The 54,651-nt window shown below is 64.4% G+C and carries 53 protein-coding genes and 6 tRNA genes (2 of these 59 running past the window's edge); 34 read left to right on the top strand and 25 right to left on the bottom strand.

Annotated elements, in window-relative coordinates; translation table 11 throughout:
* Window positions 1-101, top strand: partial view of an ankyrin repeat domain-containing protein gene (locus tag LOY51_RS07625; RefSeq protein ID WP_258645534.1) — the 3' end only. Its footprint begins 421 nt before the window's first position; 101 of the gene's 522 nt are visible here — the last part of the coding sequence; its start codon lies beyond the left edge, outside the window; it ends in the stop codon at window positions 99-101.
* Window positions 102-163: 62 nt separating this feature from the next.
* Complete coding sequence (locus LOY51_RS07630; RefSeq protein ID WP_110992565.1) at window positions 164-694, top strand: hypothetical protein; 531 nt, start codon at window positions 164-166, stop codon at window positions 692-694.
* A gap of 123 nt (window positions 695-817) precedes the next feature.
* On the opposite strand, the gene LOY51_RS07635 is transcribed toward LOY51_RS07630, so the two are convergent.
* Window positions 818-1,756 (bottom strand): ZIP family metal transporter, encoded by a 939-nt coding sequence (locus tag LOY51_RS07635; protein WP_258645536.1) that lies wholly within the window; start codon window positions 1,754-1,756, stop codon window positions 818-820.
* 126 nt (window positions 1,757-1,882) lie between these two features.
* Between LOY51_RS07635 and LOY51_RS07640 the strand changes: the two genes are divergently transcribed.
* The 4 genes from LOY51_RS07640 (at window position 1,883) to LOY51_RS07655 (ending at window position 5,279) form a co-directional block, all read left to right on the top strand.
* Window positions 1,883-2,074, top strand: coding sequence for a PLDc N-terminal domain-containing protein (locus tag LOY51_RS07640; RefSeq protein WP_125463163.1), 192 nt, complete (start codon window positions 1,883-1,885; stop codon window positions 2,072-2,074).
* A gap of 227 nt (window positions 2,075-2,301) precedes the next feature.
* The gene (locus LOY51_RS07645; protein ID WP_258645538.1) at window positions 2,302-4,380 is read left to right on the top strand and encodes an LTA synthase family protein; all 2,079 of its coding nucleotides are present in this window, start codon (window positions 2,302-2,304) and stop codon (window positions 4,378-4,380) included.
* A 144-nt stretch (window positions 4,381-4,524) separates the two neighbouring features.
* Complete coding sequence (locus LOY51_RS07650) at window positions 4,525-4,761, top strand: hypothetical protein (protein ID WP_125463165.1); 237 nt, start codon at window positions 4,525-4,527, stop codon at window positions 4,759-4,761.
* A gap of 185 nt (window positions 4,762-4,946) precedes the next feature.
* Window positions 4,947-5,279, top strand: coding sequence for a ribonuclease E inhibitor RraB (locus tag LOY51_RS07655; RefSeq protein ID WP_110992570.1), 333 nt, complete (start codon window positions 4,947-4,949; stop codon window positions 5,277-5,279).
* A gap of 54 nt (window positions 5,280-5,333) precedes the next feature.
* Here the strand turns inward: LOY51_RS07655 and LOY51_RS07660 are convergent, their stop codons facing one another.
* On the bottom strand, window positions 5,334-6,134 hold the full coding sequence (locus LOY51_RS07660) for a cytochrome c (RefSeq protein WP_258645540.1): 801 nt from the start codon (window positions 6,132-6,134) through the stop codon (window positions 5,334-5,336).
* A gap of 528 nt (window positions 6,135-6,662) precedes the next feature.
* Between LOY51_RS07660 and LOY51_RS07665 the strand changes: the two genes are divergently transcribed.
* Window positions 6,663-7,397, top strand: coding sequence for an amidotransferase (locus LOY51_RS07665; protein ID WP_125463168.1), 735 nt, complete (start codon window positions 6,663-6,665; stop codon window positions 7,395-7,397).
* 63 nt (window positions 7,398-7,460) lie between these two features.
* Here the strand turns inward: LOY51_RS07665 and LOY51_RS07670 are convergent, their stop codons facing one another.
* From LOY51_RS07670 to LOY51_RS07680, 3 genes are all read right to left on the bottom strand, one after another.
* Entirely contained in the window at window positions 7,461-8,432 is a 972-nt protein-coding gene (locus LOY51_RS07670) for a magnesium and cobalt transport protein CorA (RefSeq protein WP_125463169.1), read from the bottom strand.
* Between the two features lie 177 nt (window positions 8,433-8,609).
* Window positions 8,610-9,329 carry a lysophospholipid acyltransferase family protein gene (locus LOY51_RS07675; protein ID WP_258645543.1) on the bottom strand — a complete coding sequence of 240 codons (720 nt, stop codon included), beginning with the start codon at window positions 9,327-9,329 and terminating at the stop codon, window positions 8,610-8,612.
* A gap of 136 nt (window positions 9,330-9,465) precedes the next feature.
* Complete coding sequence (locus LOY51_RS07680) at window positions 9,466-10,155, bottom strand: crotonase/enoyl-CoA hydratase family protein (protein WP_125857852.1); 690 nt, start codon at window positions 10,153-10,155, stop codon at window positions 9,466-9,468.
* Window positions 10,156-10,444: 289 nt separating this feature from the next.
* Here LOY51_RS07680 and LOY51_RS07685 point away from each other — a divergent pair.
* A tRNA-Ser gene (locus tag LOY51_RS07685) sits at window positions 10,445-10,534 on the top strand.
* A 285-nt stretch (window positions 10,535-10,819) separates the two neighbouring features.
* On the opposite strand, the gene LOY51_RS07690 is transcribed toward LOY51_RS07685, so the two are convergent.
* Together LOY51_RS07690 and LOY51_RS07695 are read right to left on the bottom strand one after the other, a co-directional pair.
* Window positions 10,820-12,952: a TonB-dependent siderophore receptor gene (locus LOY51_RS07690; protein WP_258645545.1), complete on the bottom strand. Its 2,133-nt coding sequence runs from the start codon at window positions 12,950-12,952 to the stop codon at window positions 10,820-10,822.
* Window positions 12,953-13,147: 195 nt separating this feature from the next.
* A complete protein-coding gene (locus tag LOY51_RS07695) occupies window positions 13,148-13,525 on the bottom strand; it encodes a hypothetical protein (RefSeq protein ID WP_125463173.1) in 378 nt (125 codons plus the stop codon).
* 442 nt (window positions 13,526-13,967) lie between these two features.
* Here LOY51_RS07695 and LOY51_RS07700 point away from each other — a divergent pair, with 442 nt between their 5' ends.
* Genes LOY51_RS07700 through LOY51_RS07720 form a run of 5 tightly spaced genes read left to right on the top strand, consistent with a single transcriptional unit; the run spans window position 13,968 to window position 20,269 of the window.
* Window positions 13,968-15,425, top strand: coding sequence for a serralysin family metalloprotease (locus tag LOY51_RS07700; RefSeq protein ID WP_258645548.1), 1,458 nt, complete (start codon window positions 13,968-13,970; stop codon window positions 15,423-15,425).
* Between the two features lie 52 nt (window positions 15,426-15,477).
* Window positions 15,478-15,855, top strand: coding sequence for an AprI/Inh family metalloprotease inhibitor (locus LOY51_RS07705; RefSeq protein ID WP_258645550.1), 378 nt, complete (start codon window positions 15,478-15,480; stop codon window positions 15,853-15,855).
* Window positions 15,856-15,899: 44 nt separating this feature from the next.
* Window positions 15,900-17,621 (top strand): type I secretion system permease/ATPase, encoded by a 1,722-nt coding sequence (locus tag LOY51_RS07710; protein WP_125857856.1) that lies wholly within the window; start codon window positions 15,900-15,902, stop codon window positions 17,619-17,621.
* Complete coding sequence (locus tag LOY51_RS07715) at window positions 17,618-18,910, top strand: HlyD family type I secretion periplasmic adaptor subunit (RefSeq protein WP_258645553.1); 1,293 nt, start codon at window positions 17,618-17,620, stop codon at window positions 18,908-18,910. Before LOY51_RS07710 ends, LOY51_RS07715 begins: the two co-directional genes overlap by 4 nt.
* Window positions 18,911-18,919: 9 nt before the next feature.
* Window positions 18,920-20,269, top strand: a complete 1,350-nt coding sequence (locus LOY51_RS07720; protein ID WP_374046915.1) for a TolC family outer membrane protein — start codon at window positions 18,920-18,922, stop codon at window positions 20,267-20,269.
* A 200-nt stretch (window positions 20,270-20,469) separates the two neighbouring features.
* Here the strand turns inward: LOY51_RS07720 and LOY51_RS07725 are convergent, their stop codons facing one another.
* A complete protein-coding gene (locus LOY51_RS07725; RefSeq protein ID WP_258645554.1) occupies window positions 20,470-21,660 on the bottom strand; it encodes an MFS transporter in 1,191 nt (396 codons plus the stop codon).
* 107 nt (window positions 21,661-21,767) lie between these two features.
* Here LOY51_RS07725 and LOY51_RS07730 point away from each other — a divergent pair, with 107 nt between their 5' ends.
* On the top strand, window positions 21,768-22,709 hold the full coding sequence (locus LOY51_RS07730; protein ID WP_258645555.1) for a LysR family transcriptional regulator: 942 nt from the start codon (window positions 21,768-21,770) through the stop codon (window positions 22,707-22,709).
* Window positions 22,710-22,761: 52 nt separating this feature from the next.
* On the opposite strand, the gene LOY51_RS07735 is transcribed toward LOY51_RS07730, so the two are convergent.
* The gene (locus tag LOY51_RS07735) at window positions 22,762-23,517 is read right to left on the bottom strand and encodes a 3-oxoacyl-ACP reductase family protein (RefSeq protein WP_374046943.1); all 756 of its coding nucleotides are present in this window, start codon (window positions 23,515-23,517) and stop codon (window positions 22,762-22,764) included.
* A gap of 118 nt (window positions 23,518-23,635) precedes the next feature.
* Here LOY51_RS07735 and LOY51_RS07740 point away from each other — a divergent pair, with 118 nt between their 5' ends.
* Window positions 23,636-24,562: a LysR family transcriptional regulator gene (locus tag LOY51_RS07740; RefSeq protein WP_258645557.1), complete on the top strand. Its 927-nt coding sequence runs from the start codon at window positions 23,636-23,638 to the stop codon at window positions 24,560-24,562.
* 148 nt (window positions 24,563-24,710) lie between these two features.
* Here LOY51_RS07740 and LOY51_RS07745 read toward each other — a convergent pair whose 3' ends face one another.
* Together LOY51_RS07745 and LOY51_RS07750 are read right to left on the bottom strand one after the other, a co-directional pair.
* Entirely contained in the window at window positions 24,711-25,193 is a 483-nt protein-coding gene (locus tag LOY51_RS07745; RefSeq protein ID WP_258645558.1) for a GreA/GreB family elongation factor, read from the bottom strand.
* Between the two features lies 1 nt (window position 25,194).
* A complete protein-coding gene (locus LOY51_RS07750; protein WP_125857863.1) occupies window positions 25,195-25,593 on the bottom strand; it encodes a hypothetical protein in 399 nt (132 codons plus the stop codon).
* A 134-nt stretch (window positions 25,594-25,727) separates the two neighbouring features.
* Here LOY51_RS07750 and earP point away from each other — a divergent pair, with 134 nt between their 5' ends.
* Window positions 25,728-26,846 (top strand): elongation factor P maturation arginine rhamnosyltransferase EarP, encoded by a 1,119-nt coding sequence (gene earP / locus LOY51_RS07755; RefSeq protein ID WP_258645560.1) that lies wholly within the window; start codon window positions 25,728-25,730, stop codon window positions 26,844-26,846.
* A 48-nt stretch (window positions 26,847-26,894) separates the two neighbouring features.
* Window positions 26,895-27,464: an elongation factor P gene (efp, locus tag LOY51_RS07760; RefSeq protein WP_125463185.1), complete on the top strand. Its 570-nt coding sequence runs from the start codon at window positions 26,895-26,897 to the stop codon at window positions 27,462-27,464.
* A 133-nt stretch (window positions 27,465-27,597) separates the two neighbouring features.
* Here efp and LOY51_RS07765 read toward each other — a convergent pair whose 3' ends face one another.
* The 3 genes from LOY51_RS07765 to LOY51_RS07775 all read right to left on the bottom strand — a co-directional run bounded on the left by LOY51_RS07765 (window position 27,598) and on the right by LOY51_RS07775 (window position 29,635).
* Window positions 27,598-28,026 (bottom strand): organic hydroperoxide resistance protein, encoded by a 429-nt coding sequence (locus tag LOY51_RS07765; RefSeq protein ID WP_125463186.1) that lies wholly within the window; start codon window positions 28,024-28,026, stop codon window positions 27,598-27,600.
* 141 nt (window positions 28,027-28,167) lie between these two features.
* Window positions 28,168-28,623: a MarR family winged helix-turn-helix transcriptional regulator gene (locus LOY51_RS07770; RefSeq protein ID WP_125463187.1), complete on the bottom strand. Its 456-nt coding sequence runs from the start codon at window positions 28,621-28,623 to the stop codon at window positions 28,168-28,170.
* Between the two features lie 55 nt (window positions 28,624-28,678).
* Entirely contained in the window at window positions 28,679-29,635 is a 957-nt protein-coding gene (locus LOY51_RS07775) for a LysR family transcriptional regulator (RefSeq protein WP_110996498.1), read from the bottom strand.
* 115 nt (window positions 29,636-29,750) lie between these two features.
* Here LOY51_RS07775 and LOY51_RS07780 point away from each other — a divergent pair, with 115 nt between their 5' ends.
* The gene (locus LOY51_RS07780) at window positions 29,751-30,500 is read left to right on the top strand and encodes a sulfite exporter TauE/SafE family protein (RefSeq protein WP_125857865.1); all 750 of its coding nucleotides are present in this window, start codon (window positions 29,751-29,753) and stop codon (window positions 30,498-30,500) included.
* A 74-nt stretch (window positions 30,501-30,574) separates the two neighbouring features.
* On the opposite strand, the gene LOY51_RS07785 is transcribed toward LOY51_RS07780, so the two are convergent.
* Window positions 30,575-31,426, bottom strand: a complete 852-nt coding sequence (locus tag LOY51_RS07785) for a LysR substrate-binding domain-containing protein (RefSeq protein ID WP_258645563.1) — start codon at window positions 31,424-31,426, stop codon at window positions 30,575-30,577.
* A gap of 96 nt (window positions 31,427-31,522) precedes the next feature.
* On the opposite strand from LOY51_RS07785, the gene LOY51_RS07790 reads away from it, so the two are divergent.
* Complete coding sequence (locus LOY51_RS07790; protein WP_258645564.1) at window positions 31,523-31,741, top strand: DUF1127 domain-containing protein; 219 nt, start codon at window positions 31,523-31,525, stop codon at window positions 31,739-31,741.
* A 534-nt stretch (window positions 31,742-32,275) separates the two neighbouring features.
* Window positions 32,276-33,496, top strand: coding sequence for a winged helix-turn-helix domain-containing protein (locus tag LOY51_RS07795; protein ID WP_258645566.1), 1,221 nt, complete (start codon window positions 32,276-32,278; stop codon window positions 33,494-33,496).
* On the opposite strand, the gene LOY51_RS07800 is transcribed toward LOY51_RS07795, so the two are convergent.
* Window positions 33,477-34,823 carry a class II 3-deoxy-7-phosphoheptulonate synthase gene (locus tag LOY51_RS07800; protein WP_110996494.1) on the bottom strand — a complete coding sequence of 449 codons (1,347 nt, stop codon included), beginning with the start codon at window positions 34,821-34,823 and terminating at the stop codon, window positions 33,477-33,479. The genes LOY51_RS07795 and LOY51_RS07800 overlap by 20 nt on opposite strands.
* 117 nt (window positions 34,824-34,940) lie before the next feature.
* Here LOY51_RS07800 and LOY51_RS07805 point away from each other — a divergent pair, with 117 nt between their 5' ends.
* Both LOY51_RS07805 and LOY51_RS07810 read left to right on the top strand, forming a co-directional pair.
* Window positions 34,941-35,696, top strand: coding sequence for a spermidine synthase (locus tag LOY51_RS07805; protein WP_258645568.1), 756 nt, complete (start codon window positions 34,941-34,943; stop codon window positions 35,694-35,696).
* Window positions 35,697-36,122: 426 nt separating this feature from the next.
* Window positions 36,123-37,808 (top strand): DEAD/DEAH box helicase, encoded by a 1,686-nt coding sequence (locus LOY51_RS07810; RefSeq protein ID WP_508134341.1) that lies wholly within the window; start codon window positions 36,123-36,125, stop codon window positions 37,806-37,808.
* Window positions 37,809-37,963: 155 nt separating this feature from the next.
* On the opposite strand, the gene LOY51_RS07815 is transcribed toward LOY51_RS07810, so the two are convergent.
* Window positions 37,964-38,716: a DODA-type extradiol aromatic ring-opening family dioxygenase gene (locus tag LOY51_RS07815; protein ID WP_258645569.1), complete on the bottom strand. Its 753-nt coding sequence runs from the start codon at window positions 38,714-38,716 to the stop codon at window positions 37,964-37,966.
* A 101-nt stretch (window positions 38,717-38,817) separates the two neighbouring features.
* On the opposite strand from LOY51_RS07815, the gene LOY51_RS07820 reads away from it, so the two are divergent.
* Window positions 38,818-39,465 (top strand): thiopurine S-methyltransferase, encoded by a 648-nt coding sequence (locus LOY51_RS07820; RefSeq protein ID WP_258645571.1) that lies wholly within the window; start codon window positions 38,818-38,820, stop codon window positions 39,463-39,465.
* 176 nt (window positions 39,466-39,641) lie between these two features.
* Here LOY51_RS07820 and htpX read toward each other — a convergent pair whose 3' ends face one another.
* Together htpX and LOY51_RS07830 are read right to left on the bottom strand one after the other, a co-directional pair.
* Complete coding sequence (gene htpX / locus LOY51_RS07825) at window positions 39,642-40,529, bottom strand: protease HtpX (RefSeq protein WP_125463197.1); 888 nt, start codon at window positions 40,527-40,529, stop codon at window positions 39,642-39,644.
* Between the two features lie 515 nt (window positions 40,530-41,044).
* On the bottom strand, window positions 41,045-42,256 hold the full coding sequence (locus LOY51_RS07830; protein WP_125463198.1) for a pyridoxal phosphate-dependent aminotransferase: 1,212 nt from the start codon (window positions 42,254-42,256) through the stop codon (window positions 41,045-41,047).
* A gap of 165 nt (window positions 42,257-42,421) precedes the next feature.
* Between LOY51_RS07830 and msrB the strand changes: the two genes are divergently transcribed.
* Together msrB and LOY51_RS07840 are read left to right on the top strand one after the other, a co-directional pair.
* Window positions 42,422-42,817, top strand: coding sequence for a peptide-methionine (R)-S-oxide reductase MsrB (gene msrB, locus LOY51_RS07835; protein ID WP_258645574.1), 396 nt, complete (start codon window positions 42,422-42,424; stop codon window positions 42,815-42,817).
* Window positions 42,818-42,829: 12 nt separating this feature from the next.
* Window positions 42,830-43,318, top strand: a complete 489-nt coding sequence (locus LOY51_RS07840; RefSeq protein WP_258645577.1) for a glutathione peroxidase — start codon at window positions 42,830-42,832, stop codon at window positions 43,316-43,318.
* Here LOY51_RS07840 and LOY51_RS07845 read toward each other — a convergent pair.
* A complete protein-coding gene (locus tag LOY51_RS07845) occupies window positions 43,308-45,659 on the bottom strand; it encodes a hybrid sensor histidine kinase/response regulator (protein ID WP_258645578.1) in 2,352 nt (783 codons plus the stop codon). The genes LOY51_RS07840 and LOY51_RS07845 overlap by 11 nt on opposite strands.
* A gap of 186 nt (window positions 45,660-45,845) precedes the next feature.
* On the opposite strand from LOY51_RS07845, the gene LOY51_RS07850 reads away from it, so the two are divergent.
* Together LOY51_RS07850 and msrC are read left to right on the top strand one after the other, a co-directional pair.
* A complete protein-coding gene (locus tag LOY51_RS07850) occupies window positions 45,846-46,733 on the top strand; it encodes an ATP-binding protein (RefSeq protein WP_258645580.1) in 888 nt (295 codons plus the stop codon).
* Window positions 46,734-47,216 carry a free L-methionine (R)-S-oxide reductase MsrC gene (gene msrC / locus LOY51_RS07855; protein ID WP_258645582.1) on the top strand — a complete coding sequence of 161 codons (483 nt, stop codon included), beginning with the start codon at window positions 46,734-46,736 and terminating at the stop codon, window positions 47,214-47,216. It abuts the gene before it with no gap.
* Window positions 47,217-47,373: 157 nt separating this feature from the next.
* Here msrC and LOY51_RS07860 read toward each other — a convergent pair whose 3' ends face one another.
* Window positions 47,374-48,141, bottom strand: a complete 768-nt coding sequence (locus LOY51_RS07860; protein WP_125463203.1) for a hypothetical protein — start codon at window positions 48,139-48,141, stop codon at window positions 47,374-47,376.
* Window positions 48,142-48,513: 372 nt separating this feature from the next.
* Between LOY51_RS07860 and LOY51_RS07865 the strand changes: the two genes are divergently transcribed.
* From LOY51_RS07865 to LOY51_RS07885, 5 genes are all read left to right on the top strand, one after another.
* Window positions 48,514-48,589, top strand: a tRNA-Glu gene (locus LOY51_RS07865).
* A 2-nt stretch (window positions 48,590-48,591) separates the two neighbouring features.
* Window positions 48,592-48,667: transfer RNA gene (locus LOY51_RS07870), tRNA-Gly, on the top strand.
* A 92-nt stretch (window positions 48,668-48,759) separates the two neighbouring features.
* Window positions 48,760-48,835, top strand: a tRNA-Glu gene (locus LOY51_RS07875).
* A 4-nt stretch (window positions 48,836-48,839) separates the two neighbouring features.
* Window positions 48,840-48,915 (top strand) — tRNA-Gly (locus LOY51_RS07880).
* 82 nt (window positions 48,916-48,997) lie between these two features.
* Window positions 48,998-49,073, top strand: a tRNA-Gly gene (locus LOY51_RS07885).
* A gap of 274 nt (window positions 49,074-49,347) precedes the next feature.
* On the opposite strand, the gene LOY51_RS07890 is transcribed toward LOY51_RS07885, so the two are convergent.
* The 4 genes from LOY51_RS07890 to LOY51_RS07905 form a co-directional block, all read right to left on the bottom strand.
* The gene (locus LOY51_RS07890) at window positions 49,348-49,758 is read right to left on the bottom strand and encodes a PA2817 family protein (protein WP_125857878.1); all 411 of its coding nucleotides are present in this window, start codon (window positions 49,756-49,758) and stop codon (window positions 49,348-49,350) included.
* A gap of 107 nt (window positions 49,759-49,865) precedes the next feature.
* Window positions 49,866-52,313 carry an acyl-CoA dehydrogenase gene (locus tag LOY51_RS07895; protein WP_258645586.1) on the bottom strand — a complete coding sequence of 816 codons (2,448 nt, stop codon included), beginning with the start codon at window positions 52,311-52,313 and terminating at the stop codon, window positions 49,866-49,868.
* A gap of 196 nt (window positions 52,314-52,509) precedes the next feature.
* The gene (locus tag LOY51_RS07900) at window positions 52,510-52,761 is read right to left on the bottom strand and encodes a DUF3077 domain-containing protein (RefSeq protein ID WP_258645589.1); all 252 of its coding nucleotides are present in this window, start codon (window positions 52,759-52,761) and stop codon (window positions 52,510-52,512) included.
* Window positions 52,758-52,997 (bottom strand): hypothetical protein, encoded by a 240-nt coding sequence (locus LOY51_RS07905; protein WP_125857881.1) that lies wholly within the window; start codon window positions 52,995-52,997, stop codon window positions 52,758-52,760. The genes LOY51_RS07900 and LOY51_RS07905 overlap by 4 nt, the downstream gene beginning before the upstream one ends.
* Before the next feature lie 867 nt (window positions 52,998-53,864).
* Between LOY51_RS07905 and LOY51_RS07910 the strand changes: the two genes are divergently transcribed.
* Both LOY51_RS07910 and LOY51_RS07915 read left to right on the top strand, forming a co-directional pair.
* Window positions 53,865-54,488: a glutathione S-transferase gene (locus LOY51_RS07910; RefSeq protein WP_258645592.1), complete on the top strand. Its 624-nt coding sequence runs from the start codon at window positions 53,865-53,867 to the stop codon at window positions 54,486-54,488.
* A gap of 135 nt (window positions 54,489-54,623) precedes the next feature.
* Window positions 54,624-54,651, top strand: partial view of an ABC transporter ATP-binding protein gene (locus LOY51_RS07915; protein WP_125857883.1) — the start only. Its footprint extends 905 nt past the window's final position; 28 of the gene's 933 nt are visible here — the first part of the coding sequence; the start codon lies at window positions 54,624-54,626; the stop codon falls past the right edge of the window.

Genomic DNA, 54,651 nt, shown 5'->3' on the forward strand with positions numbered 1-54,651 from the left:
ACCCGGCGCACCGCGATGCCGGGGGTGCCACCGCACTGATGGCGGCGCGCACCATGGGCGCGACGGACGCTGCAGCGCGCCTCGAAGCACTCGCCGGCTAACGGCCCGGGGGCGTTTGCGGCTATCCTTGGCGCCTTTTCACGCCAACCCGCAGGGCCCCCCCATGAAAGACCAGTTGCTCGAACTCATCCGCCTCATCGCTGCCGGCTGCATGCGCGATGAGGATATCGAGCGCATCGCCGACGAGGCCGCCCAGGCTTACGCCGACCCCGCCGCCTTCCTTGCTGCCAACCCAGACATCAATTACGACGATACCTTCCCGTTCCCGCTGGGCGAATGGGTGGTGGTCGGCAGCCTGCCCGACACCGTGCTGTTCCAGGCCGACAGCTACCAGGACCTGTTCCAGCAGATCAGCGATTCGTTCGACAAGAGCGTGCCGTTCACCCTCAAGCCCAAGCAACTGGCACGTACCGAGCCGTTGACCGCGCTCAACCGCATCCAGGTGCAGATGGGCGCGCTGAACAAGGAAGCCGGCGGTTATGTGCTGCTGAACTTCAGCCAGTTGCTCGACGACGAGTTGCAGGTGGTGATGGTGGGGCAGAACGACCTGGCGCGGGTGCTGGAGCTGGGCGCTGCGGTGGGGATCAAGGTCGAGCCGGCGCTGGAAGCATTGAAGGTGGCTGTACACGTCTGAAATCTGCGCCGCTCTTTTCGCGGGTAAACCCGCTCCCACAGGTACTGAGCTGGCCTCAGGCCCTGTACAAAACCTGTGGGAGCGGGTTTACCCGCGAAATGGCCCTGAAGGCAGTAGTCAGTTTCAACCCAACGCGGTATCGAGAAACATCATCACCGCAAACCCGCCCATCAACCCCAGTGTCGCCGAGGTCTGGTGGCCGTTGCGGTGGGTCTCCGGAATGACCTCGTGGGACACCACGAAGATCATCGCTCCCGCCGCCAGGCCCATGCTGATCGGGTAGGCCAGGGCGAAGCCGGTGGAGATGCCCAGGCCGATCACCGCACCCAACGGCTCCATCAGGCCGGAGCCGATCGCCACCAGCGCCGCCTTGAAGTTGGACAGCCCCGTGGCGCGCAGGGCCAGGGCGACAGCCAGGCCCTCGGGAATGTCCTGGATGGCGATGGCGCTGGTCAGTGGCAGGCCGATGCTCATGTCGCCGTTGGCGAAACTCACACCGATGGCCATGCCTTCGGGCAGGTTGTGCAGGGTGATGGCCAGCACGAACAGCCACACCCGGCTCACCCGCTCGGCTTGCGGGCCACAGGGGCCCGTGCTTTCGTGCTCGTGCGGGGTGAAACGGTCGAGGCCGAGCATCAGCAGCACGCCCAGGCCCATGCCCAGCACCACGGTGAAGGCTGCGGCCGGGCCGTTGCCGGTGATCTCGCGGGCAGCGTCGAGGCCGGGAAGAATCAGGGAGAAGGAACTGGCGGCGAGCATCATGCCGGCGGCAAAGCCGAGCATCACGTCCTGGCTGCGCGCGCTGACGTCGCGCAGCACCACCGCCAGCACCGCGCCCAGCGCGGTGGCCGCAAAGCCGGACAGGCCGCCGAGGGTGGCCAGGGGCAGGTGGTCGGCATGATCGCCATTGAGCGCATTCCAGATGCTCGCCAGCAGCAGTGCGATGATGGCCAGCAGGCTCAAGCCCAGGCCGGCGCTGAGCCAGGGTGTGGTGCGGGCCTGTTGCCGCCAGGCGCCGAGTGGCGAGAAGGGGGTGGCGTTGTGGTTGTGGGCTGGGGGCATGCGGACCTCGAAGCGATGAATGCTGCCAGTCTATCCACTGACTGGCCCGTGGGACCAAGGATTCCCCTCTATCGAGGCCATAGCCAGCTATGCTCTGGCTCACATTCACCACACGGGAGCGGCGGCATGGGCTCTACTTTCAACGGGCTGGTCGGCCTGGTCATCCTCGCCCTGGACATCTGGGCGGTGCTGAACGTACTCAAAAGCAGCGCCGAAGTCGGTATCAAGGTGTTGTGGATCCTGCTGATCGTGCTGCTGCCGGTGCTGGGGCTGATCATCTGGGCCATTGCCGGCCCGCGGGGCAACCTGCGGATCTGATCACCTGATACCGCGAAAAGCTGGCATCAGCAGTTACAATTTGCCGACGACAAGGCCTATCCTGCCATAGCCTGTGACAAGCGCTATCGACAAAATTTTCACACTCGATTTTCGAGAATCCGCGCCGCACAATGCCGCTCTGGTCCGGTGCCATGATCGATGGCAAGGCCTGGCTGTCGGCGATTTCGCCCTTTTCGCAAACCCGCAATCCTAGGACCTCTCCATTCATGGCTATCACGGACGCCCTGAAGCAAGGGGGCGCGCGAGGCTCGTTCTCGCCGACCCTGAAATCCCACCTGGCCTATACGCTGCTCAGCGGCCTGGTGATCATGCTGATGCTCAGCCTCGTGCGCCTGGCGCTGCTGGTCTACAACAGCGACATGATCGGCGACACCCCTTACTCGACCGTGGCCGAAGGTTTCCTCAACGGCCTGCGCTTCGACCTGCGGGTGGTTGTGTACATCAGCATTCCGCTGCTGTTGGCCCTGCTCAGCCCCTGGCTGATGGCCCGGCGTGGCCTGTTCCGCTTGTGGCTGACCATCGCGTCGAGCGTGGTGATGTTCCTCGGCCTGATGGAGATGGATTTCTACCGCGAGTTCCACCAACGCCTGAACGGCCTGGTGTTCCAGTACATCAAGGAAGACCCCAAGACCGTCATGAGCATGCTCTGGTACGGCTTCCCGGTGGTGCGCTACATCCTGGCCTGGCTGGTCGGCACCTGGCTCTTGAGCCTGCTGTTCAAGGGCATCGACCGCCTGACCCGTGGCGGCAGCGCCAGCCTGCAAGGCGCCGGCACGCGCACCGTGGCGCCTTGGTACGGTCGCCTGGTGGTGTTCGTGGTGATCCTGCTGATCGCCGTGGTGGCCGCCCGTGGCACCCTGCGCCAGGGCCCGCCCATGCGTTGGGGCGATGCTTTCACCACTGACTCGAACTTCGTCAACCAGCTTGGCCTGAACGGCACCCTGACCCTGATCGATGCCGCCAAGAGCCGCTTCGGTGAAGACCGCGCCAACATCTGGAAAGCGACCCTGGACCAGAACCTGGCCACCCAGAGCGTGCGCGACCAGCTGCTGACCCCGCATGACACCCTGGTCGATGCCGACGAAGCGGCGATCCGTCGCGACTTCGTGCCGCCCCAGGAACGCACCCTGCCGATCAAGAACGTGGTGGTCATCCTGATGGAGAGCTTCGCCGGGCATTCGGTGGGCGCCCTGGGCAGCGAGACCAACATCACTCCGTATTTCGACAAGCTGGCCAAAGAGGGGCTGCTGTTCGACCGCTTCTTCTCCAACGGCACCCATACCCACCAGGGTATGTTCGCCACCATGGCCTGCTTCCCCAACCTGCCGGGCTTCGAATACCTGATGCAGACCCCGGAAGGCGGCCACAAGCTGTCCGGCCTGCCAGCGCTGCTCAGCGCCCGCGATTACGACGACGTCTACGTCTACAACGGTGACTTCGCCTGGGATAACCAGTCCGGGTTCTTCGGCAACCAGGGCATGACTACCTTCATTGGCCGCAACGACTTCGTCAATCCGGTGTTCTCCGACCCGACCTGGGGCGTTTCCGACCAGGACATGTTCGACCGCGGCAACGAAGAGCTGGCCAAGCATGACGGCAAGAAGCCGATCTATGCCCTGCTGCAGACGCTGTCCAACCACACCCCGTACGCACTGCCCAAGGACCTGCCGGTCGAGAAGGTCACCGGTCAAGGCCGCCTGGACGAGCACCTGACCGCCATGCGCTACTCCGACTGGGCGCTGGGCCAGTTCTTCGAGAAGGCGCGCAAGGAGCCGTACTTCAAGGAGACCCTGTTCGTCATCGTTGGCGACCACGGCTTCGGCAACCACCAGCAGGTCACCGAGCTGGACCTGGGCCGCTTCAACGTGCCATTGCTGCTGATTGCCCCGGGTATCCAGGACAAGTTCGGCGCGGTCAACCACACCGTGGGCACCCAGGTCGACATCGTGCCGACCATCATGGGCCGCCTCGGTGGCCAGGCCCGCCACCAGTGCTGGGGCCGTGACCTGCTCAACCTGCCGGAAGGCGACCAGGGCGTGGGCATCATCAAGCCGTCGGGCAGCGAACAGATCGTCGGCCTGGTGCAGGGTGACCGTATCCTCATCGAGTCCAAGGACATGAGCCCGCGCATGTACCGTTACCAGCTGGGCCGTGAGTTCAAGGCCGAGCTGATCGACAGCCCGGACGAGTCGCAGTTGCAGAAAAAACTGGAGGCGTACATCCAGACCGCGACCAAGAGCCTGCTGGACAACACCGCTGGTGTGGTCCATGGCACGCCGAAGTAACTAAGTCGCTGCATCGAAAAAGCCCGCCCTGACCCGGCGGGCTTTTTTTATCAAGTTTCATGCTTGGGGCTGAACAATTGCCCCCTTGTCAGGGTCAAGCTAGTACGCAGTTTCACTCACCGTAGTGGTAGCGAGGGCTGATCGATGAAAGAGTGGGAAGTGCGCTTTGCTGACCAGAAGGGCGAACCGCAATCGCTGTTGCTCAACGCCGAGCAGCGCCCCAGTGAGGAAGATGCCGCACGGGCGATTCGCTCCCGTCTGTTTCCGCTCATGGATGAACTGGACCTCAACGATTTTCAAGACCGCAGCTTTTCCCCGACTGCACGTTGGCTCAAGGAGCAGAACGGCGTCACCATCACCGCTATTGACGAAGCCCCCTGAATAACGGGTTTCTGGCGAGGTGCCGGCTCAGGCACTACGCTGCTTGAAGACGTGGGCCTATTCTGCGGGTCCGCGTCGTCTTCATTCTCGTTTTGCATCAGCTCTAAACGCCAGGCAAGTCTCAAGTGCCAGGCAAGTGCGTTGTGCACGGAAAGTCTATCCATTGCATTGCAGGAGGACGTTTCATGAGCAGCCTGAACGACGATATCAGCAGCAGTGTTCTTAGCCAGATGAAAGCTGGCGGTTTTGACTTCACCCGCATCCACCCCATCGAGTTCTATGCCGTTTTCCCCGACGAGGCCTGCGCGCGCCGGGCGGCGGGGCAGTTCCGTGGGGAGTCGCTCAGTGCCCAGGTGAGCGAGCGCGACGATGGCGCCTGGCACCTGGAACTGAGCAAGGTCATGTATGCCACCTACGGGGGGATTGGCGCTTTCGAGGCATCGTTCGAACGCGTCGTTTCGCCTTATGGCGGCGAGGTCGAAGGCTGGGGCGTCAAGCAGGAGCGGCCGATCGCCTGAGACCTGCAGGAGCGCCCCGGCAAGGCCGCTCCTGCAGTCAGCGCAAGGTCGGCTTCACTGTTTACGCCCCGCCATATGTTTCAGATACGCCAGCAACGCATCGAGCTCCTGCTCGTTGAGCACCTGCGTGGAAAACCCCGGCATCCTTGCCTGCGGCCACCGCCGCAGGCTCTGCGGGTCGCGGATGTACTGGCGCAGGAACGCCGGCTGGAAATACTCGGTGGGGTTGTGCGGCAGGTTCAGGTCCGGGCCGAATTGCGCGTCGCCTGCGCCATTGAGGCGGTGGCAGGCCAGGCAGTTCTGCTGGAACAGGGCGAAGCCCTGGCGCACCGGGTCGTGCTCAGGCAACGCGGGGGCGGGCAACAGGGCAGGGAAGCGTACCTCCACCGCAGCCAGGCGGCGGATCGTGGCGATCTGGAACGGCCATTGTTCGGGGCGGATACCGCTGGCCCGGGGGTTGGTCCAAACCAGGTAGAACGGCCCGGCGCTCGGCTTGCCGGCGGCGAGCGGCGGCCAACCATGGGCGGGATCTTCGATGGCCAGCCAGGCCTGGGCCGGGCCGCTTTGCAGCAGCGCAGCCGCCGGCATTTCGGCGGCGAAACCATCCAGGGCCACGGCTTGCAGGTGATCGGCTGCGCTCACCCCTTCGAGCAGCGCCGCCAGCGGCACTGCGCGGTAATGCACCGTTCGTTTGTAGGCCACATCCTGTTCGATGGTGATGTCGCGGGCTTGTGGGTGGTGGAGCAGTTGCTCGCTCTGCCATTGCCGGTGCTTTTCGCCCAGCTCCAGGTTCAACTGCGCCGCCGAAAGCGGCGGTGTGAGCAACAGGCAGAGCAGGGCGAGGTACAGGCGCATGGGGGTCTCCAACCATCAAGGTCGGCAGATTACCCGTGCATAACCTGCAAAGGCCACAGCCGCCGTCAGCCAAACAGCCGGGTGAGGTTCGGCAGAATCAGTAGCAGTGTGGTGGCGAACAGTATGAGCCCGGCTTGGCGTACTTTCGATTGTCTGAACATGGCGGACCGCCTTCTTGTTGTTATTCCTGAATAACCCTTGACTTCCCTGTCACGCGTCGGGTCGATCGCAGTGGCGTGGTAAGACGCCGTCGCTGCTTGCCTCGTGTTTTGTCGATATACAACCAACAGTAGGGCGCGCGTCAGGGATGTTTCAGAACCCTTTGTTCTATTGGATTTTGCATTGATATCCGAGGGTTTTAAGGCCACTGGCCACCTCGCTGGCACGCTCTGGCTAGACGAGTGCGCGCAGGGGGTTACCGAGGGTTACAGGGCCTACCGTTCGTCCGGACATCCTACTTGCTTGTGCTGATATTTCGCGTCAGTCTTTACAGCAAATCCCACCCACATGTCGTTCAGGACTACCGCTATGTCGTTACGCATCTGCATCCTTGAAACCGATGTCTTGCGACCGGAGCTGCTCACGCAGTACCAGGGCTACGGAAGGATGTTCGAGCAGCTGTTTTCGCGTCAGCCGATCGCTGCCGAGTTTGACGTGTTCAACGTCATGAACGGCGACTACCCCCCGGACGGCGTAGCCTTCGATGCTTACCTGGTCACAGGCAGCAAGGCCGACTCGTTCGGCGACGACCCCTGGATCCAGACTCTCAAGGCCTACCTGCTCAAACTTTATGAGCGCGGCGAGAAGCTGCTGGGCGTGTGCTTCGGCCATCAACTGCTGGCCTTGACCCTCGGTGGCAAGGCCGAGCGCGCCGACAAGGGCTGGGGTGTGGGTATTCATCGCTACAGCCTGGCGGCCCATGCCCCGTGGATGGACCCGCAAGTGTCCGAGCTGACCCTGCTGATCAGCCACCAGGACCAGGTCACCCAGCTGCCCAAGGATGCAACGGTGATCGCCTCCAGCGATTTCTGCCCGAACGCCGCCTATCACATTCGCGACCAGGTGTTGTGCTTCCAGGGCCATCCGGAGTTCGTCCACGACTATTCCCGCGCATTGCTCGATGCGCGCCAGGATTACCTGGGTGATGAGGTCTATCAGAAAGCCGTGGCCAGCCTGGCCAGCGAGCACCAGGGTGACCTGGTGGGCGAGTGGATGCTGCGCTTCATCCAACAGCCGGCCAAGTCGAAGCCTGACGCCGCCTGATCGATCGCGGGGCAAGCCAGCTCCCACGGAGGCCGTGGGAGCTGGCTTGCCCCGCGATGCGTTCTACAGCCAGCCCGAACGCTTGAAGCTGTAGAACAACCCCGCACACCCCAGCCCGATCACGCTCAGCACGGCAAAATAGCCGTAATGCCAGCCCAGCTCCGGCATGTTCTGGAAGTTCATCCCATAAATTCCGGCAATCGCCGTGGGGAACGCCAGGATTGCCGCCCAGGCCGCGAACTTGCGCTGGGTGATGCTCTGGCGCGATGACTCCAGCAGCATGCCGATCTCGATGGTCTGGCTGGCGATGTCGCGGATGCCGGCCAAATCCTCCATCTGCCGCGTGACGTGGATCTGCACGTCGCGAAAGTAGGGGCGCATGTTCTTGTCGATGAACGGAAAGTTCAGGCGCTGCAGCTCCTCGCTCACCTCGACCATCGGCGCCACGTAGCGACGCAGGCGCAGGATGTCGCGGCGCAGGCTGTGCAGGCGCTGGATATCCTCTTCCTTGAGCGAGTTGCTCAGCACGCTCTGCTCCAGCTCTTCGATTTCGCCGTGGATGGCTTCGCTGACCGGCTGGTAGTTCTCGGTGACGAAGTCGAGCAAGGCGTACAGCACGAAATCTTCACCGTGTTCGAGCAGCAGCGGGCGCGCCTCGCAACGCTGGCGCACCAGGGCATAGGATTTCGAATGGCCGTTGCGGCAGGTGATGATGTAGCCGTTGCCGGCAAAGATGTGGGTTTCGATGAATTCCAGCCGGCCCTCGTGGCGCACCGGGGAGTAGGTGACGATGAACAGCGCGTCGCCGAAGGTTTCGAGTTTCGGCCGGCTGTGTTTTTCCAGGGCGTCTTCGATCGCCAGCTCATGCAGGCCGAACTGACGCTGCAGGTTGGCCAGCTCCTCGGCATTGGGCTCTTCAAGGCCGATCCAGACGAAATGCCCGGGCTTGCGTGCCCACTCGGCGCCTTCATCGAGGTTGATGTTGGTGACTTTCCTGCCGGCGCTGTACACCGCAGACGCGACGACTCGACCCATGGTTGTCCGCTTATTCGGTTGAACACGACGGACAGCTTGGGCTGTGTGGGCGCTTGGAGCAACCCGTAGACATGAAGATTTGCGCAGGCCCTAGGCCGGCAAACCGCGGCGTCCACAGAGTGGCGCACGCGGTCGAGGTGGGAGCCGGCTTGCCGGCGATGGGCCCTAGAGTCAGGCTCAGTTGCCGGGCAGCTCGTTTTCCATATGGTCGATGCAATGCTGCATCTGCGCCTGGCACTGCTCGATCAAGGCGGGCAGGTCCTGCTGGGTCAGGCCAGCGGTGGCGATCGGCGCCAGCGAGCGAATGATCACCGTGCGCCGGCGCCAGCTGTTCAGGCCCATGCGCCGCGTGTAACGGCTGACGCACACCGGCACGATCGGCACACCGGCTTCGAGCGCCATGTGGAACGCGCCTTTCTTGAACGGCAACAGCTGTTCGCCCGGGTTGCGGGTGCCCTCGGGGAAGACCCAGATCGAAGTCTCGTGCTGCAAGGTGCGGGTAGTCGCCTGCAGGGCCTGGCGTGCCTGGAAGACATTTTTACGGTCTATCAGCACGTTGCCGCCCAACCAGAACAGCTGGCCGAACAGCGGCACCCAGCCCAGGCTTTTCTTGCCGATGGCCACGGTGCGCCGCGGTACCACCTGGCCAATGATGAACAGGTCGTAGTTGGACTGATGGTTGGCAATGATCACGCAGCCCGGGGGCTGGTCCCACAGCGGGCCGACCTCGGCCTTGACCTTGATGCCCATGAACCAGGCGGCGGGCACGCTGTAGAGGCGGGCGAACAGGCGGCTGTTGTCGGGGTTGAACGGGCGCAGCAGGCCGATGACCAGGCCAAGCACTCCCACGAGCAGGAAATGCAGCCCCAGCAGGAGCATGCGAAGCAGATAAAGCATGGTACGACTCACACAGAACGATCGCGGCGCAGTGTACGGACGTGCACTGTTGGCGGCAAATGCTGTGGGAGGCTTGATGTCCTGTCTGTAGGAACGGCCCGACAAGGCCGATCCCACAGGCGTTCCGGGCAGCCAATCAGCCCAGGTGGTTCTGGTCCGACAGGATGGCCTCGTCCAGCACCTCCAGCAGGCCTTTGCGCACCTTCAGCTTGGTGTTCTTGTGCGCCAGCATGTTCAGCTTCTTCATTTCGCGGGCGACCGCGGTGGCGGTTTCCAGCAGTTGCTCGGCCGGCACCACCTTGTCGAGGAAGCCAGCGTCCACCGCGCCCTGCGGGTCGAACACCTCGGCATTGTTCACCGAACGCTGGAAGGCTGCACGGCTCAGGCGGTCACGGGCCAGTTCGATACCGGCATGGTGCATGGTCATGCCGATCTGCACTTCGTTCAGGCAGATCTTGTAGGGGCCTTCGACACCGATGCGGTAGTCGCCCGACAGCAGCAGGAAGGCGCCCTTGGCCACCGCGTTGCCTGGGCAGGCGACGATCACCGGGAAGGGGTGCGAGAGCAGGCGGCGGGCCAGGGTGGAGCCAGCGGTGACCAGCCCGACGGCTTCTTTAGGGCCGGCGGTCATCACCTTGAGGTCGTAACCGCCGGAGAGAATGCCCGGCTGGCCGGTGATGATCACGATTGCACGTTCCTCGACGGCGCGGTCGAGCGCGGCGTTGAACGCCTTGATGACCTCCGGCGAGATCGCGTTGACCTTGCCGTTGTTCAGGGTCAGGGTGGCGATGCCGTCTTCGGCGTGGTAGGTAATCAGCTCGCTCATGGCAGAGTCCTTAGGGGGGCGTGGCGACGACGTTACCCAGCGTCGCCTGCCAGGTAAAGCACCAAGGCTGACCGGTTGGTCAGCGCCAGGCCGCTACCCCTCGCGCCATCGGGCCGGCGCATCTGCGGCAGGTAAAAGCGCAGGCCACAATGGCAGCTTTGCCTTGATAACCGAGAGAATTCGGCTGATTGGCTTAAGCGCATGAAAATTCTGAAAAAAATGCTTGCCAAAGAAAGACTCTTCTACTAAATTAGCGCGCCTCGACAGGCTAAACAGCTTGAAGAGAAACGGTGAAGTGTCCGAGTGGTCGAAGGAGCACGCCTGGAAAGTGTGTATACGAGAAATCGTATCAAGGGTTCAAATCCCTTCTTCACCGCCACATTCTACGAGAAGCCCCCGAATCGAAAGGTTCGGGGGCTTTTTGTTTTGGCTGATCCGTCAGCCCCATGAACCCTATGGGAGCAACTGTCTTATGTTGTCAGTGCTGGCCTCATCGCTGGCAAGCCAGCTCCCACAGGTACGATGCTTGCCTCGAGGTTAGCGCGGCCCATGTGGGAGCGGGTTCACCCGCGAACACCGGCAACGCCGGTGCCATGCTGCGCGGTGCTTGCTTCGCGGGTAGATTGCAGCGGCGAACCGCCGCTTCCACAGAAGGCGCTTTGCGTCAGAAACTCACCGAAGCCGACAACCGCGCAGTACGCGGAGCGCCCTGGAACAAGTAGTTGTCCCCCAGGTAGTCGCCCACGTCGCGCCAGTAGCGCTTGTCGAACACGTTGTCCACGGTCAGGCGCAGCACCGTGTCATAGCCGCCGAAGCGGGTGCTGTAACGGCTGCCGAGGTCGAACACGGTGTAGCCGCCGACTTCGACGTTGCCGGCTTGGCTGGCGTATTTGCTGGCGCTGTAGCGCGCGCCGCCGAGCAGCGCCAGGCCCGGCACGGGCAGGGCGTAGTCGGCGTGCAGCGCGGCGCGCAGGCGTGGCACGTTGATCGCCTGATGGCCTTCATAGGCGTCGGTGCCGCTGTCCTGCACCCGGGCGCGGATCGCCGCGGCACTGGCCTGAACCTGCAGTTTCGAGGTCATCCAGCCGCTGGCGCCCAGTTCCAGGCCGGTGTTCTTCTGCTGGCCTTGCTGCACATAGGTGAAGCTGCCGTCGTCCTGCGGCTGCGCGTACTGGTAGGCCTGGCGGATCTGGAACAGCGCGGCACTGAAGCTCATGCCCTGCCAGTCGCGCTTGATACCCACTTCCAGCTGGCGCGACAGGGTGGGGGCGAGGATCTCGGCGGCGTTGCTGGCGAACCAAGGCGCCGTGCCGCCACTGGAAAGGCCTTTGGAGTAGCTGGCGTACAGCGTGGTATCCGCCTGCGGCTTGTAGATCAGCGCGGCGTTGGGCAGCAACTGGTACTGCCGGGTATGCCGGCCGGCGATGCCGTTTTCATCCCAGGTCTTCTCGTCCAGGCGCACTTCGCGAGCGCCGATCACGGTCTGCCAGTGTTCGTCGAAGGTGATGCGGTCGCTGACGAACAGGCCGTACTGGCGGCTGTCCAGGCGGCGTTCGCTGTCGCCGATGGGCTTGTCGGACGGCGCAAGCGCCGGTGCACCGGTGTAGATGTTGCCCGTGCCCAGCCACTCGTTGTAGTACGGGCGCTGGTCGAGGGTGCGCCGCTGGGCGCTGGCACCAACCGTCAGTTCGTGGCCCACGCCGAACGCGTCGAAGCGGCCATCGAGCATGGCCTGGGCCTCGTCGGTGCGCCGGGTGTCGTCCGGGCTGCGGAAGTCATAGATGTCGTAGTCGCCGTTGCTGGCAAAGAACGCGCCTTCACTGGAGCCCCAGGCAAACGCGCTGTAGTCATCGATCACCACCTTGCTGCGCGACGCGCTCAAGGTGCCGTTCCAGTCATCGTTGAAGCGGTACTTGAAGCGCCCACCCAGGTTCAGCGAGTCGTTCTGCACCGGCTTGGCCCACTGCTGCCAGGCCAGGTGGTCCTTGGGGTCGACATCGTGCGGCAGTTGGCTGCCGCCCAGCAGTTGGTAGCCCGGCACCGAGTACTGCTCGCGGTGCTGGTATTCAGCATCCAGTTCCAGCACGGCGTCGGGGTTGATCTGCCAGTCGGCGGCCAGCGAGGCGAAGTCGCGTTTGCCGTCGGCATGGTCGACATAGCTGCGGATGTCTTCATGGGCCAGGTTGACGCGCAGGCCGAACTGGCGCTCGGCGCCGAACCAGCCCCCCAGGTCGGTGGCCAGGTAGCGTTCGCCCTGTTCGTTGCTGGAAACGCTGAGGGTGCGCACGTCTTCCGTGCGCTTGGTCACGTAGTTGACCAGCCCGCCAGGCTCCGACACGCCGCTTTGCAGCCCCGAAAGTCCCTTGAGCAACTCGACCTGCTGCTTGTTCTCCAGTGCCACGTTCTGCTCACCGGCGATGGTCTGGCCGTTGATCCGGTAACTGCTGGCGGCATTGAGCTCGAAACCGCGCACGTTGAAGTTCTCGTAGTAACCGACCGGCGCATAGCTTTCACCCACCGAGGCGTCGCTCTGCAGCACTTCGCTCAATTTGCGCACCTGGCGGTCGTCGAGCAGCTGGCGGCTGAACACGCTGACCGCCGCCGGGGTATCGAGCAGTGGCGCATTGTGCAGCCCGCCGACCTGCGCCTCGCGGGCCTGGTAGCCATCACTGCCGTACACCTCGGTGACCTTTACCGGCGCCAGGGTCACGCTGTCTGCTGCCAGGGCATGGGCGCCGTGCAGGGCAAGGCCAAGGCCGAGCAGGCCAAGGGGCAGGCGGGGGCGAAGCGGGGTCATGCGGGGCTCCTTGAAAATACCGACGCCGCCGTTATCGGTCGGCGGCGGTCGGCAGGGCAGGTGTCGGGCAGGGCTGACCCGCCGGCGTTGCGCCGGTCAGGCGGATGCAAAAGGGCGCCATGTTAACAGGCGCGCACGGGCAAGTGCCTGCAAACGCAGGCACTCAGGGAGAAAACGTATGGGCCCCGGGTGAATTCAGGCGGCGACTGGCCGTTGATGCCGGCGCCAGTTGTCGTCGATCTTTGACCAGGTCTTGCCGTCGGTGATGGCCAGCAGTTTGCGACCATCCTTGAAGGTGGCGATGAAGGTCACTTCGTCCTCCTTGCCACCCAGCAGCAGGCCGGCAAGCAGGCCGACCGGCCCGGCCACCAGTGCTCCGGCCATGCCCCAACCCAGGGCGCCGCCGAGGCTGCGGGTCGATTCCAGGTTGGCCAGTTTCAGCTCCTGGATGCGTGTGAGGGAAATGCGCTCGCCAGGCGAGGGGCTGCGCGGGGTCTTGAGTGTGAGCGCTCCATTGCGATACTCGCCTTCACCTTGCAAGAAATCGCCGGATTGCACCGTGAGTCTTGTCATCGTGTCGTCCTGTCGGGAAAGGGCATTTGACCAACGCCTAATGAGCGCCGTGGGCGCGGGCAAGTCAACGGCCAGGCGACGGAGGGTCGTGCGGCCGGTTGTCGCGCAGTAAAGCGCCTAAACGAAATGATGCTTCGAATGAACATCAAGTGGTCGCGTTTTCATAAGTAAACTTCGAGCGGATGAATAAAAACCACTGAGTCATTAATTGGGCTCATGGTTTTATCCAGGTTTGCCGGGGTAATAACAGTTTGCGCAAATAAGGGCATGGCAGTGTCGGTGTTCACAAACGAAAAAGTTCTGTCAGAAAACGCTGGACAGAAAGTTTCACTTTGTGTCAGTTTTTTTGCGCCTCATAAGGGCGAGTGACAGGATGAACTCGCCAAGTGGGAGACTCCTGTCTGACATCAACTGCTTGTTCGTAAACAAGGAAGTAACCTGCATGTCGAAAGTCCAAGTTAATGCCAGTGTTTCGGCCACTTCTGCGTTACAACCGCAAGGGCCGAGTGCCTCCGCCGGTTTGATCGACCGTTTCGCCCATCAGTACGATCGCGGCGGCGCCAACATCAACGGCAAAGCGTCCTACACCGTCGACCAGGCGGCCGATTTCATCCTGCGCGATGGCGCGGCCTGGAAAGACCTGAACAAGGACGGCACCATCAGCCTCACCTACACCTTCCTCAACCGCGCACCGTCGGACTTCTACAGCCGCGAACTGGGCAGCTTCAGCCAGTTCAGCAGCCTGCAGAAGGACCAGGCCAAGCTCGCCATGCAGTCCTGGGCGGACGTGGCCAAGGTGACCTTCACCGAGGCGGCGTCGGGCGGCGACGGTCACATGACCTTCGGCAACTACAGCGCCAACGACGGCGGCGCGGCCTTCGCCTACCTGCCGTTCGACCAGCCGGGCTCGCACAAGGGTGAATCCTGGTACCTGATCAACAGCGGCTACCAGGTCAACACCACCCCGGGCACCGGCAACTACGGGCGCCAGACCCTCACCCACGAAATCGGCCACGTGCTCGGGCTGTCCCACCCCGGCGACTACAACGCCGGCAATGGCAACCCGACCTACCGCGACGCCACCTACGCCCAGGACACCCGCGGCTACAGCGTCATGAGCTACTGGAGCGAGAGCAACACCTCGCAGAACTTCGTCAAGGGCGGCGGGCAGTACTACGCCTCGGCGCCACTGCTGGACGATATCGCGGCGATCCAGAAACTCTACGGCGCCAACTACGCGACCCGCTCGGGCGACACGGTGTATGGCTTCAACTCCACCGCCGATCGCGACTTCTACTCGGCCACCTCGGCGTCGTCGAAGGTGGTGTTCGCGGTGTGGGACGGCGGCGGCAACGACACCCTGGACTTCTCCGGTTTCACCCAGAACCAGAAGATCAACCTCAACGAGGCATCGTTCTCGCACGTGGGCGGCATGGTCGGCAACGTGTCCATCGCCAAGGGCGTCACCGTGGAAAATGCCTTCGGCGGTTCGGGCAACGACCTGCTGATCGGCAATGCCGTGGCCAACCTGCTCAAGGGCGGGGCCGGCAACGACATCATCTACGGCGGTGGCGGTGCCGATACCCTGTGGGGCGGCGCCGGCGCGGACACCTTCGTGTTCGGCGCGGTCAGTGATTCGACCAAGGCGGCACCGGACCGGATCATGGACTTCACCAGCGGCCAGGACAAGATCGACCTGTCGGGCATGGCCGCCTTCGCCGTGGACAAGCTGCCGCTGCAGTTCGTCAACGCCTTCACCGGCCATGCCGGCGAGGCGATCCTCAGCTACGACCAGGCCACCAACCTGGGCAGCCTGACCATCGATTTCACCGGAAACAGCCTCGGCGATTTCCTGGTGACCACCGTTGGCCAGGCCGCTGTCACTGACATCGTGGTCTGATGCACGAGGGGGCGGCGTGCGTGCGCCGCCCCTTTTGAGCTGAGGTTGACGCATGCCTTTTTGCAAACCAATGATCGCCGTGTGGGCGATCCTCCTGATGGTGATGACCGAGGTCAGTATGGCCAGCAGCCTGTTACTCCCCAACCCCGCGCAACTGGCCGGGCGTTGGCAGCTTTACCCTGAAAGCCAGCAAGCGCAGGCCTGTGAGTTGCGCCTTGACGCCAACGAAGGCGTGCTGGGCGGCGATCTGGATTGTGTCGCGCAGCTGATCGGCCTGCGTCCCGGCAGTTGGCTGGTAACCCCGGATACCCTGGCTCTGGTGGGCGGGGACGGCAGCAGCGTGGTGCACTTCAGCCGCGAAGGCGCCCTGCGCTATGGCTGGACTGCTCCAGACGGCACGCCGCTGATACTCGAACGCCAGCACCCATAACCCCCGCCCGGCACTTTGCAGTGCCGGGCCAATAAGGGCGAAACATGAAACAACCGAGCCAAAAGCCCGGGGCACCCTTGTGGGCGGCGCTCGGCAACTACAAGTCGACCTTGATCAGTGTTGGCTGTTTTACCGCACTGATCAATGTATTGATGCTGGTACCTTCCATTTATATGTTGCAAGTGTACGACCGTGTACTGAGTTCGCAGAACACCACAACGTTGTGGATGCTGACCTTGATGGTCGTCGGCTTCTTTGTATATATCGGCGCACTCGAGGCGGTGCGCAGTTTCATTGTTATTCGCGTGGGCAACCAGTTGGAGAAAAGTTTCAACCTGAGTGTGTATCGCGCGGCCTTCGAGCGTAACTTGCGCCAGCGTGACGGCGCTGCCGGGCAAGCCTTGAACGACCTCACCCAATTGCGCCAGTTCGTCACCGGGCCTGCGTTGTTCGCCTTCTTCGATGCCCCCTGGTTCCCCCTCTACCTGGCGGTGATCTACCTGTTCAATGTATGGCTCGGAGTGATGGCCACGGTCGGCGCACTGCTGTTGGTCGGCCTGGCCGTGCTCAACGAGCGCCTGACCCATGCCACCCTGGCCGAGGCCAGCAACGTCCAGCAGCAATCGACCATGCTCGCCGCAAGCCAGCTGCAGAGCGCCGAAAGCATCCAGGCCATGGGCATGCTCGGCGCCCTGCGCCAGCGCTGGTTCGCCCTGCACGGGCGCTTCCTCGACCTGCAGAACCGCGCCAGCGACACCTCGGCGGTGATCACCGCCAGCAGCAAGGGCCTGCGCCTGTGCCTGCAATCGCTGGTACTGGGCCTGGGCGCACTGCTGGTGATCGAGGGCCAGATGACGCCCGGCATGATGATCGCCGGTTCCATCCTCATGGGCCGGGTGCTCAGCCCGATAGACCAGTTGATCGCGGTGTGGAAGCAGTGGAGCGGCGCCCAGCTGGCCTACCAGCGCCTGGGCAGCTTGCTGCACGATCACCCCGAGCCGCCGGCGCCCATGCCGTTGCCGGCACCCAGCGGTGCCCTGGCGGTGGAGCAGCTCAGCGCCGGCCCGCCCGGGCGCAACCTGGCCACGCTGGCGCAGGTGAGCTTCAGCCTGGCGCCGGGTGAACTGCTGGGCGTGCTGGGGGCCTCGGGCTCGGGCAAGTCGACCCTGGCCAAGGTGCTGGTCGGCGTGTGGCCGAGCCTGGCCGGACATGTGCGCCTGGATGGCGCCGAGCTCAAGCAATGGGACCGTGAAGCCCTTGGCCCGCACATTGGCTACCTGCCGCAGAACATCGAGCTGCTGCGCGGCAGCATTGCCGAGAACATCGCCCGCTTCGGCGAGCTGGATGGCCAGAAAGTGGTCGAGGCCGCGCGCCTGGCCGGGGTGCATGAGCTGATCCTGCGCCTGCCCCAGGGCTACGACACCCGCCTGGGCGAGGCGGGCGCCGACCTGTCCGGCGGGCAGAAGCAGCGCATTGCCCTGGCCCGCGCGCTGTACGGCAACCCCTGCCTGATCGTGCTCGACGAGCCCAACTCCAACCTCGACAGCCCCGGCGAAGCCGCCCTGGCCAGCGCCCTGATGCAGCTCAAGGCCCAGGGCCGCACCGTGGTGCTGGTGACGCACCGCAGCGCGGCACTGGCCCAGGCCGACAAACTGCTGGTGCTCAACGAAGGGCGCATGCAGGGATTCGGCCCGGCCCGCGACATTCTCCACGCCCTTGGCCAGGGCCAGGCGCAACGCCCATTGCAGGCCGGAGGTGGCGCATGAGCCGGCATGAGCGCGATGCGCGTTTCCATGTACGCCTGGGTTGGCTGCTGACCCTGGTCGGCTTTGGCGGGTTCATGGCCTGGGCCAGCCTGGCGCCGCTCGATCAGGGCGTGCCGGTGCAAGGCACGGTGGTGGTGTCGGGCAAGCGCAAGGCGGTGCAGTCCATGGCTGCCGGCGTGGTCAGCCGGATCCTGGTCAGCGAAGGCCAGCAGGTGCGCCAGGGCGAGCCGCTGTTTCGCCTTGATCGCACCCAGGTGCAGGCCGATGTCGACGCGCTGCAGGCCCAGTACCGCATGAGCCGCGCCAGCCTGGCGCGCTGGCAGAGCGAGCGCGACAACCTTGGCCAGTTGCAGTTTCCCGCCGAGCTCAGCGCCGATGCCGACCCCAGGCTGGGGCTGATCCTCGAAGGCCAGCGCCAGTTGTTCGACAGCCGGCGCCAGGCCCTGGCCCGCGAGCAGGGCGCCCTGGCCGCCAGCCTCGATGGCTCCCAGGCCCAGCTGGCCGGCATGCGCCGTGCCCGCGGCGACCTGCAGGCCCAGGCCGATTCGTTGCGCGAGCAGTTGGACAGCCTGCGCCCGCTGGCCGGCGAGGGCTACATCCCGCGCAACCGGGTGCTGGAGTACCAGCGCCAGCTGTCGCAGGTGCAGCGTGACCTGGCGCAGAACGCTGGCGAAAGCGCACGGCTTGAACAGGTGATCGTCGAGGCGCGGTTCAACCTGCAACAGCGCCGCGAGGAGTACCAGAAAGAAGTGCGCAGCCAGCTGGCCGAGGCCCAGGTGAAAGCGGCGACGCTTGAGCAGCAGCTCAATTCCGCGCGTTTCGACCTGCAGCACAGCGAGATCCTCGCCCCGGCCGACGGCATCGCGGTGAACCTGGGCGTGCACACCGAGGGCGCGGTGGTGCGTGCCGGTGACACTTTGCTGGAAATCGTCCCCCAGGGCACCGCGCTGGAGGTGGAAGGGCGCCTGCCGGTCAACCTGGTGGACAAGGTGGCGCCACAGTTGCCGGTGGACATCCTGTTCACCGCGTTCAACCAGAACCGCACGCCCAGGGTGACCGGCGAAGTGGCGCTGGTGTCGGCCGACCAACTGATCGACGAACGCACCGGCCAGCCGTATTACGTACTGCGCAGCAGCGTCAGCGACGCGGCGCTGGCACGCCTGCAAGGGTTGTCGATCCGCCCGGGCATGCCCGCCGAACTGTTCGTACGTACCGGCGAACGCTCACTGCTCAACTACCTGTTCAAGCCCCTGCTCGACCGTGCAGGCAGCGCCTTGACCGAACAATAAGGACTGCGTGTGAACAAGCTGCAATTGATCGGGCTGCTGGCGGCCTGCGCCTGGCTGCCGACGGCCGCGCAGGCGGCCATGGGGCCGTTCCAGGTTTACGAGCAGGCGCTGCGCCGCGACCCGACCTACCTGGCCGCCTTCAAGGAACACGAGGCCGGCCAGGCCTATCGTGACATCGGCCGCGCCGGGCTGTTGCCGAACCTGTCGTACAACTACAACCGCGGGCGCAACGATTCCGAGGTGTCCTACCTTGGCGATTCTCGGCGCCAGACCGAGGACCGCACCTACAACAGCATGGGGTCGAGCTTCACCCTGCAGCAGCCCTTGTTCGATTACCAAGCCTATTCGAGCTACCGCAAGGGCGTGGCCCAGGCGCTGTACGCCGACGAAAACTTCCGCGATCAGAGCCAGCAACTGTTGGTGCGGGTAATGACCAGCTATACCCAGGCGCTGTTCGCCCAGGACCAGATCGCCATCAGCGTGGCCAGCAAACAGGCCTACCGCCAGCAGTTCCAGCAGAACCAACGGCTGTTCGATGCCGGCGAAGGCACCCGTACCGACATCCTCGAAGCCCAGGCCCGGTTCGAGTTGGCCGATGCCGAGGAGATCCAGGCGCGCAACGAGCAGGATGCCGCGCTGCGCGAGCTGGGCGCGTTGATCGGCGAGCCTGCGGTGCGGGTCGAGGACCTCGCGCCGCTTTCGGCCGGCTTCGTTCTGCCGCCGGTCGAGCCCAGCGGCTATGACGCCTGGCAGGAACGGGCCGTGGCCAACAATCCACAGCTGGCGTCGTCGCGTCAGGCTGTGGAAGTGGCGCGTCAGGAAGTGGAACGCAACCGCGCCGGGCACCTGCCCAGGGTCACCGCGTTCGCCACCTCGCGGCGCCAGGAATCGGACAGCGGCAACACCTACAACCAGCGCTACGACACCAACACCGTCGGCATCGAGGTCAGCGTGCCGATCTTCGCCGGTGGCGCTGTCTCGGCCTCGACCCGTCAGGCCAGCCGGCAGCTGGAGCAGGCCGAGTACGCCATGGACGGCACTACCCGCAGCGCCCTGATCGAGCTGCGCAGGCAGTACAACGCCTGCCAGTCCGGGGCCAGCCGCCTGCGTGCCTACGAGCGAGCGCTGGTGGCGGCCGAGGCGTTGGTGGTGTCGACGCGCAAGAGCGTGCAGGGCGGCGAGCGGGTCAACCTGGATGTGCTCAATGCCGAGCAACAGCTGGCCACCACCCGCCGCGACCTGGCCCAGGCGCGGTATGACTACCTGCTGGCCTGGATCAAGCTGCACTACCAGGCGGGGGTGTTGAGCGAGACGCAGTTGGCGCGGGTGGATGAGGCATTCATCGCCAGCAAGCTGTGACCCCTGTGGGAGCGGCGGTTCGCCGCTGCGATTTACCCGCGAAGATGACACCTCATTGCCTGGCACGGGCTATGCCCGTGTTCGCGGGTGAACCCGCTCCCACAGGGATCGCGTGACCCTGTGGGAGCGGGTTTACCCGCGAAAGAGACACTGCGGTGCCCGTGTCAGTCGGCGATGAAAGCCATTGGCGGCCTTGAAGGTCAGGCCACCTCCGGCTGCAACTTCACCCGTTTGCGCTCCGCCAACCCCCACACCGCCAGCGCCACGGCGCCGATCACCACCCCGGCGACGACGATCCCGTTCCAGCCATGCCGCTGGAACAACTGCGTCCCCAGCAACGAGCCCAGCGCGCCGCCGATGAAATAGCAGGTGATGTAGCCGGCATTGAGGCGTGTACGCGCTTCAGGGCGCAGCACGATCACCGCATTCTGGTTGCTCACGTGCACCAATTGCACCGCCAGGTCCAGCAGCAGCACGCCCAGCAGCAGCGCCGCCAGCGAGCTTTGCGCAAAGGCCAGCGGCAGCCACGACAGCAGCAGCGCCGCCAGGCCCACCGTGGTGCCCAGCGAACCCTTGCCGCGGTCGGCCAGGCGCCCGGCCCAGTTGGCCGCCAGCGCCCCGGCCGCACCGGCCAGGCCGAACAGGCCGATCACTGCGTCGGAATAGTGGTACGGCGGGCTGCTCAGCAGGAACGCCAGCGGCGTCCAGAACAGCGCGAACAGGCTGAACGCCAACAGCCCCAGCAGCGAACGCAGGCGCAGTACCGGCTCTTCGATGAACAGGCGGAACACCGAGCCGATCAGCGCCGGGTACTTGAGCCCGGCATGGCTGTGGTGTTGCGGCAGGCTGCGGTAGAGCGCGAGGGCGGTGAGTGCCATCAGCACCGCGGCCAATACGTAGATGCTGCGCCAGCCGCCCAGTTCGGCCATGAAGCCGGCGGCGGTGCGCGCCAGCAGAATGCCCAGCAGCAGGCCGCTCATCAGCGTGCCCACGGCGCGGCCGCGCTGGTCCGGGGCGCTGAGGGCGGCGGCCATCGGCACGAGGATCTGCGCCACCACCGAGAACAACCCGGTCAGCGCGGTGCCGAGGATCAGCCAGGGCAGGCTGGGGGCGCAGGCGCTGATGACCAGGCCGGCAGTGGCGATCAGCACCATGGTCACGATCAGCCGGCGCTGTTCGAACAGGTCACCCAGCGGTGCCAGCAATAACAGGCCGGCGCCATAGCTGAGCTGGGCGGCGATGACGATGGTGCCGGCGCCGGCGGTGCTCAGGCCGAACTGCTCGGCGATGCTGTGCAACAGCGGTTGGGCGTAGTAGTTGCTGGCCACGGCCAGCCCGGTGGCGGTGGCCATCAACAGGATCAAGGCGCGGCTGAGAGTGGGGGCGTTCATGGTTGTCTCATGGCAGGCAAGGTGGAATGGCGGCCAGTATCAGGAAGTGTCTGGCATGACGCCAATGTATAGTTTTCAGCGTGTCCATCTAAAAAGCAGATAGATCGATGAATCTCAAGCAGCTCGAGTACGCCCTGGCGGTGGCCGATACCGGCAGTTTCACCCGCGCTGCCGAGCGCTGCCATGTGGTGCAGTCGGCGCTCAGCCACCAGGTGGCGCGGCTGGAGGCGCAGTTGGGGGTCAGCCTGTTCGAGCGCAGCTCGCGGCGGGTACGCCTGACCCATGCCGGCGAAGCTTTCGTGCTCAGTGCCCGGCCGGCGCTGGAGGCCGCCAGGCGCATTGCCGATGACGTGGCCGCCGCCTGTGGCCAGGTGCGCGGGCGCCTGTCGATCGGTGAAATCAGTTCGCTCACCGCGCTCGACCTGGTCGACCTGCTGGCGGTGTTCCATCGCCGCCACCCGGACGTCGACGTGCGCTGGCTGACCGCCAAGAGCGAGCTGCTGATGGCCGACGTGTGCGAGCGGCGCCTGGACGTGGGGTTTGTTGGTTTGTGGCAGGGCGAAGTGCTGCAGGGCGTGCAGCATCGCCTGCTGGCGCGTGAGGAACTGGTGGCGGTGCTGCCGCCCACCCATGCCCTGGCGGGCAGGGCGCAGCTGGCCCTGGCGGACCTGGCCGCCGAGGTGCTGGTGGACTTCCCCGAAGGCACTGGCGCGCGCCGGCAGACCGACGAAGCATTCCAGGCAGCGGGGTTGATGCATCGGGTGCAGTTCGAGATCGGCCATATTCGCCTGGTGGAAAAGTTCGTCCAGCGCGGCATGGCCGTGGGGCTGGTGCCGGAGCGGATCGCCCGGGGTTTTGCCGGGGTGGCGGTGGTGCCGTTGCTGGATGCGCCGGTACGGCATTTGTATGCCGTGTGGTCGCCCAGCCCGACGCCAGCGGCGCGGGCGTTTCTGCAGGTGATGGAGCAGAGCCAGGGGCCGATGGCTGAGTATGTAGCTGCCTGTGCTGGCCTCATCGCCGGCAAGCCGGCTCCCACATCTATTGCCTGATTCCTGTGGGAGCTGGCTTGCCAGCGATTAGGTCTGCCAGGAGACGCGTGTCTCAGGCCGAGAACCCACCATCGGCAGTCAAGCTGGCGCCGGTGATATAGCCCGCCTCCGGCCCTGCCAGATAGGCCACGAAGCTGGCGATCTCTTCCACCTGCCCATAGCGCCCGATGGCCATCAGCGGGATCAGGCTGTCGGCGAACTCGCCGCTGGCCGGGTTCATGTCGGTGTCCACCGGCCCTGGCTGCACGTTGTTCACCGTGATGCCCTGCGGCCCCAGGTCACGGGCCAGGCCTTTGGTCAGGCCGACCAGCGCCGATTTGCTCATGGCATACGGCGCGCCGCCGGCAAACGGCATGCGCTCGGCATTGGTGCTGCCGATGTTGATGACCCTCCCACCCTGGCCCATGTGTTTCGCGGCGGCCTGGGTGGCGACGAACACGCTGCGCACGTTGACCGCCAGGATGCGGTCGAAATCGGCCAGGTCGAACTCGGCCACCGGCGCCACCGCCAGCACGCCGGCATTGTTGACCAGGATATCGAGCCCGCCGAAGGCCTTGACCGTGTCGGCCACGGCCTGCTGCACGGCAGCGGCCTCGGCGCTGTCGGCACGCAGAGCCAGGGCCTGGCCGCCGGCATTAGTGATCTCGCCGGCCAGGGCTTCGGCGGTGGCGGCGGAGCTGACATAGGTGAAGGCCACCTTGGCGCCGTCGCGGGCCAGGCGGCGGACGATGGCCGCGCCGATGCCACGGGAACCGCCCTGGACCAGGGCCACTTTGCCGCTCAGGGGAAGTGCTTGGGACATGCTGATCTCCAGTATTCAAGCAAGGCAGGTTGCCTTGGATGGGCGCAGTATCGACCGATGATTACCCACTGATAAGATGGTAATCACGATCATCTGAGTAAACCATTGGTTGAGAATCCAAGCCATGGAATCGTTCAGTCACCTTGAATGCTTTGTTCGCAGCGCTGAAGTAGGCAGCTTTGCCGAAGCCGCCCGGCGCCTGTCGCTGACCCCGGCGGCGGTCGGCAAGAACGTCGCCCAGCTGGAAGCGCGCCTGGGCGTGCGGTTGTTCCAGCGTAGTACCCGCAAGCTGACCCTGACCGAGGCGGGGCAACGATTTCTGGGGGAAGTCAGCGACAGCTTGCGCACCATCCAGTACGCCATGGCCAACCTGGCCAGTGCCGAGGGCCAGCCGGCGGGTGTGCTGCGGGTGAGCATGGGCACGGTGTTCGGGCGGCTGTATGTGCTGCCGTTGTTGGGGGAGTTCTTGCGGCGTTACCCGGCGATCACCCCGGACTGGCATTTTGACAACCGCCAGGTCGACCTGATCGGGCAGGGCTTCGATGCCGCCATCGGCGGTGGTTTCGAGCTGCCGCTGGGAGTGGTGGCGCGCAAGCTGACCCCGGCGCACCGGGTGCTGGTGGCGGCGCCGGCGTACCTGCAGCGGCACCCGCCGATCGAGCATCCCAGTGCGTTGGCGCAGCATGAAGGCATCCTGATCCGTTCGCCGCAAACCGGCCGCGTGCGTGCCTGGCCGCTGACCAGCCGTTGGCAGGAGCAGTGCCCGCTGCAATTGCCGCAGAGCATGACCATGAGCGACTCAGATGCCGCCTGCGCGGTGGCCGGGCAGGGGCTGGGGATTGCCCTGGTGAGTTTGCCGTTTGCCTTGCCGTACCTGACCGAGGGCAAGCTGCAGCGCGTGCTCCCGGACTGGTACGTGGACGATGGCAACATCAGCCTGTATTACGCCGAACACAAGCTGTTGCCAGGCAAGACCCGGGCGTTCATCGATTTTGTGGTGGAGCAGTTTGCCGAACAGGGGTTGGCGGGGCGGTTCAACGCGTTGCAATGACCATCGCGGCACTTTGTGGGAGCCGGCTTGCCGGCGATGCAGGCGCCGCAGTCTCGGGCACCGGCTTCGCCGGTGATCGCCGGCAAGCCGGCTCCCACAGGTTCGGCACAGCTTGCAAGAGCGTGTGGAGGCAGGCTTGCACCATTGATTACACGACGGCGACGATGAACTGCACCTGCATCACCCCATTCACCACCAGACTCACCTCGTCATCCAGCTTCTTGCCCAGCAGTTGCTGCCCCAGGGGCGCACGCGGGGTGATCACTGTTACCAAGGCATCACCTTCGCCAATCTTCAGCCCGGCCCCTTCCGGCCCGAGGAACAGCAGGCGCTGGCGACCGTCTTCATCTTCCAGCGTCACCAGGCAGCCGATCTGAATGCCCCGCGCCGGGTCATAGTCGCGCAGCACCAGTTGCTGATAGGTCAGCAGCGCTTGGCGGATCTCGGCGGTGCGCCGGGCCTGGCCAGTGGCCAGGTAGGAGGCCTCCAGCCCCAGGGTGTCGTACTTGTTCTCGGCGATGTTCTCTTCGGCGGTGGCCGTTTCATAGGCGGTCTGGGCCGCCTGGCGCAGCACTTCCATGTCGTGCTCGAGGGTGGCGATGATGCGCTGCAGCAGGCTGGTCTTGTTCATCTCAGTAGCAGAACTCCAGCACGTTGGCCTGGCTCTTGTCGGTCGGCGCGGTGCGGTTCTGTTGCAGCCAGAACTGGCACTTGGGGTTGTTCAGGTTGCGCGGGCTGCCCTGGGCGGTTTCGGCTGCCTGTTGCAATTGCTGCTGGTGCAGGATGTCCTTGTAGCGTTCGAACATCTGCGCCTGGGCATCTTCCGGTTGCGCGGGCGCGCTGGCGGGCGCCGGCTGGACGATGGCCGGGGCGACCGCCTGGGCCACCGGCTGCACCTGTTCCGGCCACAGGCGCTGCGCCAGCCACAGGCTCAGAGCGATGGCGACGGCCCCCAGCCACAGGCCGAAGGCGACGCACAGGATCAGTTGCACGGGTTTGAGGGTGATCTTCAGTTCGCGGGAGCGGGGCATGGCGGCCTCCTGGCAGGGCGGATCGATGGCGGCATTGTCGCATGGCGTGGCAGGTTTTTTTAGCGCGGCGCTTTTGTCGGCGCGCATTTGTGCGCAGAATCCGCGGTCTTTTTTGCAGGTAACGGGACGTGGCGATGAAAACCACCTGGGACATCTTCTGCACGGTCGTCGACAACTATGGCGACATCGGCGTGACCTGGCGCCTGGCCCGCCAGCTGGTGGCCGAGCATGGGCTGGGCGTGCGCCTGTGGGTGGATGACCTGCAGTCCTTCGCACGCCTGTGCCCGACGCTGGACTGCGATGCCGACCAGCAATGGCAGGAGGGCGTCGAGGTGCGCCGCTGGGCCGCCGAATGGCAGGGCGCAGCGCCTGCACAGGTGGTGATCGGGGCCTTTGCCTGCCAATTGCCGCCGGCGTTCGTCGAGGCCATGGCCCGGCAGCCCAAGCCGCCCTTGTGGCTGAACCTGGACTACCTCAGTGCCGAGGACTGGGTCGAGGGTTGCCATGGGCTGCCCTCGCCGCAGGCCAACGGGCTGCGCAAGATCTTCTTCTTCCCGGGCTTCACTGAAAAAACCGGTGGCCTGCTGCGCGAGCGCGCCTTGTTGCCGCGCCGCGAGGCGTTCGAGCGCGCAAGCTTCCTCGCCGAGTTAGGCGTTGTGCCCGAGGACGGCGCGCGGCTGATTTCGCTGTTCGCCTACGAGAACCCGCAGTTGTGCAACTGGCTCGATGCGCTGGCGGCCGATGCGCAGCCGGTTCACCTGCTGGTGCCGCAGGGGCGCATCCTGGGGGATCTGGGCCGCTGGCTGGGCGAGCCCGAGCTGCCCGTGGGGGCCTTGCATCGGCGCGGCGCCTTGACCGTGCAGGTGCTGCCGTTCGTCAGCCAGGACGATTACGACAAGCTGCTGTGGAGCTGCGACTTCAACGCCGTGCGCGGCGAGGATTCGTTCGTGCGCGCGCAATGGGCCGGCGCGCCGATGTTGTGGCATATCTATATCCAGGAAGAGAACGCCCACTGGGAAAAACTCGAAGCCTTCCTGGCCATTTACCGTCGTGGGCTGTCGGACGCCGCTGGCCTGGCGCTGACCGCGATGTGGCGTGCCTGGAACATGGATCAGCCGATGGGGCAGGCCTGGCAAAGGCTGCAGCCGCACTGGGCTGAGTTGTGCACCCATGCCCGCCAGTGGCGCGCCGAACAGGCCGCTCAGCCGGACCTCGCCACGAGACTGGTACAGTTTTACCGAAATTCGCTATGATACGCGGCCTCGATTTTTATAAATCCATCCAGATTCGGATACTTCGTAATGAAAACTGGTAAAGAGCTGAAACCCGGTACCGTACTGCGGATCGATAACGACCCGTGGCTGGTTCAGAAAGCTGAGTTCACCAAGTCGGGCCGTAACAGCGCGATCATGAAGACCAAGCTGAAGAACCTGCTGACCGGCTACAAGACCGAAACCGTATACGGTGCGGACGACAAGCTGGACGACGTGATCCTGGATCGCAAAGAAGCGACCCTGTCGTTCATCAGCGGTGACTCGTACACCTTCATGGACACTTCCGACTACACCATGTACGAACTGAACGCCGAAGACATCGACGCCGTTCTGCCGTACATCGAAGAAGGCATGGAAGACATCTGCGAAGCCGTGTTCTTCGAAGGCCGCCTGGTATCGGTAGAACTGCCGACCACCATCAGCCGTCAGGTTGTCTACACCGAGAACGCCGCACGTGGCGACACCTCGGGCAAGGTCATGAAGCCTGCCAAGCTGAAGAACGGTACCGAGATCTCGGTTGCCGACTTCATCCAGATCGACGAGTGGATCGACATCGACACTCGCGACAACAGCTTCAAGGGCCGTTCCAAGAAGTAATCCTTCTTGCGATGAGCACGAAAAACCCGGCCTTGGCCGGGTTTTTTTGTGCCTGATAAACATCGCGGGGCAAGCCCGCTCCCACGCCAGGATGCGACCAGCGTGGGAGCGGGCTTGCCCCGCGATCATTTTGTTATACGGTCACATGCAACCGCACATCTACATTGCCACGGGTTGCGTTGGAGTAAGGGCAGACCTTGTGCGCCTTCTCCACCAGCCCTTCGGCATCGCCCTGGGCCAGGCCCGGCAGGTTGATGTGCAGGTCGATGTCCAGGCCGAAGCCACCGGGAATCTGCCCGATACCCACCTTGGCGGTGATCGAGGCATCGGCCGGCAGGGCCTTTTTCTCCTGGCCGGCGACGAACTTCAGGGCGCCGATGAAGCAGGCCGAGTAGCCGGCGGCAAACATCTGCTCGGGGTTGGTGCCGTCACCGCCAGCGCCGCCCAGCTCTTTAGGGGTGCTCAGCTTGACTTCCAGCTTGCCGTCGCTGGAGCGGGATTTACCGTCGCGGCCGCCAGTGGAAGTGGCTTCTGCGATGTACAGCGGAGTGACCTTTTGCATCTTGAGCCTCGTTCATATGCTATGCGCCCGTTGATGGAAGGGGCGCTGGGTGGGTACGGGATAAAACTTAGCGCGCAATTAGTTTGCGCGCAAGTTAAATGTTCGGCCACTCGTCCGAACGGCCATCACCCAGCATAGCCGTCAGAGGTTTTTTTGCAGGTTCGCGCGCAGTTCGATCAGTTCTGCCTGCAGCTTGGCCAGTTGCTCGACCGTGCGGCCGCTGGCCTTGAGGATGCAGTGCGGCACGTCCCGGGCTTGCTGTTGCAGGGCGCGGCCCTTGTCGGTCAGTTGCACCAGCACCACCCGTTCGTCTTCGCGGCTGCGGGTACGCTTGAGCAGCCCCTCGCTTTCCAGGCGCTTGAGCAGCGGGGTGAGCGAGCCGGGGTCGGTGAGCAGGTGCTGGCTGATCTCGCCCACGGTCAGGCCGTCCTGCTCCCACAGCACCAGCATGGCCAGGTACTGCGGGTAGGTCAGGCCCAGCGCCTGCAGCAGGGGCTTGTAGACCTTGGTCATCAGCAGCGACGTCGAATGCAGGGCGAAGCAGACCTGGTTGTCCAGCAGCAGCTCGTCGCAGGGGGCTTGGGGGTTGGCGTTCATGCAGGTCCTTGAAATCGGTGTAGGTGAAAATCTAGCACGCTGAAGGTTAGCGCGCTCATTGCCAGCGCAGCTCGCTGCGTAAGGCCAGGTCCCAGGGGGGCACCGGGCTGAAGCGGCTCTTGAGGAATTCGAGCAGCAAGCGGCTGCGAGAGTTCGTTTCATGTTCCAGGCGCAGCGCATAGATGCCACTGCTCTCCGGCGCGGGCAGGCCGTTGTCGCAGAACAGTGGCAGCAGTTCGCCGCGCAGCAGGTAGTCGCTGATCAGCCAGGTGGGCAGGTGGGCGATGCCCAGGCCGGCCAGTGCGCCGAACAGCAAGGTTTCGGCATTGTTGGCGGTCATGCGCATGCGCGTGGGCCGGTACAGGCGCGCCTGGCCATCGACCGTGAAGCGCCAGGCGAACGGCGGCGCCAGGCCGTCCCAGTCGAGGCCGTCATGCCCGGGCAGCTCGCTGGGGCAGGCGGGCACGCCACGGCTGGCCAGGTACCCGGGGCTTGCGCAGGCGATACGCACCATGTAGGCCAGGGGCGTGGCCACCAGGCGGGTGTCGGCCAGGGGGCCGGCGCGCAGCACCAGGTCGACTTCGCCCAGGTGGCTGCCGTGCAGGTCGACGAAGCTGTCGATCAGGCGCAACTGCACGTCCAGCCCGGGGTAGGCCACCAGGAAGTCGGCAATGGCCGGTGCCAGGTGGCGGCGACCGAAGGCCGCCGGGGCATCGATGCGAATCAAGCCTTCGGGGGCGTTGCTCAGCGATACCGCCTCGGCCCGTGCCAGGCGCAACTCTTCGATGATGCGCCGGGCCCGTTCGGCGAAGGCGTTACCGGCGGGCGTGGGGCGCACGGCGTGGGTGCTGCGGGCGAACAGGCGGCTGCCGACGGCGCTTTCCAGGTTGTCGATGCGCCGCGCCACGGCCGAGGGGGTCAGTGGGTGGCGGCGAGCGGCGGCAGAAAAACTGCCGGTTTCCAGTACGTCGAGGAACAGGCTCAGCTGTTCGGTGAGGATGTCGGGGCTCATGGCAGGTCTGCTTATGCGTAAGGCGCACAGCCATTGTGCGCTGCTATGCGTTTCCCCGCCAGCCGCGACTGGGTAGCATGCAGCCATTGTTCAGGAGCAGGCGGATGAGGCGCTGATGATCGAGTGGTTGATGTATATCGTGTTGGGCGCCGCGCTAGGCACCATGGGTGGGTTGTTCGGCATCGGTGGCGGGCTGATCGCCATCCCTGCGTTGGGCGTGCTGTTCGGCCTTGACCAGCAACTGGCCCAGGGCACCGCGCTGGTGATGGTGGTGCCGAACGTGCTGCTGGCGCTGTGGCGCTACCACCAGCGCAACCGCATCGAGCTGCGCCATGCCGTGCCTTTGTCGCTGTGCAGCTTCCTCTTCGCCTGGCTGGGCTCGATCTGGGCGGTGGGCATCGATGCCCAGTCGATGCGCCTGGGCTTCGTCGGCTTCCTGGTGGCGCTGGCGGTGTGGAACGTGGCGCGGATGTTCCTGCGGGTGAGGCCGCCGAGCAGCGAGTTGCGTTACCCCTGGCCGTGGTTGGGTGTGCTGGGCAGCTTCGCTGGGACCATGGGCGGGCTGTTCGGTGTGGGGGGGGCCGTGGTGGCCACGCCGATATTGACCAGCGTGTTCGGCACCACCCAGGTGGTGGCCCAGGGCTTGTCGCTGGCGCTGGCGGCGCCGAGTACCACGGTGACCTTGCTGACCTATGGGGTGCATCAGAGCGTGGACTGGAGCGTCGGTATCCCGTTGGCGGTGGGCGGCCTGCTCAGCATCAGTTGGGGGGTGAAACTGGCCCATGCCTTGCCGGAGAAGGTGCTGCGCGCGCTGTTCTGTGTGTTCCTGGTGGTGTGTGCGGTGATGCTTGGGTTCGAGCTTTAGCCCGATCGCGGGGCAAGCCCGCTCCCACAGTCGCAAGCGTGGGAGCGGGCTTGCCCCGCGATGGTTTCTACGTGCTACTTGAACCCTTCGACAATGAACTCGGCCATGCAATCGGTGATCGGCGACTGCTGTTGCGCGTTGCGCAGCAGCATCACATTGGCCATGTGCAGTTGCGGCAGGCCATCGTCCTCGCCAAGGATGCGCAGATCGCCGCCGACCAGGCTGTGCAGTTGCGCGGTCACCGCCAGCCCGGCGCTGACGATGGCGAAGATCGCCGCCAGGCTGGGGCTGGTGTAGGCGATACGGTATTCGATGCCCTGTTGCTCCAGGGCATTGCAGGTCCAGGCGCGGCAGAAACAGTCGGTGTTGAACAGCGCCAGCGGCATCGGCCGCTGTTCCTGCGGGCAGTACCCTCGGGCCGCCGCCCACACCAGCCGTTCCTGGCGCAGCAGCTGGCCGATTTCATTGCCGGGTTCACGGGTGACGATGGTCAGGTCCAGGTCCTGGCGCAGCATCAGCTGTTTCGACGAGTCGCAATGCACCTCGACATGGATCAGCGGGTAGGCCTGGGCGAAGCGGGTGAGGATGCCGGGCAGGTAGCGCATGGCATAGTCGTCCGGGGTACCGATGCGCACCACCCCGACCATGTGCGGCATGCGCAATGTATTGAACACTTCGCCATGCAGCTTGAGGATGCGCCGGGCGTAACCCAGCAGCACCTCGCCCTCGGCGGTCAGGCGCACCTGGCGGCCGTCGCGCTCGAACAGCTGGCGCTGCAGGATGTCTTCCTCCAGGCGCTTCATCTGCATGCTGACCGCCGACTGGGTGCGGTTGACCACTTCACCCGCGCGGGTGAAGCCGCCTTGCTCGGCAATGGCGACGAAGGTACGCAGCACGTCGGCATCGAGACTCTGATACTGGGACATTGCATCAATCTCCGAGATGCATGGCATCAGAAACATTCGTTGGATTGATCTTAGGCCTGGGCAGAGACTGAGGCCATCCACACGGAGGGCGTCAAGATGAAAGGTCATTTCAATGTTGCTCACCAGCCGGTATCGGCCCTGAACCATCTGCTGCACGGTGCCGGCGGGCTGTTCCTGCGCTGGTACGAGTTGCACCGCCAGCGCGATGAACTGGCGCGCCTGAGCGATGCGACGCTGCACGACCTGGGGCTGTCGCGGGCGGATATCCAGCAGGAGGCCGACCGGCACTTTTGGGAAGATCCGCTGCGCAAGTGAGGGGGTAAGGCCTCGCCGGCCTCTTCGCGGCTAAAGCCGCTCCCACAGGAGTACCGCTGCTTGCGGGCTAGCGGTGAACCTGTGGGGCCGACCGGCACTTTTGGGAAGAACCGCTGCGCAAGTGAGGGGGTAAGGCCTCGCCGGCCTCTTCGCGGCTAAAGCCGCTCCCACAGGAGTACCGCTGCTTGCGGGCTAGCGGTGAACCTGTGGGGGCCGACCGGCACTTTTTGGAAGATCCGCTGCGTAAGTCAGGGGGTGAAGGCTTCGCCGGCCTTTTCGCGGCTAAAGCCGCTCCCACAGAAACACCGCTGCTTGCGGGCTAGCGGTGAAACTGTGGGGGCCGACCGGCACTTTTTGGAAGATCCGCTGCGCAAGTCAGGGGGTGAAGGCTTCGCCGGCCTCTTCGCGGCTAAAGCCGCTCCAACAGGAAAACCGTTGCTTGCGGGCTATCGGTGAACCTGTGGGAGCGGCTTTAGCCGCGAATGCTATGGTGCAGACACAAGAAGGGTTGCAGATCAATCGGAGGTACAGGCTTTGCCCCTCGAACTGTCCATCCAGCAGGCCCGCCGCCTGGCGCTGTCCGCCCAAGGCTTCGGCAAGTCCCCCGATACCCCGACCACGCTCGCCAGCCTCAATCGCACATTCCAGCGCCTGGGTGTGGTGCAGATCGATTCGGTCAATGCCCTGGTCCGTTCCCACTACCTGCCGTTGTTCTCGCGCCTTGGCGATTACCCGCAGGCGGCGCTCGACCAGCTCGCCTGGGGCACGCGTCGCCAGCGCCGGCTGTTCGAATACTGGGGCCATGAAGCCTCGCTGCTGCCGCTTGCGCTGTACCCGCTGATGCGCTGGCGCATGGCCCAGGCCCGGGAAGGCCGGGGCATCTATCGGCAGCTCGCGGCCTTTGGCCGTGATCGTCCCGAGGTGATTGCACGCGTACTGGCGGCGGTGGCCGAGCGCGGCGCACTGGGCGCTGGCAGCCTGTCGACCCGCGAGGAACGCGCTGGCCCCTGGTGGGACTGGAGCGAAGAGAAACACGCATTGGAATGGCTGTTCGCCGCAGGCGAGGTGACGGTGGCCGGGCGCCGCGGTTTCGAGCGCCTGTATGACCTGCCCGAGCGGGTGCTGCCCGCCGCCATTCTCGACCAGTCGGTGCCCGGCGAGGCCGAAGCCCATCAGGGCCTGATGCTGCATGCCGCCAACGCGCTCGGCGTGGCCACCGAACAGGACCTGCGCGATTATTTTCGCCTGTCACCCCAGCACAGCAAGGCAGCCCTGGCCGAATTGCTGGCGGACGGGCGCTTGCAGGCCTGTTCGGTTCAGGGCTGCAAGCAACCCGCTTATCTGGCGGGCACGCCGCGCATCCCCCGGCGCATCCACACCAGCGCCTTGCTGTCGCCGTTCGATTCGCTGGTCTGGGAGCGCAGCCGCACCGAGCGGTTGTTCGACTTCCGCTACCGGCTGGAAATCTACACCCCGGCGCACAAGCGGGTGTACGGCTATTACGTGCTGCCTTTCCTGCACTGCGAGCGCATTGCCGCGCGCCTGGACCTGCGTGCCGAGCGCGCCCATGGGCGGCTGGCGGTGCACACGGTGCATGAAGAAGAACCAGGGCTGGACGAGGAGGGCTACCAGGCGCTGGCCATCGAGTTGCGGCGCCTGGCCGCTTGGTTGGGGCTTGAGCAGGTACAGCTCAACTGCCCTCGCGCCGAGGGCAGCCGGCTGCGTCAGGCATTGCTCAGCGGCGTACCTGCTTGAGGGTTTCGGCGATCAGGAAGGCCAGCTCAAGGGACTGGTCGGCGTTCATGCGCGGGTCGCAATGGGTGTGGTAGCGATCGGACAGGGCGTCTTCGGTGATCGGTCGGGCGCCGCCGATGCATTCGGTGACGTTCTGCCCGGTCATCTCGATATGGATGCCGCCGGCATGGCTGCCCTCGGCCTGGTGCACCTGGAAGAACTGCTTGACCTCGTCGAGGATCTGCGCGAAGTCGCGGGTCTTGTAGCCGCTGCTGGCCTTGATGGTATTGCCGTGCATCGGGTCTGAGCTCCACAGCACCTTGCGCCCTTCGCGCTCGACGGTACGGATCAGCCCCGGCAGGTGCGCGCCGACCTTGCCGGCGCCCATGCGCACGATCAGGTTGAGGCGGCCCGGGTCGTTGTCCGGGTTGAGCACGTCGATCAGGCGAATCAGCTCTTCGGGGTCCATGCTCGGCCCGACTTTCACCCCGATCGGGTTGTGCACGCCGCGCAGGAACTCGACATGGGCGCCGTCCAGCTGGCGGGTGCGGTCACCGATCCACAGCATGTGCGCCGAGCAGTCGTAGTAGTCGCCGGTCAGGCTGTCGCGGCGCACGAAGGCTTCTTCATAGTTGAGCAGCAGCGCTTCGTGGGCGGTGAAGAAGCTGGTTTCGCGCAGCTGTGGCGCGGTATCCAGGCCGCAGGCGCGCATGAACGCCAGGGTTTCGTCGATGCGGTTGGCCAGTTGGTGGTACTTGTCGGCCAGCGCCGAGTTGGCGATGAAGTCCAGGTTCCACTTGTGCACCTGGTGCAGGTCGGCGAAGCCACCCTGAGCGAAGGCGCGCAGCAGGTTGAGGCTGGCCGTGGCCTGGTGGTAGGCCTGCAGCAGGCGCTCGGGGTCGGGCACGCGGCTGGCGGCGTCGAAGCCGATGCCGTTGACGATATCGCCGCGGTAGGCGGGCAGGGTGACGTTGCCGATGGTTTCATCGTTGGCCGAGCGCGGCTTGGCGAACTGGCCGGCCATGCGCCCGACCTTGACCACCGGGCAGCCGGCGGCGAAGGTCATGACGATGGCCATCTGCAGCAGCACCTTGAAGGTGTCGCGGATCTTCGCCGCCGAGAACTCGGCGAAGCTTTCGGCACAGTCGCCGCCCTGGAGCAGGAACGCCCGGCCTTCGGTGACCTCGGCGAACTGCCGGCGCAGTTCACGGGCCTCGCCGGCGAACACCAGCGGCGGATAGCTGGCCAGCGTCTGCTCCACCTTCAGCAGGTGGGCGGCGTCCGGGTAGACGGGTTGCTGCTGGATCGGCAGGGCGCGCCAGCTGTCAGGGCTCCAGGGTTGGGTCATCACAGGCTCTATCTATAAGTGTCGGTTCAGGCGTAGCTGCCATGGTACAGCCGCCGACGTGCTTGTTGCACCACCGGCATTGGCGGACAATGCGCGTTTTGCGCAGGCGGTGGTGGGATGGCGACGGAGCGGGAAGAGCGGCTGCTGGCACGGGTGGAGGACGCCTTTGGCGTCATCAGCGTGTACGAGGTGGAGGACTACCGCTTCCTCGAGTTCGGCGACGCCATCGAGCAGAGCTGCACCTTTACCGCCGACCCCAGCTGGCTGGAGTACGACTACACCCGCGCCATGCTGGTCGGCGCGCTGTGCCATGAACAGCCCGAGAGTGCGCTGTTCCTCGGCCTCGGCGCCGGCACCCTGACGCAAGCGTGCCTCAAGTACCTGCCGCTGGACGATGTCGAGGCCATCGAGCTGCGCCCTGACGTGCCGCGCCTGGCCATGGAGTTCATGGGCCTGGACGATGACCCGCGGTTGTACGTGCGGGTGGGGGATGCCATGGAACTGCTGCCGACGGCGGAAAAGGCCGACCTGGTCTTTGTCGACCTCTATACCGACCATGGTCCCGGTGTTGGCCACCTGGCCTGGACGTTCCTGGAAAACTGCCAGAAGCAGCTCAACCCGGGTGGCTGGCTGGTGATCAACCAGTGGGCCAGCGATGACGGCAGGCCACTGGGTGCCGCCTTGCTGCGCGGGCTATACCACCGCCATTACTGGGAGTTGCCGGTGAAGGAGGGCAACGTGATCCTGCTGGTGCCAGCCGATCTGGATCAGCAGTTGGACATCGACAGCCTGCGCGCCCGGGCCGAGGCGCTGGCGCCTCGCTTGGGCTACTCGCTGGAATACCTGATCAAGGCGGTTCGGCCGGCTACCTGAAAACCGCGTCGTCTTCTTCGCGGGTAAACCCGCTCCCACAGGGGCTGTGGAGTCCCGAGCCAGTGCTGACCTGTGGGAGCGGGTTTACCCGCGAAGAGGCCGAGACGGATGTAAAAGGGAATCGATTCAGCCCACCCGGTTCGATGGCCCGATACTGGCCTTTCCTTCAGAAATATTTCTCACGGTTCTCACCGAATTCGTATATAGTACGCGCCGGTCTTTTAGCGGGCCGCAAATCAGGTGGTGCAAATCCTCCGAACCCAGCTTCGGCTGCGCGTCCGCTAGTCGGACTTTCCCAAGACGTTCCCATTTTCAATCGTTTTCGCAAATCCCCGCCGCCAAAGCTGCCTGGGTGACCTTTTGGTCTTTCAAGGCATGTGCAGCTTTGGAGCATGGGTCTTTGCGGATGCACCTAGAGGCAGACCCATGACCCAGGAAACCGGCGGATTCGCCGCTCTCGAACTCAATCCGAATATTGTTGCTGCCGTTGTGGCCACCGGCTACGAAGAGCCGTCGGCCATTCAGCAACAGTCGATCCCGATCATCCTCGCCGGTCACGACATGATCGGCCAGGCGCAGACTGGCACCGGCAAGACCGCTGCCTTCGCCCTGCCGATCCTCAACAAGATCGACGTGAGCAAGCGCGAACCGCAAGCCCTGATCCTGGCGCCAACCCGTGAGTTGGCGCTGCAAGTTGCTACCGCTTTCGAAACCTACGCCAAGCAGATGCCGGGCGTTAACGTGGTGGCTGTTTACGGTGGTGCCCCGATGGGCCCACAACTGCGTGCCATCCGTAACGGCGCGCAAATCGTCGTCGCTACCCCTGGCCGTCTGTGCGACCACCTGCGTCGCGACGAGAAAGTCCTGTCCACCGTGCAGTACCTGGTACTGGACGAAGCGGACGAGATGCTCAAGCTCGGCTTCATGGATGACCTCGAAGTGATCTTCGATGCCATCCCGGCCTCGCGCCAGACCGTGCTGTTCTCCGCCACCCTGCCGTCTTCGATCCGTTCGATCGCCGAGCGCCATCTGCGCGAGCCGAAGCACGTCAAGATCCAGAGCAAGACCCAGACCGTCACCGCGATCGACCAGGCCCACCTGATGGTCCATGCCGACCAGAAGATCCCGGCTGTTCTGCGCCTGCTGGAAGTGGAAGAGTTCGACGCGCTGATCGCCTTCGTGCGTACCAAGCAAGCCACCCTGGACCTGGCCGCCGCGCTGGATGCCAAGGGTTACAAGGCTGCCGCACTGAACGGTGACATCGCCCAGAACCAGCGTGAGCGCGTGATCGACTCGCTCAAGGATGGCCGCCTGGACATCGTCGTCGCCACCGACGTCGCTGCCCGTGGCCTGGACGTACCGCGCATCACTCACGTGTTCAACGTTGACATGCCGTACGACCCGGAGTCCTACGTGCACCGTATCGGCCGTACCGGCCGTGCCGGTCGCGAAGGCCGTGCGCTGCTGCTGGTCACCCCGCGTGAGCGCCGCATGCTGCAGGTTATCGAGCGTGTTACCGGCCAGAAGGTCGCCGAAGCCCGCCTGCCTAACCCGCAAGCCGTGCTCGATGCGCGCATCAAGAAACTGACCAAGAGCTTGGCGCCGCTGGTGGCCGAGTCCGAGGCCAGCCACGGCGAGTTGTTCGACCGCCTGACCGCCGACCTGGGTTGCAGCGCGCGTGCACTGGCTTCGGCCCTGCTGCGCAAGGCCACCAATGGCCAAGCCCTGGACCTGGCATCGGTGGAGCGCGAGCAGCCGCTGGTGCCGACCCACAGCCCGCGCGAGCGCAGCACCGGTGAGCGTGGCGAGCGTGGTGAGCGTAGCGAGCGCAGTGGTGACCGCGAGCGTCGTGCGCCGATGCCGCTGGCCGAAGGCCGCGTGCGTTGCCGTACTGCCCTGGGTGCCCGTGACGGTATCGCCGCCAAGAACCTGCTGGGCGCGATCCTCAACGAAGGTGGCCTGGCGCGTGACGCCATCGGCCGCATCCAGGTACGCGACAGCTTCAGCCTGGTCGAGCTGCCGGAAGATGGCCTGGAGCGTCTGCTGACCAAGCTCAAGGACACCCGCGTAGCCGGTAAGCAGCTGAAGCTGCGCCGCTACCGCGAGGATTGATCCTGGCGCTGCAATGAAAAAATCCCCGGCCTAGGTCGGGGATTTTTTTTGCCTGCACCGACCTCTTCGCGGGTAAACCCGCTCCCACAGGTACAGCGCCAAGTTGAAATCCGGCGCAATACCTGTGGGAGCGGGTTTACCCGCGAAGAGGCCCTTCAGTCGAACCGATAGATATCCATCCCCAGCGCCCCCAAGGTGAAGCCCTGGTGCACGATGCTGAACCGCTCACCCGAGCCCATGGCGAAGTACAGCGGCAACAGATGCTCGTCACTGGGATGGTTGCGCACTGCGTGAGGCGCCTGCCGACGATAGTCCACCAGTGCATCCTGGTCTCCTGCCTTCAGCCGCTCCACCACCCAGTCGCGAAACGCCAGTGCCCAAGGCTCGACCGCATCCGGCCCGGCATGCCAGTCGAGCTCGCCGAGGTTGTGGGTAATGCTGCCCGAGCCGACCAGCAGGATGCCTTCCTCGCGCAGTGCCGACAGTGCCTGGCCGACCTTCAGTTGCAGGGCTGGGCCAGCCTGGCTCGGCAGCGATACCTGGATCACCGGGATATCCGCCGCCGGGTACATCAACGACAGCGGCACCCAGGTGCCATGGTCGAAGGGGCGTTTGTCGTCCAGCTTAGCGCCCAGCAGATCGGCCACTCGGCGAGCCAGCGCAGGCTCGCCCGGTGCCGGATACTGCACGGCATACAGGGCCGGCGGGAAACCGTGAAAGTCATGCCAGGTCTGGGGCTGGGGGTTGCTCGTCACCAGCAGCTCGCGGCTTTCCCAGTGGGCCGACACCACCACGATCGCCTTCGGGCGGGGCAGGACGCGGGCCAGGGCGGCCAGGGCCGGGCCGCTGGCGCCAGGTTGCAGGGCGAGCATGGGCGATCCGTGGGAGATGAACAGGCTGGGCAGCATGGCGAGGTCCTGGCAGGTAAGATGCTGTCATCTTCGATCATGAAACGATCGAGATCCAATATAAGTTTTTACGGCTAAATATCGAAAAACCGGGAGGAATCATGGAGCCAGCGTTCTGGCACAAGCGGTGGGCGGACAACCAGATCGGCTTTCACCAGCTCCAGGTGAACCCGTACCTGCAGGCGCACTGGCCGGCGTTGGGGCTGGCCGTCGGGGCTCAGGTGCTGGTGCCCTTGTGTGGCAAGAGCCTGGACCTGCTGTGGCTGGCTGCGCAGGGCTATCGGGTGCTTGGCGTCGAGCTGTCGCGGCGGGCGGTGGAAGACTTCTTTGTCGAGCACGGGCTGGTGGCCGAGGTTTCCCAGCGGGGCGCTTTCGAGGTGTGGCGCTGTGGCGAGATCGAGCTGTGGTGCGGGGATATCTTTGCGTTGAGGGCCGAGGATGTGGCCGGCTGCACCGGGCTTTACGACCGGGCGGCGCTGATTGCCCTGCCGCCCCGGATGCGCGAGCGCTACATGGCGCTGCTGGATGAATTGCCAGCCATCGGCAAGGGCTTGCTGGTGACGCTGGACTACGACCAGTCGTTGATCGACGGGCCGCCGTTTTCGGTGGGGGATGGCGAAGTGCGTCAGGGGTTTGCGGGTTGGCAGGTGATGGAAACCGAGCAGGTGCAGATTCTCGCAGACAGCCCGAAGTTTCAGAACGCTGGTGTACCGAGCCTGGTGGAGCGGGTCTACCGGATAGCCCGTTGACTGCGACGGTGGCTTCTCCGGCCCCACCGCCGGCAAGCCGGCTCCCACAGGGTAAGCGCATGGCTTGGGCTGATGCGTTCGCAGTGGGAGCCGGCTTGCCGGCGATGAGGCCGGTACGGCCACCATGCAGGAATAAAAAAGGCGACCGAAGTCGCCCTTTTCGCCCAAGCCCTGGATCAGCCGCGGCGGCGCAGTGCGTCGATGCGGTCTTCCAGTGGCGGGTGGCTCATCAGCAGGCCGGCCAGGCCATGCTTGAGGCCACCGTTGATGCCGAAGGCCTTCATGGTATCGGGCATGTGCACCGGCAGGCCCTGTTCGCTGCGCAGGCGCTGCAGGGCACCGATCATCGCGCCGGTACCGGCCAGGTGGGCGCCGGCTTCGTCGGCGCGGAACTCGCGGCGGCGCGAGTACCACATGACGATGATGCTGGCGAGAATGCCCAGCACCAGCTCGGCGACGATGGTCGCCACGAAGTAGGCGATTCCGTGGCCTTCTTCGTTCTTGAAGATCACCCGGTCGACAAAGTTGCCGATGATGCGGGCGAAGAACATCACGAAGGTGTTCACCACGCCTTGCACCAGCGCCATGGTGACCATGTCGCCATTGGCCACGTGGCCGATTTCGTGGGCCAGTACCGCACGCACTTCATCGGGCGAGAAGCGCTCGAGCAGGCCTTGCGATACCGCGACCAGCGCGTCGTTGCGGTTCCAGCCGGTGGCGAAGGCGTTGGCCTCGTAGGCCGGGAAGATACCCACTTCGGGCATCTTGATGCCGGCTTCGCGGGACAGCTCCTCGACGGTCTGCAGCAGCCACTGTTCGTGGCGGGTGCGCGGCTGGCTGATGATCTGGGTGCCGGTGCTCATCTTCGCCATCCACTTGGAGATGAACAGCGAGACCAGTGAACCTGCGAAACCGAACACGGCGCAGAAGACCAGCAACTGGCCCAGGTTGAGGTCAACCCCGTTGGCGGCCATGAACCCGTTGAAGCCGAACAGGCTCAGGGTAATGCTTGCAACCAGCACCACCGCGAGGTTGGTGGCTACAAACAACAGAATGCGCATCATGGTTGTCACGTTCTCCTGACGGATAAGATTGTTGCGTACTGCGGGGGTATATAAGGGGGAGGCCTGGCGGTTTCAACCGGTCGACTATTTCAAACTGTGTACGCGGGGAGTATGGCAGAGGATGCTTGAGAGGCTGTGGGAGAGAGCGTTGCAGGATGTAAGGGGATTCTTTGGGGGATCGGCTTGGGAGTTGGGCTGGTTTTGAGATCGAGCGCCGCCCGCGCGGCGCATCGCTGGCAAGTCGCAGCGGCGAACCGCAGCTCCCACATTTGTTTCGGGCCAATTATGCCTGTAAGGGTACCGCTGCCCGCCTTGGTGCATGTCTTGAGTCATGTGGCGCGGCGGCAACGCCCACACTGAAACCGCGTCGTACCAACAAGGCGGACAGCGATGAAACAACAGGAGTAACTGGCCCGAAACAAATGTGGGAGCTGCGGTTCGCCGCTGCGACTTGCCAGCGATGCGCCGCGCGGGCGGCGCTCGATTTCAGCGCCAGCCCAAGAATCAAGCCGAACCTACTGCGAGTAAGTGCGCAGGAAGTTACCGATCCGGCCGATCGCCTGCTCCAGGTCATCGACCCGTGGCAGGGTGACGACGCGGAAGTGGTCCGGCCACGGCCAGTTGAACGCCGTACCCTGGACGATCAGCAGCTTCTCCGACAGCAGCAGGTCGAGGGCGAATTTCTCGTCGTTGAAGATCGGGCACACCTTGGGGTCGATACGCGGGAACGCATACAGCGCGCCCATCGGCTTGACGCAGCTGACGCCGGGGATGTCGTTGAGCAGTTCGTAGGTACGGTTGCGCTGCTCCAGCAGGCGGCCAGGCGGCAGTACCAGGTCATTGATGCTCTGGTAGCCGCCCAGGGCGGTCTGGATGGCGTGCTGGGCCGGCACGTTGGCGCACAGGCGCATGTTGGCCAGCATGTCGATGCCTTCGATGTAGCTCTGGGCATGTTGCTTGGGGCCCGAGATGATCAGCCAGCCGGAGCGGAAGCCTGCCACGCGGTACGACTTGGACAGGCCGTTGAAGGTCAGGCACAGCAGGTCCGGGGCCAGCGACGCAGTGCTGATGTGCACGGCTTCGTCGTAGAGGATCTTGTCGTAGATCTCGTCGGAGAACACCACCAGGTTGTGCTGGCGCGCCAGTTCCAGCATGCCCAGCAGCAGCTCCTTGGAGTACACCGCGCCGGTGGGGTTGTTCGGGTTGATGATCACCAGGGCCTTGGTGTTCGGGGTGATCTTGGCCTTGATGTCTTCGAGGTCGGGGAACCAGTCGGCCTGCTCGTCGCACAGGTAATGCACCGGCTTGCCGCCGGCCAGGCTCACCGCGGCGGTCCACAGCGGGTAGTCGGGGGCCGGGATCAGCACTTCGTCGCCGTTGTTGAGCAGCGCCTGCATCGACATCACGATCAGCTCGGACACGCCGTTGCCCAGGTAGATGTCCTCGATGGTGACGCCTTCGATTTCCTTCTGCTGGCAGTACTGCATCACCGCTTTACGCGCGCTGAACAGGCCTTTGGAATCGCTGTAGCCCTGGGCGGTGGGCAGATTGCGGATCACGTCCTGGAGGATTTCGTCCGGCGCCTCGAAGCCAAACGGCGCCGGGTTGCCGATGTTCAGCTTGAGGATGCGGTGGCCTTCCTCTTCCAGACGTTTGGCGTGCTTGAGCACCGGGCCGCGAATGTCGTAGCAGACATTGGCGAGCTTGTTCGATTTGCTGAACTGCATGATGGGATCCTGGTTGGACAAGGCGCGGCGCGCCGCCGGTGAAAGGTTTGAAAAGGGCGAGGCGCATGCCAGACTGGCTGGCTTGGAAAGCCAACTAATATACGTTCCACCCGCGCCATAAATAAAGACGGTGCGAGGTGAAATTCAGCCTGCCGAGGTCCCTTCATGCAAAAGATCGACAAGACACTGGACGAGTGGCGCGCCATGCTCGACCCCGACCAGTACCAGGTGTGCCGCCTCAAAGGCACCGAGCGGCCGTTCAGCGGCAAGTACAACAGCGAGCGGCGCGACGGTATCTACCACTGCATCTGCTGCGACCTGGCGCTGTTCGACGCCAAGGCCAAGTTCGACTCCGGTTGCGGCTGGCCGAGCTTCTACCAGCCAATCGAAGAGGCCGCGATGATCAAGATCCGCGACACCTCCCACGGCATGATCCGCACCGAAGTCACCTGTGCGCAATGCGACGCCCATCTGGGCCACGTGTTCCCCGATGGCCCGCCACCGACCGGCCTGCGTTACTGCATCAACTCGGTGTGCCTGGACCTCAAACCCCGCGATTGAAGGAGCAAACGCATGGCCGATGCACTGCTGGACATCCCCTGTGTCACCCTCGGTGGCGAGCAGAAAGTGCTGGGCGATTTCGCCGGCAAGGCGCTGCTGGTGGTCAACACCGCCAGCCAGTGCGGTTTCACCCCGCAGTACAAGGGCCTGGAGCGCCTGTGGCAGGACTACCGCGAGCAAGGGCTGGTGGTACTGGGCTTCCCCTGCAACCAGTTCGGCAAGCAGGAACCGGGTGATGCCCGCGAGATCGCGCAGTTCTGCGAGGTCAATTTCGGCGTGAGCTTCCCGCTGTTTCGCAAGGTCGAGGTCAACGGCCCCGGCGCCCACCCGCTGTTCGCCGCGCTCAAGCAGCGTGCCCCGGGCCTTTTGGGTTCGCAGAAGATCAAGTGGAACTTCACCAAGTTCTTGCTCGACCCGGCCACCGGCAAGGTCATCCGCTACGCGCCGACCACCAAGCCCCAGGCCCTGGAGGCCGACATCGAGCGTTTGCTCAAGAGCTGAGCGGCACCCAATGATCGATCAGCGCCAGTAACTCTTCGCGGCGGAACGGCTTGGCCAGGTAGTCGTTCATGCCGGCGGCGCGGCAGCGTTCGCGCTCCTCGGGCATGGCGTTGGCGGTCAGGGCGACGATGGGCAGTTCCGGCCAGCGTCCGCTCTGGCGGATGCGCCGACTGGCTTCGTAGCCGTCCATCACGGGCATGTTGCAGTCCATCAGCACTAGGTCGAAGGTTTCCTGCTCCAGAAACTCCAGGGCTTCGGCGCCCTGGGCGGCGACCTGCACCTGGCAGCCGAGCTTGCCCAACAAGCCTTTGGCCACCAGCTGGTTCACCGGGTTGTCCTCGACCAGCAGGATGCGCGCGCGACGTTCCTGTGCCAGCGACACCTCATGGGGCAGTGGGGCGTTGGCCTCGCCCTGCAGGGTGCGGCGCAGGGTGTGATAGAGGGCGTTGCGCGCCAGGGGGCGGGCGAGTTGCTGCAGGGGGGCCAGTTGCGTGGCCTGCTCGCTGGGCAGGAAGCTGCCGTAGGCGGTCACCAGCAGGATCGGCGCCTGGATGCTTGGGCGCAGCGCCAGTACCGGGTCCAGGTCATCGGTGATCAGCAGGTCGACGACCCCGTTGAGTTCGCTGGCCGCGTCGATCCGCACGTAGTCCAGCCCCCAACCCGGCAGCACCCCTTGCAGCAGCTCGGCCAGGCCGCTGCCGGCATTCGTCAGTGCCACCACGCGCCCGGCCAGCGGCGCCGGCGGGATCGCCTCGGTGTGGGCGGGCAGCGGCAGGTCGGCGCTGAAGCGGCTGCCAAAGCCGGTTTCGGACTGGATGTGCAGGCGGCCCTGCATGGCCTTGCACAGGTTGTGGGTCAGGGCCAGGCCCAGGCCGGTGCCGCCATACTGGCGGGTGATGCCCGCGCCAGCCTGAGTGAAGGGTTGGAAGATGCGCGCCTGGGCCTCCTCGGGGATGCCGATGCCGGTGTCGCTGACCTCCAGGCGTACGCCACCGACGATGCACGACAGGCGCAGGTCGACGCGCCCGAAGCGGGTGAACTTGAGCGCGTTGGACAGCAGGTTGCTGACGATCTGCCTGACCCGAGTGGGGTCGCCAAGCACGCTGCTGGGGAAGTTCGCGCTGATCAGGCAGGTCAGTTCGACGCTGGCCGCGGCGTTCTGCGACAGCAGGTTGGCGGTGTCTTCGAGCATTGCCCCCAGGTCGAAGGGGATGCGTTCGAGCTCCAGCTGGCCGGCGTCGAACTTGGACAGATCGAGAATGTCGTTGAGCAGTTCCACCAGCACCTTGCCCGAGTCGTGAGCGATTGACAGCTGCTGGCGTTGTTCGCCGGCCAGGGGGCTGTCCAGGGCCAGGGCGATCATGCCGAGCATGCCGTTGAGCGGTGTGCGGATTTCGTGGCTCATGTTGGCCAAAAAGGCAGCGCGCGCCTGGGCCATGCCCAGGGCACGCTGACGCGCCTCGTCGAGCTCCTGGTTGGACTGGCTCAGGCGGTTGTTGCTGGCCTTGAGCTCGTTGGTGCGGGCCGAGACGATGTCTTCCAGTTCGTTGAGGTATTGCGTCAGGCGGTTCTCGGCGTTGCGCCGTTGCTGGATCTCGGTGGCCATGCTGACGAACTGCTGGTTGGCGACCTTGACCAGCACGCCGATCTCGTCGTTTTCATGGCCCTTGGGGCAGTCCACCCGGGTTTGCCGCGGCGTGCGCGCATCGCCACCGCTCAAGGCGCTGATCACCGTGACCAGCGGTTTGGTCAGCATCAGGTAGAACAGCGCCAGGAGGATGCCGGTGAGCACCAGGCTGCGGGCGAAACCGTTGAGCAGGGTAACCCCGGCGCGGTCGAGAAAGCGCCCGCCGAAGGCAAAGGTGTCGACGTCCAGGTACAGGGTGCCCAGGTATTCGCCAGGCATGTGTGCCAAGTACAGGCGGTCCTGGAACTGGCGCTGCTCGCCGAACAGGAAGTCCGACAGCGGTCGGTAGCGGCTTTCCAGCCTGGGGCGCTCGGTGTCGGCCAGTACCGTGTCGTTGTTGTCGATCAGGCGGGCGCGCAGCAGCGCCGGAGATTTGAGCAGGCCACCGGTGAGTTCCTGGGCCAGCTCGGTGTCGATGTTGTAGGCAATCCGTGAGGCGGTGTCGTGGCTGATCTTCAGCAGCGCCTGAATTTCACGGTTGATGGACGCGTCTTCGCTGGCATAATCGATGCCGATCTGGATGAGACTGAGCAATGTTCCCAGGATGAAGCCGACCAGGACTGTCAACCGGGCTTGCTTGTATGACAGGCGATTGGTGAACTTGATATCCATGGGTCCCAAGCCGGTGATGTGCTCCGTGCGCTGCGCAAGCATAGCCGATCAGCCCTGGCTGCTGGCGGGTCTGTCTGTTCATTTCAGTTGATCGTCGATTGAGGGCCGCTGCGCGCCCCATCGCCGGCAAGCCGGCTCCCACAGGTAATCACCTTTCACTGTGGGAGCCGGCTTGCCGGCGATGGAGCGCGCAGCGGCCCGAAAAAACTGAAATCAATAGGAGTCGCCATGGACGCCCGCCTTACCGCTTTTCTCGACCGCGCCGAATCCGTCCTGGCGCGCCTCGAACCCTTGCTGCCCGCCCCGCGCCCGCACATCGACTGGTCGCAAACCCTCGCCGCCCGCTGGCAGCGCGATGGCCGCAGCGGCTACCTGATGCCGCTTGAGGTCAGCCTCGACATCCGCCTGTCCGACCTGATCGGCGTCGACCAGCAGCGTGACCAGCTGGGGCGCAACACCCACCAGTTCATCAACGGCATGCCGGCCAACCACGCCTTGCTGTGGGGTTCGCGCGGCACCGGCAAGTCGTCGCTGGTGCGTGCGCTGCTGGCCGAACACGCCGGCAATGGCCTGCGCCTGATCGAAATCGAGCGCGACCATCTGGCCGACCTGCCGCGTGTGGTGGAGCAACTGCAAAAGCTCGAACAGCGCTTCATCCTGTTCTGCGACGACCTCTCGTTCGAAGCCGGGGAGGGCGACTACCGGGTGCTCAAGAGCGTGCTCGATGGCTCGCTGGAGCAGGCCCCGGACAACGTGCTGCTGTACGCCACCTCCAACCGCCGCCATCTGGTGCCGGAAAAACAGAGCGACAACGAAAACTGGAAGATGGTCGACGGCGAGCTGCACCCCAACGAAGCGGTGGAAGACAAGATCGCCTTGTCCGACCGTTTCGGCCTGTGGCTGTCGTTCTACCCCTTCAGCCAGGAACACTTCCTAAATGTGGTCGAGCACTGGATCGGCCAGTTGGCGCGCCAGGCAGGGCTTGCCTGGCAGCGTAGCGAAGCACTCGATATTCTCGCCGTGCGCTGGGCCACCGGCCGCGGCAACCGTAATGGCCGTTGTGCCTATCAGTTCGCCCGCTACTGGGTCGGGCTGCAATTGCTGGAGCAGAAATAAATGATCGACCTCAACGCCAGTGGCCAAGGCCTCGACGGCTACGCCCTGCTGGCCGCGCAAGTGCAGGCGCTGTTCGCCGACGAGCGTGACTTCATCGCCAATGCCGCGCAGTTTTCGGCCTTCCTGTACAACCAGGTGGACGACCTGAACTGGGCGGGGTTCTACCTCAACCGCAACGAGCAGTTGTTGCTCGGGCCGTTCCAGGGCCAGGTGGCGTGCGTGCGCATTCCGTTCGGCAAGGGCGTGTGCGGCGCGGCGGCGGCCACCCGGCAGACCCAGCGGGTGGAAGACGTGCACGCGTTTCCAGGGCATATCGCCTGTGACAGTGCGTCGAACAGCGAGCTGGTGATCCCGTTGCTCAAGGATGGGCGGCTGATTGGGGTGCTTGATCTGGACAGCCCGAAGGTCGGGCGTTTCACTGAGGCCGATCAGGCTGGGCTGGAGCACCTGGCGGCGATCTTTCTGGAATTGACGGATTGCTGAAATGAACAAAGGGGCCTGCGAAGGCCCCTTTCTTGTGTCACCTGTGTTGGCCTCATCGCCGGCAAGCCGGTTCCCACATGGGTCGTGCCGTTTTCAAGGCAAGCGCTGTACCTGTGGGAGCCGGCTTGCCGGCGATGAGGCTTTCACATGAATCCGATCAGTCGTAGATGACCCGCTTTTTCCAGGTTTCGTCTTCGTCGGTCTTGAGGCCTTCGGTCAGTGCGTTCTGGTCGTCCGCTGCCGGCTCCATCTGGTCCAGTACCTGGGCGTTGGCCCGGTTCAGCAGCTTCTCCATATAGGTAAGCTGCTCTTCATACTGTTTAGGTTCTGGCTGCTTGCGCAGGTACTGCACGCCACGCTCGAAGGCCAACCGCGCCTGGCCCGGCTGGTTCTGCTGCAGCGCCTGCTGGCCCAGGTTGTTGAAGAACTCGATGTGCAGCAGCACCAGGATGTGGCGGATCTCCTTGACCCAGTACTTGCCCTCGTTGGTGGCCAGGAAGCCTTCCTGGGTAGCGCGCACGATCTGATTGTGCAGCAGCTCCAGCAAGAAGCGCACGTCCTTGGCCTTGACCTCGGTGTGGATAGGCGAGGGCGGGTTGCTCACCGGGATCTTGTCGCCCTGAGCGATCAGGCCTTCAAGTTCGGCGATGCGCGCCTTGAGCTCGGCGCTGTGCTTGTCCAGGGCCAGCTGGCGCTGGTTGAGGTTGAGTTCCAGGCGGGTCAGAAGCAGCTTGAGCGCCGGAGTCATGAACTGGCCGGGGAAGGTTTCGGTGATTTCACCGCAGCGGCGCAGACGATCGGCCAGTTCTACCTTGAGCCGGACGCGTTCGAGCTTGTTGTTCTCGACCACGTTGTTGAGGTAGCCGATCACGATCAGCAATGCGATACCCGCAACGATAAGCAGGGTGATCAGAAGTGGTGTCACCGTAAACGCCTCATGAAGAAGTTTTGCATCTGTACGAGAGTGTAGTGAGTTCGCCGAAAAGCGAACAGTGCAGCCTGGCGGACAGCGTTGGGGCGTGCCGTTCGCCGTTGGCCTCATGTACTGGTATATGTCGGCCGCAGTCTGGATTTCTCCAGATGCTGGCGCATTGCCATGAGCTTGCCGGGCTACCGTCAGAAAATCAACGCCAATCCCTGGGCGCGCCTGTCAGCACCTTATAGGAAAGCGGGAAGTCATTGATTTAAATAAATTTCTACAAAGGGGTTGACGGCTTTCCATGGCATCCATAGAATGCGCGCCACTTGCAGCGTAAAGCACACAGCGAAACGCGGCAGGGAGTGAAGATGTAGCTGTGTCCCCTTCGTCTAGTGGCCTAGGACACCGCCCTTTCACGGCGGTAACAGGGGTTCGAGTCCCCTAGGGGACGCCAATGCGGGAATAGCTCAGTTGGTAGAGCACGACCTTGCCAAGGTCGGGGTCGCGAGTTCGAGTCTCGTTTCCCGCTCCAGTTTCTCCGGCACTGCTGCGGCAGGGCAGGAAAAGAAAATCCAGGCTGAATCGTGAGGTTCATGTTCTGGTGCGCTGCAAAGCGTCGGCTTAGTCCCCTTCGTCTAGTGGCCTAGGACACCGCCCTTTCACGGCGGTAACAGGGGTTCGAGTCCCCTAGGGGACGCCATATTGCGGGAATAGCTCAGTTGGTAGAGCACGACCTTGCCAAGGTCGGGGTCGCGAGTTCGAGTCTCGTTTCCCGCTCCAGTTTCAATGGCGTCGTCTTGTACGGTGCAGGTGGTGAAGGTCTTCATGGCGCTTCACGCCAAATGCGGTAAAGCTTCACTTTGCGGGAATAGCTCAGTTGGTAGAGCACGACCTTGCCAAGGTCGGGGTCGCGAGTTCGAGTCTCGTTTCCCGCTCCAAACATGAAAAACGCCACTCTTCGGAGTGGCGTTTTTTTTTGGCCTTTATCAGGCCGCGCGATCCACCGGGACGGCCTCGATGCTCGGGAACATCAGCCAACAGGCCTTGTTGTCGAACGAGACTTCCATCGACTCGATGCGCGAGCCTGGCAAGTCATTGTTGAAGCGGTTCGATCTGATGGCTTTGCAAGGACGGGCGTTCGAGGTTTCGACAGAAAAATGCAGCCGTTTCAGGAAAGCACGCCCCACGCGGTAGGGTGGGGCGTTTTGCGAATCAGTGCGTGTTGCCCTGGCCGCTGTGGGTCAGCAGCTGTTTCTCCTGGTGCCAGTCGAACGGTTCGTCGTTCTGTTCGGCTTCGTAGCGGCGCTCCTCCAGTTGCTGGTACAGCGCCAGCTCGTCGTCCGGCATGAAGTGCAGGCAGTCACCGCCGAAGAACCACAGCAGGTCGCGGGGCACCAGGTGGGCGATCTGCGGGTAGCGCTGGATCACCTGGCACAGCAGGTCCTGGCCCAGGTACTGGCTTTCGAGCGGGTCTTGCGGGAGCAGGGTCAGCAGTTCGTCGTAGCGTTCGAGGAACAGGGCGTGGCTCTCCTCGGGCACCTGCTCGGCCTCGCCCAGCGCGGCCAGGATGGTGCGCAGGTGATGCAGCAGTTGCAGGTGATAGTCCAGCTGGGGGTTGGCCATGGGGTGGTCCTCGGTGGTTCTAAACAGGGGCGCAGTATACGCCAATCGCGGGGCAAGCCCGCTCCCACGCTACACACCGTGGGAGCGGCTGTGCGCCGCGATGATCCTCAGCGCACCTTGCCGGGTACCGGCAACAGTTGCTCCTTGTCGAACGCATCCACATCGATCACCGCCCGCCTGGCCTGCTCGGCGGCCTGCAGGCGTTGCCCGTCGGCCGCCTGCAGTACTCCGGCCTGCACCGCCGCATCGATCGCCGACTGGCCCGGTTGCAGTTGCACCGCGCCCGCTTTGAGTGCTTTGTGCAGGACCGCCTGCAAGGGTGCCACCTCATCCAGCAGATCGCAGGCCCGTTGCAGTGCCGCCACCGGATCACCCTCGGCCTGTGGCCGGAAGCAGCCGGCCAGCACTTGTTCCAGTGCTTCATCGCCTTTGCTGCGGCCGATCAGTGCGGCCACTTCGGCATCCAGTTCGTCACTGGGCCCGGTGTGGCGGCGGCCGAACGGGAACACCAGCAGGCGCAGGGCGCAGCCGATGAAAGCGTTGGGGAAGTTGTCCAGTAACGCATCGAGGGCCTGCTCGGCCTTGCCCAGGCTTTCCTCCAGCGCCCAGCGCAGCAGAGGGCGCAGGTGCTCGGGCGAGCCCAGGTCGTGGTAGCGCTTGAGCGCGGCGCTGGCCAGGTACAGGTAGCTGAGCACGTCGCCCAGCCGGGCGCTGAGCCGTTCGCGGCGTTTGAGCGCGCCGCCGAGCAGCATCATCGACAGGTCGGCCAGCAGGGCGAAGGCCGCGGCCTGGCGGTTGAGGGCGCGGAAGTAGCCCTGGCTCAGGGCGTCGCCCGGCACCTTCTCGAAATGCCCCAGGCCAAGGCCCAGTACCAGGGTGCTGGCGGCGTTACCAGCGGCGAACAGGATGTGTTGCATCAGCAGGTCGTCGAATTCCTTCAGTGCGTGGTCGTGGTCTTCGCGCCCGACCAGGGCCATTTCCCTGAGCACGAACGGGTGGCAGCGGATGGCGCCCTGGCCGAAGATCATCAGGTTGCGCGAGAGGATATTGGCCCCCTCGACGGTGATGAAGATCGGCGCGCCCTGCCAGTTGCGCCCCAGGTAGTTGTTCGGGCCCATGATGATGCCCTTGCCGCCGTGCACGTCCATGGCGTGCTGGATACATTCGCGGCCGCGTTCGGTGAGGTGGTACTTGAGGATCGCCGACAGCACCGAGGGTTTTTCGCCCAGGTCCACGGCCTTGGCGGTGAGCAGGCGGGCGCTGTCCATCAGCCAGGCATTGCCGCCGATGCGTGCCAGGGATTCCTGGATGCCCTCGAAGGCGTTCAGCGGCACGTTGAACTGCTCGCGAACACGTGCGTACTGGCCGGTGACCAGGCTGGTGTACTTGGCCGCGCCGGTGCCGACTGCGGGCAGCGAGATGGAGCGGCCCACCGACAGGCAGTTCATCAGCATCATCCAACCCTTGCCGAGCATCTGCTGCCCGCCGATGAGCTGCTCCAGCGGCACGAACACATCCTTGCCACTGTTGGGGCCGTTCATGAAGGCGGCGCCCATCGGCAGGTGGCGCTTGCCGATTTCCACCCCTGGGGTGTCGGTGGGGATCAGGGCCAGGCTGATGCCCAGTTCTTCCTGATCACCGAGCAGGTGGTCCGGGTCGTAGGCCTTGAACGCCAGGCCCAGCAAGGTGGCGACCGGGCCCAGGGTGATGTAGCGCTTCTCCCAGTTCAGGCGCAGGCCGATGACTTCCTCGCCATGCCATTGGCCTTTGCAGATGATGCCGGTGTCGGGCATGGCGCCGGCGTCGGAGCCGGCCAGCGGGCCGGTGAGGGCGAAGCAGGGGATCTCGTCGCCACGGGCCAGGCGCGGCAGGTAGTGGTTGCGTTGTTCATCGGTGCCGTAGTGCAGCAGCAGTTCGGCCGGGCCCAGGGAGTTGGGCACCATCACCGTGGAGGCCAGGTCGCCGCTGCGAGTGGCCAGTTTCATCGCCACCTGCGAGTGGGCATAGGCCGAGAAACCTTTGCCGCCGTACTCTTTCGGGATGATCAGTGCGAAGAAGCCATGCTGCTTGATATGCGCCCAGGCTTCGGGCGGCAGGTCGAGGTCCTGGCCGATTTGCCAGTCACTGACCATGGCGCATAGTTCTTCGGTGGGGCCGTCGATGAAGGCTTGTTCTTCATCGCTGAGTTTCGGGGCCGGGTAGGCGAGCAGGGTGTTCCAGTCCGGGCGCCCGCTGAACAGGTGGCCGTCCCACCACACGGTGCCGGCGTCGATGGCTTCGCGTTCGGTTTGCGACATGGGCGGCAGGGTGCGCTGGAACCACTTGAATACGGGCTCGGTGAACAGCTTGCGGCGTATTTCGGGCAGGGCGATGAAGGCGACCTTTATGGCGATCACTGCCCAGATCAGCGTCAGCAGCCAGCCGGGGGCATGGCTGAACAGGCCCATCAGCAAGGTGTAGGCGGCCATCGCCGCGAGGATCTGCAAAGGGGGCAAGCGACGGTGCGTGAGGTACGCAGCGCCCAATACCAATACCAGCAACCACAACAGCAACATGATCCTTCCTCCTTGAAACCAGGGGGCATTCAGCCGACCCACAGAGCTTAGACGGGCTAGGAGGACTGACACGGCGGGGCGCCAAGAGTTCGTTTGGCCATCGCGGGGCAAGTCGCAGCGGCGAACCGCCGCTCCCACGCATGTGAACTGCATTCCAATCGTGGGAGCGGGCTTGCCCCGCGATGAGGCCATTGGATCAATCGGAGCGATTCATTCCCAGCTCCATGTCATCGATCAGCGCCTTGGCCATGGCGCTGAGGATGCGCGCCGAACTGCCGGCGAGCATGTCGTTCTCCATTTCGGCTTCGCAGGTGAGGTGGCGGATGCAGCCGAGCAGTACCGACAACTCGTCGAAGGCGTGCTGGAAGGGGATGCCGGGCTGGATGCGGAACAGCTCCAGGCAGGGGGTGGTGCCTGAGGTGCTGCCATGGTCGGTCGGAGCGGTCATGGCCGTGCTCCCGTTTCGTGGCGGATCAGGGGGTAGAGCAGCTGGTTCAGGTAGACGCAGGTGTTCAGCAGGGTCTGGCGTTGTTCTTCGCAGTTGGTGTCGAAGTACAGGTCGAGGACTTCGCGCAGGCAGGCCATCAGCGAGGTGGCTTCGGCGCGGGCGGCTTCGGGGGTGAGGTCGGGGGAGACGGTTAGGTAGGGGAAGAAGCGGGGTGGATCGGGGACGATTTTTTTCATGATAAAGAGTCCTATGCGGTCATTGAAAACCACCATCCAGATCCTTTCTCACGAGGTGAGGGTGGCGGCCGTGTACGAGGTGAGAAACCGGGACATAGGACAAACCCGGCCAGACCAAAGTCTGCCCGCACACGGCCACCATTAGGGAACCGCTGGTTGTCATATGTGGTCGGGTTCTCACACCCGGTCACCAAATGTGGCGACCGGGTGAAGTTATCCCTGTGGTGTTTCCCCGACAACGCAGCAGCTTCCGGCAGGCGCGTAGGATAGTTCCCAAGCGCTGCAGGCTGAAGCATTTGGTTTCAGGTTCGGAAATGTCTTACGGGTTGAGTGGTAGGCCTTTGGCGGTCCTGGCTGGTTACCGCGTGAGGGCGATCAGGTGCCAGGCGAGAGCCTTGCAGCGTTCTTGAGATCGAGCGCCGCCCGCGCGGCGCTTCGCGGGTAAACCCGCTCCCACCGTTTGTTTCGGGCCAGTCTTTCCTGTGCCATCACCTGGTCCGCCTTGTTGGTATGACGCGGTTTCAGTGTGGGCGTTGCCGCCGCCCCACATGACTCAAGGCATGCACCAAGGCAGGCGCCGGTACTTTCACAGGACTCATTGGCCCGAAACAAACTGTGGGAGCGGGTTTACCCGCGAAGCGCCGCGCGGGCGGCGCTCGATCTCATAGGCGCCAGAAACCTTGCGACGAACACCTGTCAGCCCCCACGCGATCTCTATTGGCAGACGGCCCTATCGCGGGGCAAGCCCGCTCCCACGGTGGGTGCTGCGTGGGAGCGGGCTTGCCCCACGATAGGGCCCTCACACCCCCACACAACGCCCAAGCCTGGAGTAGACTGTCCCCCTCCCGCATTCATAAGGACATCGCCATGCTGAAGATCTGGGGCCGCAAGAACTCAAGCAATGTGCGCAAGGCGCTGTGGATCGCCCACGAACTGGGCCTGGACTTTGAATCCATCGACGCCGGCGGCGCCTTCGGCGTGGTCAACGAACCGCACTACCGAGCCCTCAACCCCAACGGCCTGGTGCCGATGCTCGAAGACGGCGACCTGGTGCTGTGGGAGTCCAACGCCATCGTCCGCTACTTGTGTGCCGAGTACGGCGAAGAGCAGGGCTGGTACCTCGACGACCCACGCCAACGTGCCCTGGCGGACAAGTGGATGGACTGGACCACCTCGTCCTTCGCCACCCCGTTCCGCCCATTGTTCTGGGGCCTGCTGCGCACCCCTGAAGACCAGCGCGACTGGGTGGCGATCAACGCCGCGCACAAGCAGTGCGCCCAGTTGCTGGCCATCGCCGACGAAACCCTGAGCAAGCAGCCATACCTGTCCGGTGAGCAGATCGGCATGGGCGACATCCCCCTGGGCAGCTTCATCTACGCCTGGTTCGAAATGCCCATCGAGCGCCCGTCCATGTACCACCTGGAGGCCTGGTACGAGCGCCTCAAGCAACGCCCGGCCTACCAGGCGGCGGTGATGACTGCCCTGACGTGACGCCACTTCGATAGTCATTATCAATAGATGTGACTGTACTTGTGCGGCCGGCCCTTGCACCATGGCCGCACTCACTGCGCCAGTGACTTTGCCTGGCGTGTCCTGAACCATTCTTTATCCGGTACGTGACCCGCTATGAGTTCCGCCCTGTCCATCCGACAGC

The organism is Pseudomonas sichuanensis, from assembly GCF_024749065.1.
Taxonomy (GTDB): Bacteria; Pseudomonadota; Gammaproteobacteria; order Pseudomonadales; family Pseudomonadaceae; genus Aquipseudomonas; species Aquipseudomonas sichuanensis.

Coding starts and splice junctions, on each gene's coding strand:
- LOY51_RS07695 (WP_125463173.1), bottom strand. CDS start 13,525: ATGACAAGACTCACGGTGCAATCCGGCGATTTCTTGCAAGGTGAAGGC.
- efp (WP_125463185.1), top strand. CDS start 26,895: ATGAAAACTGGTAAAGAGCTGAAACCCGGTACCGTACTGCGGATCGAT.
- LOY51_RS07665 (WP_125463168.1), top strand. CDS start 6,663: ATGTCGTTACGCATCTGCATCCTTGAAACCGATGTCTTGCGACCGGAG.
- LOY51_RS07705 (WP_258645550.1), top strand. CDS start 15,478: ATGCCTTTTTGCAAACCAATGATCGCCGTGTGGGCGATCCTCCTGATG.
- LOY51_RS07745 (WP_258645558.1), bottom strand. CDS start 25,193: ATGAACAAGACCAGCCTGCTGCAGCGCATCATCGCCACCCTCGAGCAC.
- LOY51_RS07805 (WP_258645568.1), top strand. CDS start 34,941: ATGGCGACGGAGCGGGAAGAGCGGCTGCTGGCACGGGTGGAGGACGCC.
- LOY51_RS07850 (WP_258645580.1), top strand. CDS start 45,846: ATGGACGCCCGCCTTACCGCTTTTCTCGACCGCGCCGAATCCGTCCTG.
- LOY51_RS07775 (WP_110996498.1), bottom strand. CDS start 29,635: ATGAGCCCCGACATCCTCACCGAACAGCTGAGCCTGTTCCTCGACGTA.
- LOY51_RS07700 (WP_258645548.1), top strand. CDS start 13,968: ATGTCGAAAGTCCAAGTTAATGCCAGTGTTTCGGCCACTTCTGCGTTA.
- LOY51_RS07815 (WP_258645569.1), bottom strand. CDS start 38,716: ATGCTGCCCAGCCTGTTCATCTCCCACGGATCGCCCATGCTCGCCCTG.
- LOY51_RS07820 (WP_258645571.1), top strand. CDS start 38,818: ATGGAGCCAGCGTTCTGGCACAAGCGGTGGGCGGACAACCAGATCGGC.
- LOY51_RS07650 (WP_125463165.1), top strand. CDS start 4,525: ATGAAAGAGTGGGAAGTGCGCTTTGCTGACCAGAAGGGCGAACCGCAA.
- LOY51_RS07710 (WP_125857856.1), top strand. CDS start 15,900: ATGAAACAACCGAGCCAAAAGCCCGGGGCACCCTTGTGGGCGGCGCTC.
- LOY51_RS07715 (WP_258645553.1), top strand. CDS start 17,618: ATGAGCCGGCATGAGCGCGATGCGCGTTTCCATGTACGCCTGGGTTGG.
- LOY51_RS07660 (WP_258645540.1), bottom strand. CDS start 6,134: ATGCGCCTGTACCTCGCCCTGCTCTGCCTGTTGCTCACACCGCCGCTT.
- msrC (WP_258645582.1), top strand. CDS start 46,734: ATGATCGACCTCAACGCCAGTGGCCAAGGCCTCGACGGCTACGCCCTG.
- LOY51_RS07630 (WP_110992565.1), top strand. CDS start 164: ATGAAAGACCAGTTGCTCGAACTCATCCGCCTCATCGCTGCCGGCTGC.
- LOY51_RS07800 (WP_110996494.1), bottom strand. CDS start 34,823: ATGACCCAACCCTGGAGCCCTGACAGCTGGCGCGCCCTGCCGATCCAG.
- LOY51_RS07655 (WP_110992570.1), top strand. CDS start 4,947: ATGAGCAGCCTGAACGACGATATCAGCAGCAGTGTTCTTAGCCAGATG.
- htpX (WP_125463197.1), bottom strand. CDS start 40,529: ATGATGCGCATTCTGTTGTTTGTAGCCACCAACCTCGCGGTGGTGCTG.
- LOY51_RS07910 (WP_258645592.1), top strand. CDS start 53,865: ATGCTGAAGATCTGGGGCCGCAAGAACTCAAGCAATGTGCGCAAGGCG.
- LOY51_RS07810 (WP_508134341.1), top strand. CDS start 36,123: ATGACCCAGGAAACCGGCGGATTCGCCGCTCTCGAACTCAATCCGAAT.
- LOY51_RS07670 (WP_125463169.1), bottom strand. CDS start 8,432: ATGGGTCGAGTCGTCGCGTCTGCGGTGTACAGCGCCGGCAGGAAAGTC.
- LOY51_RS07740 (WP_258645557.1), top strand. CDS start 23,636: ATGGAATCGTTCAGTCACCTTGAATGCTTTGTTCGCAGCGCTGAAGTA.
- LOY51_RS07770 (WP_125463187.1), bottom strand. CDS start 28,623: ATGAACGCCAACCCCCAAGCCCCCTGCGACGAGCTGCTGCTGGACAAC.
- LOY51_RS07830 (WP_125463198.1), bottom strand. CDS start 42,256: ATGCAGTTCAGCAAATCGAACAAGCTCGCCAATGTCTGCTACGACATT.
- LOY51_RS07840 (WP_258645577.1), top strand. CDS start 42,830: ATGGCCGATGCACTGCTGGACATCCCCTGTGTCACCCTCGGTGGCGAG.
- LOY51_RS07635 (WP_258645536.1), bottom strand. CDS start 1,756: ATGCCCCCAGCCCACAACCACAACGCCACCCCCTTCTCGCCACTCGGC.
- LOY51_RS07845 (WP_258645578.1), bottom strand. CDS start 45,659: ATGCTTGCGCAGCGCACGGAGCACATCACCGGCTTGGGACCCATGGAT.
- LOY51_RS07730 (WP_258645555.1), top strand. CDS start 21,768: ATGAATCTCAAGCAGCTCGAGTACGCCCTGGCGGTGGCCGATACCGGC.
- LOY51_RS07900 (WP_258645589.1), bottom strand. CDS start 52,761: ATGACCGCTCCGACCGACCATGGCAGCACCTCAGGCACCACCCCCTGC.
- LOY51_RS07895 (WP_258645586.1), bottom strand. CDS start 52,313: ATGTTGCTGTTGTGGTTGCTGGTATTGGTATTGGGCGCTGCGTACCTC.
- LOY51_RS07640 (WP_125463163.1), top strand. CDS start 1,883: ATGGGCTCTACTTTCAACGGGCTGGTCGGCCTGGTCATCCTCGCCCTG.
- msrB (WP_258645574.1), top strand. CDS start 42,422: ATGCAAAAGATCGACAAGACACTGGACGAGTGGCGCGCCATGCTCGAC.
- earP (WP_258645560.1), top strand. CDS start 25,728: ATGAAAACCACCTGGGACATCTTCTGCACGGTCGTCGACAACTATGGC.
- LOY51_RS07675 (WP_258645543.1), bottom strand. CDS start 9,329: ATGCTTTATCTGCTTCGCATGCTCCTGCTGGGGCTGCATTTCCTGCTC.
- LOY51_RS07790 (WP_258645564.1), top strand. CDS start 31,523: ATGAAAGGTCATTTCAATGTTGCTCACCAGCCGGTATCGGCCCTGAAC.
- LOY51_RS07765 (WP_125463186.1), bottom strand. CDS start 28,026: ATGCAAAAGGTCACTCCGCTGTACATCGCAGAAGCCACTTCCACTGGC.
- LOY51_RS07725 (WP_258645554.1), bottom strand. CDS start 21,660: ATGAACGCCCCCACTCTCAGCCGCGCCTTGATCCTGTTGATGGCCACC.
- LOY51_RS07785 (WP_258645563.1), bottom strand. CDS start 31,426: ATGTCCCAGTATCAGAGTCTCGATGCCGACGTGCTGCGTACCTTCGTC.
- LOY51_RS07680 (WP_125857852.1), bottom strand. CDS start 10,155: ATGAGCGAGCTGATTACCTACCACGCCGAAGACGGCATCGCCACCCTG.
- LOY51_RS07645 (WP_258645538.1), top strand. CDS start 2,302: ATGGCTATCACGGACGCCCTGAAGCAAGGGGGCGCGCGAGGCTCGTTC.
- LOY51_RS07750 (WP_125857863.1), bottom strand. CDS start 25,593: ATGCCCCGCTCCCGCGAACTGAAGATCACCCTCAAACCCGTGCAACTG.
- LOY51_RS07890 (WP_125857878.1), bottom strand. CDS start 49,758: ATGGCCAACCCCCAGCTGGACTATCACCTGCAACTGCTGCATCACCTG.
- LOY51_RS07905 (WP_125857881.1), bottom strand. CDS start 52,997: ATGAAAAAAATCGTCCCCGATCCACCCCGCTTCTTCCCCTACCTAACC.
- LOY51_RS07780 (WP_125857865.1), top strand. CDS start 29,751: ATGATCGAGTGGTTGATGTATATCGTGTTGGGCGCCGCGCTAGGCACC.
- LOY51_RS07690 (WP_258645545.1), bottom strand. CDS start 12,952: ATGACCCCGCTTCGCCCCCGCCTGCCCCTTGGCCTGCTCGGCCTTGGC.